This is a genomic window from Mycetocola sp. Y719 (assembly GCF_056713205.1).
The window spans coordinates 565,612-623,282 of the sequence record NZ_JBWYGY010000002.1 but is presented as its reverse complement, the minus strand read 5'-3'; the positions used below and the strand labels follow the sequence as shown (position 1 = coordinate 623,282).

Here is a 57,671-nt window from a genome sequence, read left to right as displayed (position 1 = left end):
GGCGCCGCAGCAGGCGCCCGCGCCTGTCCGTCCGCCCGCCGCTTCCCCGGCCACTCCGCCGGCTCCCGCGGAGCGCCCCGCTGCCGAGAGCGCGGCTCCTCCTGCACCTCCTGTGACGGTGAAGCCGATCGGGCCGGTCAGCCTCCAGCAGCTGCGCGACTCCTGGCCCGAGATCCTCGAGCGCGTCGCAGCGGCCAAGCGGTCGGCCTGGCTCGTGGCGCAGACGGCATCCGTTCGCGCGTTCAGCGATGACGCCGTCCTGCGCCTGAGCTTCCCCAGCGCCAAAGACGTCGAGGACTTCAAACACCTCAACGCCGGCGACGGCGTCAGCACGATGGTGCGACAGGCGATCCTCGACGTGCTCGGCGTGACCGTCAAGTTCATCGCGCACGTCGATGCCCCAGGCGACACGGATGCTCCGCGCGACTCCGCCCCGAAGGCGCCCGACGCAGGGGGCGCACCGAAGGCGCCGTCCCCCGTCGGCTCGTCCTCGCCCGCGGCGCCGTCAGCGCCCGACGCGCCGTCGTCGACCGTCGCCTCACCCACACCAACCGCCTCGACCAGCGCCCGCCCGGCCGACGGCCCAGCGGCGTCCGTTCGGCCGAGCCCAGCGCCGACGGCAGAAGCAGCGGCAGCACCGCGTCCCGCGTCGCGTCCCGCAGATGCCGCCGTCCGCCCGGCGAGCAGCCCCGCAGCACCCGCGTCCGGCGGAGCATCCACCGCAGTGGCCGCGCCCGCAGCGGGAGGCTGGCACGTCGTTGCGATCCCGACCTCCGACCCGACCGCCCCCGCCGCCGAGGTGTCCGCCCCGGCTTTGGCGGCACCCGCACGCCAGGCAACCGCGACAGCGGTCTCGGACCTCACCCCGCCAGACGACTTCGACGCACCGCCGCCAGACGACGAGCCGCCGTACCCGGACCCGCAGCACGACCCGGGCTACAGCGAACCCGTCGCGATCGGCGACGTTCCGACCGTGATCCCTCCCGGCCGGTTCTCGCCAGTGGCTCCCGCGTCCGGCGCGCCGTCGACGGGTGCACCGGCAGCACCGGCGTCGAACCCGGCCGCAGCAGCACACCCGACCGGCCCTCCCGCGAACCAGCCCGCCCCGCCCGAGCGGGGTGCCGAGTCCCGCCCGGTTGCCCCACAGGCATCCGCTCCCGCCGCTCCCCGCGGGCGACAGACTTCGCACCCGGCGGCCTCGACACGCTACGGCGAATCCGTGGTGCGCGAACTCCTCGGCGCGAGCTTCATCGAGGAACAGCCGCACACGCCGCCGACCCGATTCAACAGAGACTAGACCCGCATGTATGAAGGCATTGTCCAGGAACTGATCGACGAATTCGGTCGTCTGCCCGGCATCGGACCCAAGTCCGCCCAGCGGATCGCGTTCCACATCCTGCAGACCGAGACCTTCGACGTCTCCAGGCTGGCCGAGCTGCTCACCGAGGTGCGCGAGAAGGTGCACTTCTGTGAGATCTGCGGAAACGTCGCCGAACAGCCCACCTGCTCGATCTGCCGTGACCCGCGCCGCAACCCGGCGAGCATCTGCGTGGTCGAGGAGGCGAAGGATGTCGTCGCAATCGAACGCACCCGCGAGTTCCGTGGTCTGTACCACGTGCTCGGCGGGGCCATCAGTCCGATCGACGGCATCGGCCCCGACGATCTCCGCATCCGCCAGCTCATGCAGCGGCTGGCAGACGGCGTCGTCCAGGAAGTCATCATCGCCACAGACCCGAACCTCGAGGGCGAGGCGACGGCGACGTACCTCAGCCGCCTGCTGACCGTGCTCGAGATCAAGGTCACGCGGCTCGCATCCGGACTTCCGGTCGGCGGAGACCTCGAGTACGCCGACGAGGTCACTCTCGGTCGTGCGTTCGAAGGCCGCACCGTCGTCAAGCGCTGATCCGGCGCAGGCATCCCGCCGGGCCACGTGCGCCAGACCGCCGACGGATGCCGCGCGGCCGTGACGCGCGACGGCATCCGTCACATAGCAGGGCCGGCATGCATCCGGCTTTAGAATAGGGAGTCGGGCATCGCCCGATCGACCCCACCAGGAGTATCCGTGAGCCTTATCGTGCAGAAGTTCGGCGGTTCATCCGTCGCGGACGCCGAGAGCATCAAGCGCGTCGCCAAGCGCGTCGTCGAGTCGCACAAGGCCGGCAACGAGGTCGTCGTCGTCGTGTCAGCCATGGGCGACACCACCGACGAACTGCTCGACCTCGCCGCTGCCGTCTCGCCGCTCCCGCCCGAACCACGCGAACTCGACCTGCTGCTCTCCAGCGGTGAGCGCATCTCGATGTCGCTGCTGGCCATGGCGATCAAGAACCTCGGCGTCCCGTCGCGCTCGTACACGGGTCTTCAGGCCGGCATGCGAACCGACAAGCACTACGGCGCCGCCCGCATCATCGACGTCAACCCGGTCCGCGTGCGTAAGGCACTCGACCTCGGTGCCATCGTCATCGTGGCCGGATTCCAGGGCTTCAACGACGAGACCGAAGACATCACCACACTCGGTCGGGGTGGGTCAGACACGACCGCGGTCGCACTGGCTGCAGCGCTCAAAGCGGATGTCTGCGAGATCTACACGGATGTCGACGGAATCTTCACGTCTGACCCCCGCGTCGTTCCCCGCGCCCAGAAGATCGACACGATCACGAGCGAAGAGATGCTCGAGCTCGCGGCCAACGGGGCCAAGGTGCTCTATATTCGCGCAGTGGAATACGCCCGCAGGCACGGTGTGACCCTCCACGTGCGATCATCGTTCAACAACAACGAGGGAACCCTCGTCATCAACCCGAAAGAGGGCGAAGAGATGGAACACCCCATCGTCACCGGTGTCGCAATCGACCTCACCGAAGCCAAGATCACCGTCGTCGGCGTTCCCGACGTGCCGGGCAAGGCCGCCCAGATCTTCAAGATCATCGCCTCGACCGACGCCAACGTCGACATCATCGTCCAGAACGTGTCGGCAGCAGCAACCGGTCTCACCGACATCTCGTTCACCCTGCCGCAGGACGAAGCGCACAAGGTGCTCACCGCCCTGCTCGAGCAGCGCGAAGATGTCGGGTTCGAATCGCTGCAGCACGACGACCAGATCGGCAAGCTCGTGCTCGTCGGTGCGGGAATGAAAGCCAACACGGGTGTGTCCGCGCGCCTGTTCGAAGCGCTGCACCTCGCCGGGATCAACATCGAGATGATCTCGACCAGTGAGATCCGGATCTCGGTGATCACGCGGGCAGACAACGTCAAGGAGGCCGCGCGCGTCGTCCACGCCGCGTTCGACCTCGACAGCGACGAAGAAGCCGTCGTCCACGGCGGCACCGGCCGCTGACGCTGTACCCAGCTGCGGAGATTCTCCGCACGACGGCCTGAAATCGCCGTTTCAGCAAGAGTTTGGGACAATTGTCCGAAGTTGAGCACGGGCCGCCCCGCCCGGACGCACGGAAGAGAGAACCATGAGCAACGGAGTGAACCTCGGAGTCGTCGGCGCCACCGGCCAGGTCGGCGCTGTCATGCGTCGTCTGCTGGAGGAACGGGAGTTCCCGATCGCGAGCATCCGGTTCTTCGCCTCGGCGCGCTCAGCAGGCTCCACGATCTCCTTCCGCGGCGAAGACATCGTCGTCGAGGATGCCGCGACGGCGGACCCGAGCGGTCTCGACATTGCCCTGTTCTCTGCCGGTGCAACCGGCAGTCGCGCCCAGGCCCCGCGGTTCGCGGCGGCGGGCGTCACCGTCATCGACAACTCGAGCGCCTGGCGGATGGACCCCGACGTTCCGCTCGTCGTCTCCGAAGTGAACCCGCACGCCATCGACGAGGCGACCAAGGGCATCATCGCCAACCCCAACTGCACCACGATGGCCGCGATGCCGGTGCTCAAGGTCCTGCACGAGGAGGCTGGCCTCGAGCGACTCATCGTGAGCACCTACCAGGCCGTCTCCGGCTCAGGACTGGCCGGCGCCCGTGAACTCGCCACCCAGGTCCGCGTCGCCGTCGAGGACGAGAACCTCCTCCAGCTCGTGCACGACGGACAGGCCGTCAGCCTCCCCGAGCCGGTCATCTACAAGCGTCCGATCGCGTTCGACGTCATCCCCCTCGCCGGTTCGATCGTCGACGATGGCGAGTACGAGACCGACGAAGAGAAGAAGCTGCGCAACGAGAGCCGCAAGATCCTCGAGCTGCCCGGCCTGCTGGTCTCGGGCACCTGCGTCCGCGTCCCTGTCTTCACCGGGCACTCACTGTCGATCAACGTCGAGTTCGCGCGCGACATCAGCCCGGAGCGTGCTATCGAACTGCTGGCGGATGCTCCCGGGGTCAAGCTCGCCGACATCCCGACGCCGCTGGAAGCCGCCGGCCAGGACCCCTCCCTCGTCGGACGGATCCGCGCCGACCAGAGCGCGCCTGCCGGAAAGGGCCTCGCCCTCTTCATCTCGAACGACAACCTCCGCAAGGGCGCCGCACTCAACGCCGTGCAGATCGCTGAACTCGTGGCCGCCCGGCTGCACGCCTCGGTCTAACCCCGTTCGGCCGGATCGCACAGGTACGGGTGCCGGGATTGCTAGTGTCACAAGCATGACCTTCCCGACGACGCGCGTCGAGTCGCACGGTCGGGCGCGCATCGAACGCTCGGTCTTCCTCTGGCAACTCCTGTTGTCGGTGGGCGTGCTCATCCTCGTCTGCATCCTCCTCGTCGTCGACATCGACCTGTCGACTCAACCGACGCTGCTTCTCGGCATCGCCCTGATCTTCGTGGCGACCATGGCGGCATCCGCCGTGCCATGGCGAAAGCTGTCCCGCCGCTGGGCCATTGCGCTGCCGATCGCCGACATCGTCGGCATCGCGCTCATCCAGAATGGCGAGCCGAGCCTCGGGGCGTCACTCTTCTACGTCTTCCCGGTGATCTGGCTGGCGACCTATTACGGGTTCTTCGGCGCGGTGCTCGGCCCGGTCCTGTCGAGCCTCGCGGTGTGGGGCGTCTGGCTGATCAACCCGGAGACCATCGAAACCACTCCGAAGCTGCTGGTCTTCCCGATCGTGCTGGCTTTCGTGTCAACGGCGAGCTACATCGGAACCCAGAAAAATCTCGCCCAGCGGAGGCTGCTGCGCCAACAGGCCGTACTCCTCGAGAGCGCGTTCGACCGCACCAGAAGCCAGGAACGCACCCTCGATGAGGTGCTCAACGCGGTCACCTTCGGCGTCGTGGCGTACGACCGGATGGCCAGGCCGACGATCGTGAACCGCGCGCACCGTGATCGTTTGCGACAGTTCGGTTTCGGCGAGAGCGAGATCGTTCCGGATGTGATCTATCGCGAAGACCGCGTGACACCGTTCGCCGAGGAGGACCGGCCCCACAAACGTCTGGCCAGGGGCGAATCCTTCGACGACGTCATCATGTGGTACGGCAATCCGGGCGGATTCCGGATGGCGCTGGCCGTCACCGGGCGGCCGCTGACCAACTCGTCGGGTGGGCAGGACGGTTCCGTCTGGGTGTCCCGCGACATCACCGCAGAGCTCGAGGCGATCGGGGCGCGAGACGACCTCGTCGTCTCGGTCTCGCACGAACTACGCACGCCGCTCACCTCGATCCTTGGATACCTCGAACTCGTTCTCGACAGCGAGGACGTCGGCGAGGAGAGCCGCGGACACATCGAAGTGGCGTTGAAGAACGCCGATCGACTGCTGTCCCTCGTCTCCGACCTGCTCGTGGCATCCCACGACGAACAGGTCGGTTTCCTGCTCAACTTCGCCCCGACCGACCTGGCCGTCATCGCTAAGCAGTCGATCCAGGCCCTCAAGCCGGTCGCGGAGGAGCGGAAGATCTCGCTGCTGCTCACGACGATCGGCGACCCGGTCGTCTACGCCGACGAGTTCCGCGTGCGCCAGGTCATCGACAACCTCCTCTCGAACGCCGTGAAGTACAACAACACCGGTGGCCGGGTCAGCATCGCCGTCATCGGCGACATCGACGAAGTCGAGATCTTCGTCTCCGACACGGGTCGCGGGATGTCTGCCGAGGACCAGAAGAACCTGTTCGAGCGGTTCTACCGCGCCGAATCCGTGCGTAATTCGACGATCCACGGCACCGGCCTCGGCCTCAGCATCAGCCGCGAGATCGCACGTGCACACGGCGGGGACGTCCGCGTGTCCGCCAGCAGCCCCAGCGGGACGACCATGGTGGTCACCCTGCCCAGAGAAAACGACGAGGACGCGTAGCCATGGAGTCAGCCACATCCGGCGCATCAGCTCTCGACTTGCAGACCCTTCTGCTCGCGAGCGGGATGGTCGTGGCCATCTGCGGGGTGTCCTTCATCGTCAACACGGTGTTCGGACGGAACGACCCGCCCGGTCGACTGTGGAGCGCCGCGTTCACCGCCGGCATCCTCACGACCGTCGCCTTTGCGATCTGGGGCGCCCAGCCGTCGGCGTGGTGGGCGATCGCGGTGGGGAACGCCTCCCTGGTTCTCGCGATGGGGTGCGTCTGGGCCGGCGCCCGGCTGTTCAACAACCGATCCTCGCGATTCCTCATCGTCCTGGCCGGGGCAGCGGTGGCGGCCCTTGCCGTCATCATCGAGGGTCCTGACGGCGGCGACTGGGCCGGCGGACTGGTCATGCTGCTCGGAGTCGCCGTGTTCTCCTCGCTCGCCGGATTCGAAGCTCTCACCGGGCGGATGCGACGCAACCTCAACGCACGCATCCTCGCGTCGCTCATGCTCATCGTCGCCTTCTACTACGCCACCCGCGCTGTGGTGTTCGCGACCGCGGGCCCGGACAGCGACGTCTTCCGCGACTTCTTCGGCACCGAGGTGACCACGTTCGTCACGATCCTCTTCGTCATCGTCGCGTCGACGTCGATGTCGATCCTCCGGGCGGAGCGATCGCCCGTGCGCGCGACCCGCGAAATCGAGCAGATCGACTGGAACGGCATCCTGCCCGACGCGCTCTTCGACTCTCCTGCCGTCGACCGGATCCTTCGTGCGACCCTCCACGGTGAACGGGTCGCGTTCATCGGGGCGGAGATCGACAACCTGTCGGACATGAACACCGCCTTCGGCCGGTCCTTCGGCGACGAGGCAATCGAATCGTTCTCGTCGATCCTGCACGACCACATGCCGACGACGGCGCTGCTCGGCCATCGCTCGTCCGCGAGGTTCGCCGCAATCGTGCTGGTCGACGATCTCGACCAGGCCTACTCGATCATCGAGGACGTCCGCGCCGCGCTGGTCGAGTCGCCGATCGACAACGCGAGCGGCCTTCGACTCGGCGTGAGCTGGGGAGTCACGATGATCGAACCGGGCAACACCGACATCGCCGCGCTGACCGCGGACGTGAACGCGCTCGTCCAGAAGTCGCGGGATGCCGGTGGCAACCGGATCGAGGGACGCCCCGCCTCAGCTCTGTAGTCGCTTCGCGGCGATGTCCTGGTGTGCGAGCCGTCGCATGGCCAGGATCACCGGTTCATACAGGGCAGTGCCGAGCACGGCGTATTCGATCGGACTGAGGTCGCTCGCCCCCATGCGCTGCAGGTCGAACTCGGCGATCCCACGGATCTGCCTGGCGTACACCTCGAGTCGCTGCTCACTCATCCCGATGCCGGCCTCTTCAGCTGCTTCGAGCGCGTGCTCGAGCTGAGCCGTCGCGGCATAACCGGGGTCGTAGACCTGGCCGATCTTCTCGAGGAGGGCTCGCGCCCTGGGGTAGTCGACGGCCGAGTCCTCGCGGTAGGGCGGCAGGCTCGCGACGGCCTGCCCCAGCGCCGCGAAAAGGTCGTCGCCGGGGTCGTCGATGAGATCGAGGACGATTTTCACCTTCTGGAGGGGGAGTCCTGCCGCCGACGTCAGCGCCTTGATCACGCGCAGCCGCCGTACGTGCTCCTCGGTGTAGTTCGCCTGCGTCGCGCCTGTCGATGTCCCCGACGGGAGAAGGCCCTCCCGGAGGTAGTACTTGACGGTCGCCAGCGGTACGCCTGTGCGCTCGACGAGAGCAGAAATTCTCACGGGACCCCTTGCATTGGATAGCAATAGTATCCAATACTGGATACCGCTACTATCCAACCACAGGAGTCGCCATGAATGCACCCAACCTCATCACAGCGGGGATCGTCCTCCTCACCGTGGTCGCGATCGAATCCGGCGGGCTCTTCCTTCTCAAGGTGGTGGGTGGAAAGCAGCGAGCAAATGCGCTGCAGACGAGTTTCTTCCGAGCCGGTCATGCACACGCCGGGGTCCTGGTGATCCTGGGGCTGGTCACGCTTCTCCTCATCGACGGGAGCGGGGTGGCCGGTGTTGCCGTGCTCGCTCCGACACTCGTGCTTTCGGCAGCCATCCTGATGCCCGCGGGTTTCTTCCTCTCGGTGACCGGAGACGACCCGCAGAAGCCGAACCGGTTCGCGATTCTGCTCTATGCGGGTGCGGCGGTGCTCGCCATCGGGCTGGTGCTCGGCGGGGTCGGGTTGATCGGGGCGGGGGTCGCGGCACTCGCCTGACCCCGTTCGGAGCTCCAACAGGAGTCGCGGACGAGAAACGGCCAGATCATCCTGTTGAACGTGCGTCGCGCGCCGTTCTTCCTGTTGAGCCCTGACGGCGCGTCTCCGCCGCGTGCCGAGAGCCCAGTTTCCGCGGCCTAAACTAGGTTCATGACCTCTTCCAGCCCGGTGGATGTCGCCCTCATCGGTGGCGGCATCATGAGCGCGACTCTCGCATCCCTGATCAAGCAGCTCCAGCCGGACTGGACCATCGAGATCTTCGAACGGCTCGGCGACGTCGCCGAAGAGAGCTCCAACCCCTGGAACAACGCCGGGACCGGCCACGCCGCACTCTGCGAGCTCAACTACATGCCGGAGGGCAAGGACGGCTCGATCGACCCGGCCAAGGCGATCAGCATCAACGAGCAGTTCCAGCTCAGCCGCCAGTACTGGTCGTCGCTCGTCGCGCGCGGCGTGCTCCGCGACCCATCGACGTTCATCAACTCGACCCCGCACATGACCTTCGTGCAGGGTGAGAAGAACGTGACGTACCTGCGCGAGCGGTACAACATCCTCAAGCAGCAGCCGCTCTTCGGCGACATCGAGTACTCCGAGGACTCCCGTGTCATCAACAAGTGGGCACCCCTCCTCATGCGCAAGCGTCTCAAGGGCGAACCGTTCGCGGCCACCCGGGTGGCGTCTGGCACCGACGTCGACTTCGGAGCACTGACGCACCAGCTGATCGACGCGACGACGGATGCCGGGGCGAACCTCCGCCTCAACACCGAGGTCCGTGGCCTGAAGAAGCAGAAGGACGGCACCTGGCTGATCAGCCACCGCCAGCTCGTCGGCAGGACCCCGGGGGTCACCAGGGCGCGGTTCGTGTTCGTCGGAGCAGGCGGATGGGCGCTCAAGCTGCTGCAGAAGTCCGGGATCCCCGAGATCGCCGGGTACGGCGTCTTCCCGATCTCCGGCCAGTTCCTGCGCACGGACAACCCGAAGATCGTCGCCGACCACCAGGCCAAGGTCTACAGCCAGGCGGCCGTCGGTGCTCCGCCGATGTCTGTTCCGCACCTCGACGCCCGTGTCGTCGACGGCGAGAGCAGCCTGCTCTTCGGTCCGTACGCCGGGTTCAGTCCGAAGTTCCTCAAGAACGGGTCCATTCTCGACATCGTCACGCAGGTCCGGCCGTCGAACCTCATCCCGATGCTCGCCGTCGCGAAGGACAACCCGAGCCTCATCAGCTACCTCGTCGGCGAACTCCTCGCCAGCAAGACGAAGAAGTTCCGCGCGCTGCGGGAATTCATGCCGACGGCCAAACCCGAAGACTGGTACCTCATCACGGCCGGCCAGCGCGCCCAGGTGATGAAGAAGGACGAGAAGAAGGGCGGCGTCCTCCAGTTCGGCACCGAGGTCATCGCCGCTGAGGACGGCACCATCGCCGGGCTCCTCGGGGCATCACCCGGAGCATCCACCGCTGTGCCGATCATGCTGGACGTGCTGAAGAAGTGCTTCCCGATCGAGTTCCCCAGCTGGGAACCGCAGATCAGCGGCCTGATCCCGAGCTACGGCACTACGCTGAACGACAACCCCACCCAAGCGTCGGCAGTGCTGGCGAAGACCGCTGAGGCACTCGCGATCACCCGCTGAGAGCGGCTCGGGCGGCTCGTTTTCTCGGCAAGATCTGACCCCATAGCACCGGTCCCCCATTTGGGGGAACCCCTCGCTGTCACTGTTGAGGAATCCTCAACCACGGCGGTATATTGAACCCAGACCGGGGGGTACGAGTTGGACACCCCGGATGGCCCGCGTGTCCCTTGCACCGTGCCGGCTGGGTGACACCACCACGGTGTCGGAGGGTGATGGTCGCGGTGGCTGCAGCAATTGGTTCGAGCGACAAACCCGGTGCGCTCTCGGTTCTCTACAGTTTCCCCGGCGCCATCGGCGGGCCCGGATTCGGCGCGATCGCCTGGCACCAGGTCGACCAGCTCGTCCGCGCCGGACACAACGTCACCATCGTCGTCGCGAGCGTCGCACGACCGGTGGTCGGTGTCAGGGCCATCGTCCGGTCACTCGATTTCGTCGGGCGTCGCATCCCGGAGCGCACCATCGGCCGCGCCCGTGCGTACGCCTGGCACGACTGGCGTGCCCGCCGGGTTCTCGCGTCAGGCACGTTCGATGTGGTGCACACGTGGCCGCTCGCGGCCGTCCGCACGCTCGAGCTGGCCGCGCGAATGGGCGTCACCGGCATCCGTGAGGCGCCCAACACCCACCTCGCCGAGGCCTGCACCCTGGTGAGCCGGGAGTACGCCCGGCTCGGGCTGGCGATCCCGTCGACCTGGTCGAAGTTCGGTGACGGGGACCGCCTCGAACTCGAGGAGCGGGAGTATGCGGCGGCGACCGCCCTGCTCGTCCCATCGGATGCTGTCGCCCGGTCCTTCCTGTCGCGCGGCTTCGACGCCGACCGCCTGATCCGGCACCAGTACGGGTTCGACCCCACGTGCATCCGTGTTCCTGTTCGCGAGGCGCACCACCCGTTCACCGCGGTGTTCATCGGGCGTTGTGTTCCCCGCAAGGGACTGCACTATGCACTCGAAGCGTGGCTCGCGTCGCGGGCGAGCGAGACCGGCCGCCTGCTCATCTATGGGGCATTCGACTCCGACTACCGCGAGCTGCTGAGCTCGTCGCTCGCGCATCCGTCCATCACCGTCTGCGGCCCGACCGAGAAGCCGGGCGCCGCGTACGCGAAGGCCGACGTGCTGATCCTGCCGAGCGTCGAGGAGGGCAGTGCCCTCGTCACCTACGAGGCCCAGGGTGCAGGAGTGATCCCTCTCGTGTCGTCTGCGAGCGGTGCCATGGTCGAGCACGGCGTCAACGGGCTCGTCCACGAAGCCGGTGACACGGCCGCACTGACCTCCCACATCGAACTGCTCTATGACCAGGAGAAAGCACGCCGTCAGCTCCGGACCGCCGTGCTGGCCGAGGCGCAGCGGCTCACCTGGTCCGTGGCGGGGCGCGTGCTCGTCAACGCCTATCGGGCGGCCATGGCTCGGCCGGCCGACGCCTACTACGGGCGCCCGTCCGAGCAGATGTCGTCGACCTGGAACAGCGACTCCGCCGTCTCCTGAGCGCCACTAAACTCAAGCCGTGGCAAAACTCTACTTCCGCTATGGCGCGATGAACTCTGGCAAGAGCACGGCCCTGTTGCAGGCTGCGTTCAACTACGAGGAGCGGGGTCACCACGTTCTGCTGGCGAAGCCGGCGATCGACACCAAGGCCGAGTCGAACATCGAGAGCCGGCTCGGAGTGACCCGTCCCGTCGACTACGTCATCGAGCCGGATGCCGACGCATACGCGGTCTTCCAGCACCACCGTGCCGAGGCGCTCGCCGCGAACGGGGCGGATGTCAGCTGCCTCCTCATCGATGAAGCCCAGTTCCTCACCGACGCACAGGTGAACGATCTCCTGCGGATCGCGCTGCTCGAGGGGATCCCGGTGCTGGCGTACGGCATCCGGACCGATTTCCAGACCGTGGCGTTCCCCGGCAGCCGACGCCTGCTCGAGGTCGCGCACAGCCTCGAGGAGCTCAAGACCATCTGCCGGTGCGGGCGAAAGGCGCTGTTCAACGGCCGGCGTATCGGCGACCGGTTCATCTTCGACGGCGACCAGGTCGCGATCGACGGCGTCGAGGTCACCTACGAGTCGCTCTGCGGCGTCTGCTACCTGCAGGAATCCGCAGGAGCGCTCGGCCCCGTCCGCTGAGACCCGGCACCTCCGCCGGGCGCCCGGTTCGCAACTGCGGAGATTCTCGAGCCGAACCGCTGTTTCGGGCCGCACCGGCCGCTATCGGGCAGATCTCCGAAGTTCACAACAGCGCCTGCGGGATCAGGCGCCCGTGTCAAGGGCACGGCGAGCATTCGTGATCGGCGTGGGCGCTGCCTAGGCTGTGTCTATCCAGGGGTTCCCTCCCCACTGTCGCCGCGTCGCCGAGCCCCCGTGCCGCACAAGAGGAAGCAGGACCCATGACCGAGCAAGCACCGACGAAGACAGCCACCAAGCTCGCCGCTGTCGTCTACAACCCGATCAAGGTCGATCTCGACGCGATCAAAGCTGTTGTTGCTCGTGAGCAGGATGCCGCCGGCTGGGGAGAGACCCTGTACTTCGAGACCTCCGTCGAGGACCCGGGTCAGGGCGCCACGAAGAAGGCGATCGATGCCGGAGCAGAGATGGTCATCGTTGCCGGTGGTGACGGAACGGTCCGCGCTGCAGCCGAAGCGGTGCACGACACGGATGCCACGCTCGCCCTGCTTCCGTCGGGGACCGGCAACCTCCTCGCGCGAAACCTCGACCTGACCCTGGACGATCTCGACCACTCCATCCACTCCGCGTTCGCCGGAAAAAACAGGGACATCGACCTCGGGCTCATCGACGTGCGCCACGGCGACGACTCCCTCACCAAGCACGTCTTCCTCGTGATGGCAGGCCTCGGTCTCGACGCGAAGATGCTCGCGAACACGGATGAGGACCTCAAGGCCAAGGTCGGCTGGCTCGCCTATGTCGGCGCGATCTTCAAGGCGCTCACCGACAAGAACGAACTGCGGGTGCGCTACCAGCTGGACGGCGCGAAGACGAAGTCAGCGCGCGCACACACGATCATCGTCGGCAACTGTGGCTCCCTCCAGGCCAACGTGCTGCTGCTCCCAGACGCCGCTGTCGATGACGGGCTGTTCGACATCCTGATCCTCCGCCCGGAGAACTTCTTCCACTGGATGCAGATCTCGTTCAAGATCCTCTGGGAGAACGGCGTGCTGCACCGCACGAAGCTCGGAAAGAAGTTGCCGACGAAGGAAGTCGACGCCCTCAACTACGTCAAGGCGAAGACGCTGACCATGCGCCTCAGCCGGGCCGAGGAGATCGAACTCGACGGTGACGGCATGGGTACGGCGAGTGCAGTGAAGATCCGGATCAAGCCGGGCGGCCTCACCATTCGGGTTCCACAGGACGCGTAGGTCACGCGACCCGGGTGAAATCCGCTCTCCGGGGTACTGGTTCGAGCTGCCGCCCTTGACTTCGACTCACCCGTCTGGGACGTTCGATGTGTCGACCCCTGGGCCCGTGGATACCCTCGGGAGCTGAACGGTCGACTGCTGGCCTGGGCGATAACGTCGCGAAGGCCTGGGAGCGAATCGTGGCGACGAGATCGAACGAATCAGCCGCAGCCCGACGCAGGGCACGGCGGACTCCGCGACGCCCCGCGTCGAGCCTCGCCGAGCGCTGGACGACGATCGACGGAGTGGATGTCTTCTACCGCGAGTCGCCCGAACCACCAGACGCCCGGGTGATGCTCCACCTGCACGGATTCGGCCTGTCGGGTCGCTACCTTCTCCCGACCGCCGAGCGACTGAGCAGCGAGTTCCACACCCTGGTCCCCGACCTCCCGAGCTTCGGACGAAGTGGCAAAGCGCCGTACTCCCTCGACGTTCCCGACCTCGCCCACGCCGCCGTCCGGTTCATGGATGACCGACAGGTCGACAAGGCGACTCTCGTCGGCAATTCGATGGGATGCCCCGTCATCCTTGAAGTTGCCTACAACTACCCGGAGCGGATCGACCGCGCGGTACTCGTGTCGCCAGCGGGCGGTGTGCACAACCAGCCGTTGCGTCGGGCGGTCGGGCAGCTCGCTCGCGACGGCGGCCGGGAGCCGACCAGCATGGTGCGGGTCGCGACCCCGGACTACCTCCGGTTCGGGGTCCCCAGCACAGTTCGGATGTTCCGCGCCCTCACCCAGTTCCCCTCGTTCCAGCGACTGCTCGACCTGGAGATCCCCACACTCGTCGTGATCGGTGACCGCGATCCGCTTCTCCCTGGTCCTGCGCGTGTGCAGGAGATCGCATCCCAGACCGACAATCAGGTTGTCATCGTCCTGATCGAAGGCGCCGCGCATGCGATCAACTTCAGTCATCCGGGCGAACTGTCGAATGTCATCCGTCTCTTCATGGCCGACAAACCCATCGTCGACGATCCGGACTCGCCCGGCACAACCCGGTCGTACGAGATCCACAGGGGCACGAAGCATCCGCGCCCCGAGGGCGGCACGGACCCTGCGTCGACGTGACGGTCAGGCGTTCTCGAGCTCTGCGATCACGATCTTCTTCTGCTGCATCATGACCTGGATCTGCTCGGGCCGGCGGGTGAGCTCACCCATGTTGGCGGGGATGATCTGCCAGCTGACCCCGAACCGGTCCTTGCACCAGCCGCACTGCTCAGACGAAGGAACGTGGGAGAGTTTCGCCCAGTACCGGTCGATCTCGGCCTGGTCGGCGCACGACACGATGAACGAGATCGACTCGTTGAAGGTGAACAGTGGCCCGCCGTCGAGGCAGACGAAATCGACGCCGTTCAACGTGAACTGACCGTTGATCACCTTGCCGGACATTCCGGAGAAGTGTTCGTCCAGCGATTCATCCGGGTACTCGTCGATCGCGACGATCCGCGAGTTCGGGAACACATCCACGTAGTACGTCATCGCCTCGCGTGCCTGATTGTCGAACCACAGGCACGGCTGGATCGGCGAGAGTTCGGCCATGGGGAACCTCCTTGTTCATCGAGAACATCGTCGATCACGCTACGCGGATGCGCGTCGCTGCGACACCCCTGAAGCGTGAGGAGGGTGAGTCGGCTCCGGCTCCAGCGCAACCCCTGTGAGCGAATCGGTGACACCGGTAGTGTCGGACACTCGATCAAGGGAGCTCCATGGAATACCGCACTCTCGGCAGGTCCGGCGCAGTCGTCTCGGCGCAGGCACTCGGCACGATGACATTCGGAGCGGAGGCCGACGAGGCCGACTCCGGCAACATCCTCGCCGCCTACATCGACGGTGGAGGGACCTTCATCGACACAGCGGACGTCTACAGCGCCGGGGTGTCTGAGGAGATCATCGGCCGCTGGCTCGCGAAGAACCCGACAGAGGCGCAACAGATCGTGCTCGCCACGAAGGGCCGGTTCCCGATGGGCACAGGGCCCAACGACGTCGGGTTGTCCCGCCGTCACCTCCGTGCGGCACTCGACGACTCGCTCGCCCGGCTCCAGGTCGACCACATCGACCTCTACCAGATGCACGCATGGGATGCGCTGACTCCGGTCGACGAGACCCTCCGCTTTCTCGACGACGCCGTGACCGCCGGCAAGATCTCGTATTACGGATTCTCCAACTATCTCGGCTGGCAGCTGACCAAAGCGGTCCACGTGGCATCCGCCCACGGGTTCACGGCGCCGGTGACGTTGCAGCCGCAGTACAACCTTCTCGTCCGCGATATCGAGCACGAGGTCGTCCCTGCTGCGCTCGACGCCGGGATCGGCCTGCTGCCGTGGTCGCCGCTCGCCGGCGGCTGGCTGAGCGGCAAGTACGAGCGGGATGTTCCTCCGACCGGGTCCACCCGTCTCGGCGAGAACCCGGAGCGCGGCATGGAGGCGTGGCAGGCCCGCAACGACTCCGAACGCACCTGGCGGGTACTCGATGTCGTGACCGAAATCGCTGACGCGCACTCGGCATCCGCATCGCAGGTGGCGCTCGCCTGGCTGGGCGCGCAGCCCGCCGTCACGTCGGTGATCCTCGGCGCGCGAACGGTCAAGCAGCTCACCGACAACATGGCCGCCGTCGAGCTCGACCTCAGCACCGACGAAGTGCAACGGCTGACGGATGCCAGCGCGCCGCAGCTGGACGACTACCCCTACGGTGAGGCCGGCATCGCCCAGCGGAACCGGCCCCTCGCGGGCGGCCGGTAGTCCGGAGCGACGGGGCGCGGTTTCCAACTTCGGAGATCGTGCCCCCACCGGCCTCATTCGCGGATGAGACGGCCTTCCAGGCGAGAATCTCCGAAGTTGGGGACGGTGCATCCCGAGCAAGTGGCCGCGCGGGCAGTGTTCGGCCGAGGTGTGCCCCGACGGTCAACAGGTGGAGACGCCGAGAAACGTGCGATTTCTCCTGTCGAACGTGTGCGCCTCGCGATTTCTCCTGTCGAGCGGCCGGCCCCACGACGGCGAGTACAGCATCCGCTCAGGCACCCCTCGGATACGGTGGAGCGATGACGACCATCGCCCTCGTGCGCCACGGTGAAACCGACTGGAACCTGCAGCGCCGCCTCCAGGGCCGTGCCGACATCCCACTGAACGAGACCGGGTTCGAGCAGGCTCGGGCGATCGCCTCCAGTTTCTCGCCTGACGAGTGGTCGCTTGTGCTCAGTTCTCCGCTCGTCCGCGCCGCAGCGACGGCTCGCGCGATCAGTGACGGATCGGGGATCCCGATGGGGGAGCCGGTCGAAGATCTGATCGAGCGCAGCTTTGGCCAGGCCGAAGGCGCGAACGCGGCCGACATCGCTGCGAAATGGGCGGATCGAGTCTTCCCGGACGCCGAACCTGTCGAGGCGGTTCGCGCCCGAGGTGCCGCAATCGTCGACGAGCTCGCGGGGCGCCACGAGGGCAACCTGATCCTCGTCTCGCATGGGGCTTTCATCCGGGCGACGGTCTTTGCCCTCACGGGTGAAGACATCGGCGGCATCGCGAACGGGGCGATCGTCCTGCTCGAAGCGACGGATACCGGCTGGTCGCTCCTGCCTGATCCGGTGGCTGCCGCCCGCTGACCCGCGATCCCGTGCCGAAGCGCACGATCTCGTTCGTCGGGTACTGGAAGCTCGGGAAGGCGCACTAGCCCGGGGCGAGCTCACGCTGAACAGGAGATTGCACGATTATCAGGACAAATCGCGCCGAAGCATCCTGCACATCGTGCGTTCTCCTGTTTTGCGTTCGTCCCTCCCGTCGCTGGGCGCCCGCATTCCTCCTCGCGACTCGACATCCCGCTACAGTTCAAGCATGATCACTGCTGCGGCCATCGTCGCTTGCCTCATCCTGTTGGCGCTCGCCGTATTCCAGGCCCTACTCATCGCGGGCCGCCCGCTCGGCCGGTACGCGTGGGGTGGGCAGCACGATGTTCTGCCGCGCAAGCTCCGCATCGGAAGCGCGATCTCGATCCTGCTGTACGCGGTGATCGCGATCATCATCCTCGAAAACGCCGGCATCGCGAACATGCTCCCGGAGCCCGTCGCTGAGATCGGCATCTGGGCGGTGACCACCTACTTCGCGATCGGGATCGTCATGAACGGCGTCTCGAGGAGCAAGCCGGAGCGCAACCTGATGACGCCGGTGTGCATCGTCCTCACGGTGCTCTGCCTTATCGTCGCGCTCGGCTGATCCCGTCACCGGCGCTTCGGGAGGAAATTCCGGGGGTCCATCGTCCATACGTCGGCGGACCCACGACTCTCCTCCCGAAACCCCGCTGCGGGCGGCCGGATGTGTCACCCCGCACCGACGTGCACGCCGGGCCCACGCTGTCATCACCCCGCACGACCGACCCCGCACAAGGAAAAAGGCACGAGACAAGGATGCCGCGGCCACAGCGTCCTTGTGCCGCGCCTTTCTCCTTGTCTCGTGTCGATGGTCCCACTGCTGATCGGGTGCAGACCGAGCCACGCGACCTCGCTGATCGGGTGCAGACCGAGCCACGCGACCCGGTGTATCGAGCTCCCGCTAGCGCGCGTCGACGTCGGCGGGCTCGCCGGCGTCGTCTGCGGAATCCACGTGCCCGCGCGGCTTCTGCTCGTGAGCCGCAGCCATCGCGGCCCGACCTGATGGCAGCAGGATCGCGACCACCATCACGAGGATCGTCGCGATACCGGCGATGATGAGCAGCACCTGCACGCTGATCACGTCGGCGAGCGGACCGAACACCGTCATGCCGATCGGCGTCGCGAGGGCCATGACGATACCGACGTAGCTGAACACACGGCCGTGCATCTCGGGCTCGACCGTCTCCTGGACGAGCGTCATGAACGGCGCCGAGAACAACGGAACAAGAAGCCCGAATGCGAACATGAAGCCGTAGAACACCCAGAGGTTCGGCGCGAGGCCGAGCGCGATCGTGAAGACCGCGAAGCCGAAGGTGGCGACGAGGATGAGCCCGATCCTGCTGCGCTTGGCGAGCAGGGTCGACACGAGGATGCCGCCGAGGATCATGCCGACGCTGAACGCGATCTCGAGCACGGTGACCATCCACACCTCGGTGCCGAAGGTGCGGGCGATGAGCAGCGGTGTGATGAACGACGGCGCAACGGTCAGCAGGAAGATGATCGCGAAGACACCGAGCAGCCAGCGGACGACCTGGTGCTCCCAGATGTACCGCATCCCGGCGACGAGGTCCTCACCGTAGCTCGTCGTCTTCGAGGCGATCGATGCCAGCGTCGGCACCGAGACGAAGACGAGGAACAGGATGCCGATGACCGCGGTCACCACGTCGATGAAGAACACCGGAACGATGCCGAACAGGCCGAACACGGCGCCGGCGACGGCTGGAGCGAGCAGCGCCATCGCGGACTGGATGGTGCCGAAGATGCCGTTGACCCGCATCAGTTGGTCTTCAGGAGCGATCTGCGGAATCATCGCCTGGACGGCTGGCGTCTGGAAGCCGGCGCCGATCGACCGAGCACCGACAGCGAGCAGGATGACCCAGAGGTCGGTGATGCCATTGGCCATGGCCAGGGCGAGGATGAACGTCACCACGGCGATCGAACCGTCGGCGATGATGACGAGGACGCGGCGGTTCATCCGGTCGGCGACGACACCGCCGAAGATCGACACGAGGCCCTGCGGCAGGAAGGCGGCCAGCGCGTAGAGCGCGATCGCGAAGCCCGACTGGGTCTCGAACGTGACGTACCACATGACCGCGTACTGCACGATCATCGAGCCGAACAGTGAGATCGTCTGCCCGCTCAGGAACAGCCCGACGTTCCGCTTCCAGTGGGCGGGCACCTCGGATGCTGCGGCGCCCGGTTCGAGGACGTCGTCGGAGGTGGATGAGGAAGGTTCAGAATTCACGTGTACAACCTACACAGGGCGTGTGACATCCGTCTTCCCTCTGCCGACGGAGATGCCCACACCGCCAGTTGCCGGGTTTGTGGGGGTGTGGGCCGGCCCGCACCCCCGCAAACTCAGCAACTCGCGGGTTTAGATGGCGGTGTAGCCGCCGTCGACCAGCACGTACGAGCCGGTCATGAAGCTCGCCTTGTCTGACAGCAGGAAGGTCGTGACGTTGGCGACCTCTTCCGGCCGGCCGAGTCGGCCGAGCGGATGCTTGGACTGCAGGCTGTCGAGGACCTCCGCAGGTGCGGCCTTCAGCAGCGGGGTGTCGATGTAGCCGGGGCCGACAGCGTTGATGCGCAGCCCCTGCGCGCCGTACTCGGCGGCCGCGTTCTTCGTGAGGCCGACGACCGCGTGCTTGGTGGCGGTGTATGCGGAGTTTCCGAGCGCGGCGACGGTTCCGTGGATGGATGCCATGTTGACGATGGCTCCGTCCGCTGCGCCTGCCTTCAGGATCTCCGGAATCTGATACCGCATGCCGTAGAGCACACCGTTGAGGTTGATGCCGATGACGCGGTCCCAGTCCTCGAGGTCGATCTCCCCGGTCGGGGCGTTGGCGCCACCGATGCCGGCGTTGTTCACGGCGTAGTTGAGAGCGCCGTAGGTCCCGACGGTGAACTCGACGGCCTTCTTGCTGTCGTCGGCCACCATGGTGTTCGCCTGGAACGCGGAAGCGGTGCCACCGGCAGCGGTGATCTCGTCGACGACGCGCGTCGCGGCATCCAGATTGATGTCGACAACCACCACCTTCACACCGTTGCCGGCGAGGTCCTTGCTGATTGCCTCACCGAGTCCCGAGCCGCCGCCCGTGACCAGTGCCGTCTTGCCTTCGAAGTTACCCATGGTGTTTCCTCCTGCGCGGGATCGTGTCCTGCAGTTGTATGTTCGGCCGGCCGAATTGTGAACCGTCACTAGGTCCAACGTAACAGTGGCAACCGTATTCCATAGCGACGCATGGAAAGGGTCACCCATCGACGGTGGGACCTGCCCGTCCCTCGATCTCCGCGGCCAGCCGATCGATACGGGCGAGAACGGCATCCAGATCCCGGACCGTCTGCCACAGCACCGGATGCTCCTCGCGAACGTCGGCCAGCGCCTCACCGCCCGCGGTGAGCGAGGAAAGATCGAAGCTCACGTTGGTGCGGGCGCCGGCGACAGCGGCACGGAGCGCACCGCACGCGACGGCGACATCGGCGACGAGCGCGGGGTTGCCGTGCCGTGCCAGCCATTCCAGGTCGGCGACGGCATCTGTGCCCTGCTTTCCGACGGCGGCCGACGCGCGTGCGGCCTCGACCGACGCCTCGCGGATGGCCTCGGCCCTGCCCGGCCCACGCTGCAGTCGAAACGCGCTTCCGAACGATTCGGATGCCGCAGCATCCTCGTCGGCGAGGCGGAGAGCGGTTTCGCGTCCATCCGCGGCGCGTCTCCGGAGGCCGTCGAGCTCGTCGCCGAGGTCGCCGTCGACCGTGGTGTACCCCGCAACCATCGAGGTCAGGCTGTACGCGATCGCGAGCATCACCCCGGCGGCGGCGCCCCCACCCGGCGACCCGGTGGATTCCGCCAGCGCTCCTGTCCATTCCTCGACCGTGGAGCGACGAGCCGACACCTCTTCAGAATGAGCCATGCTCCAGTGTCCCAGCCGCGTCGATCGGTCCCCAAAGGATGTGAAAACAACCGATTGGTCTCTCGGGGTCGTTCGGCCCCCTTCGACGCGCGATCACGGCAACCGTCGGATGCCGCATCGCCGGCCGGCTACGCCCGGAGCACCCCTCGCGGTTCGGTCCAGTGCAACCCCGAGCGAAGGTGCCCTGCAACCAGCCGCTCGAGCGAGGTCACGGGGACCACGACCGCCGGGTCCAGCACCTCAGCCAGCGGGCGACGGAAGACGAACTTCGCGACCGCGGCATCCCCCGAGCCGGAATGCCCGGTGCCGGATGCCGCAGGCGCCACGTCGAAGCGGGCGGCGAATGCGACGATGTTGCTCCCGCTCGGAAGCGCGCCAAGGTTGGCGTCGAGCAGCCAGGACGTGCACGTGATCGTCCCGCTCCCGAACAGAGCACGGCACTCGGCGATCGACCGATCCACGCGCTCGGGGTCGAGGGGCCCGTCCTCGGGGATGTGCATCGCCCGTCCGTCAGCGGTTGCCCGGCGTTCGAACTGCAGTCGTCCGAGGGTGATGACATCACCGCGCAGGAGACCGATCAGCCAGGGGATGTCGACATCGGCTCCGTATGAGTCGATCTTGCTGCCGACATCGGCCAGTGTCGCGGCCGTGACCTCCGGAGAGATCCCGAGCCTGACCTGCCGCCGCGCGGACTCCTCGCCACAGCTGATCAGCGCCGCCTCGAGAGACTCGACGCGTTGTGCTCCGGCATCTGGGAGGGCGTCCGAGACCGCGGCGACGAGCGATTCGAGTTCTCGGCTCCCGGCTTCCTGGTCGGTCCGCAGAGCCGCGATGATCGCATCGGTGACGCGCTCATCGGCGGGCACGCGAGGCATCGCGGCGAGTCCGAGCATCCGTGGCGTACTCACCGTCGTTCCCGGATGTATGACAAACTTGCTCAACTCTCAATGGAAATGATCGATATCGTCGTTGTTGAGCATAATCAATCACGACCGGTCAGGTTGTGACAGCAGATTTTCGGAACCAGGGGAAGGCGGCCGTCGATGATGCAGCAGGGTCGTCTCAATCTCGTGCTCGAGATCGTGGGGGAGCAGGGCAACGTCTCGATCGCAGACGTCAGCGATGCATTGGGGGTCTCGACCGCCACGGTGCGTCGCGACCTCAACCTGCTCGCCGAGCAGGGGCTCGTCACGCGAACGCACGGCGGGGCATCCGCCCTCGGCTCCGCGTACGAACTGCCGTTGCAGTACAAGATCGCCAGGCAGGCAGACGCAAAGGTCGCCATCGCGCGGGCCGTCGCCGAGCTCATCATGCCCGGCGAGTCTGTGGGCATGAACGGCGGAACGACCACGAGCGAAGTCGCACGGATGCTCGGACGCAGCGAACGACTCCGGGTCGGCGGAGACGTCTTCGGCGTGACGATCGTGACCAACGCCCTGAACATCGCCTACGAGATGTCGGTCCGCGAACACGTCAAAATCGTCGTGACCGGCGGGGTTCCGCGGCGGAAATCGTACGAACTCGTCGGCCCACTCGTCGGCGCAGCCATGCGCGGCTTCAGCCTGGACACCGCCGTCCTCGGCGTCGACGGCCTGAGCGGACCGTTCGGTGCGACCACCATCCACGAGGGCGAAGCGGATGCCAGCCGCGAGATCGCCGCGGTCGCCGGTCGCGTGATCGTCGCAGCCGACTCCACCAAGATCGGGCGGAGCACCTTCGCGCGGATCTGCCCGCTGAACCAGATCGACATCCTCGTCACCGACGTCGACGTGCCCGCGGACTTCGCGGCCGAGCTCACGACGGCAGGGGTCGAACTCGTCGTCGCGCAGCCCGTCGAGGCCCGATAGCGTCACCTGCTCACCCGTTCCGGACGCACTCACCCGGCGCACCTGGTGAGCGCGTCCGGAACGCGTGAGTAGACCGCCGACGCCCCGAGTCAGTGCGGCGGGCCATCCCGCGCTCCTCCCGAAGCCGGGCGCGACCGACGGATTCCGCTCGTGTTACGGCTCCGTAAACAAACACGGGTGACCCCTTGCGGCATCCGGACTGCGTTGTAGTGTCGTTTTGTGATCAGTTTGACCTCGAACGTGACAAAGTCGCGCAGGATGGTGCAAGATGTCAGAAGACACAACGAAGTGGGAGCGTACGGATGAACTCGGAATTCACGCAAGCGGATGAGACCCGGCTGACGGTCGCAGTGATCGGCGCAGGCCAGCGCAGCGAGATCGCACACCATGTCGCCGCGGCACGCCCCGGCGCCAGCGTCACCGCCGTCGTCGACAACAGCGAGCATGGCCGAGACCGTGCGCGCACCCTCTTCCCCGGAGCGACGGTCTACTCGACACTCACCGAACTGATCGCCGCAGGCGGGATCGACGCCGCAATCGTCACCACCCCCGACCACACCCATGAGGACATCGCCGTCGCGCTCCTCGAAGCCGGCATCGCCGTGTACCTCGAGAAGCCCCTGGCCATCTCGCTCGAGGGCGCCGACCGGGTCCTGATCACGGCAGCCGAAACCGGCACTCCGCTCTACGTCGGCCACAACTTCCGGCACGCCGCAGTCGTCCGAGTGATGCGCGACATCATCGAGCGCGGCGAGATCGGCGAGGTCAAGGCGGTCTGGGTGCGCCACTTCGTCGGCAACGGCGGCGACTTCTACTTCAAGGACTGGCACGCCGACCGCTCGAAGACCGGCACGCTCCTCCTGCAGAAGGCCAGCCACGACATCGACATCGTGCACTACCTCGCCTCCGGCTACACCCGCCGCGTCGTCGGCATGGGTGACCTCATGGTCTACGGCGGCATCACCGACCGCCACGAGCGCCCCGGCCAGACCATGATGGACTGGTTCTCCTACGACAACTGGCCCCCGGCCGAGCAGACCGGACTCAACCCGGTCGTCGACGTCGAAGACGTGTCGATGATGCTGATGACTCTCGACAACGGCGTGCAGGCGAGCTACCAGCAGTGCCACTTCACCCCGGACTACTGGCGCAACTACACGGTGATCGGCACCGAAGGTCGCCTCGAGAACTTCGGCGACACCGCCGGCGGAGTCGTGAAGGTCTGGAACCGCCGCCACGAATGGCAGGAAGCCGGCGACGCCGAGTACCCCATCGACGGTGTCGCCAGTGGGCATGAGGATGCCGATCGGCTCACCATGACCGAATTCCTCAACCACGTGCTCGACGGCACCCCGACGATCGTCTCGCCGATCGCCGCACGTGAAGCCGTCGCTGCCGGCTCACTGGCCGCCGCGTCCCTGCGCTCCGGCTCCGTGCCGCTGACCGTCCCAGAACTTCCCTCCGCCGTCACCGAACACTTCACCACCAGAACCTCCACCCTCGCCTGACCCCGTCATCACATTCGTTGCGTCACCCTCGAAAGGACCTCAGCATGACCTCGTCCATCTTCCCCACCAGGCGTGTCAGCGCCGGCGTGGCCGCAGCAGTCGGCCTCGTCCTCGTCGTGAGCGGCTGCAGCTCCAGTGCCGGCCCGAGCGACTCATCCGAATATTCGGCTCCTGACAAGGACCTGAAGGCATCCATCACCTATGGCCTCTGGGACCAGAACCAGGTTGCAGCCATCGAGGAGAACGTCAAGGCGTTCAACGAGGAGTACCCGAACATCGAGGTGAACGTCAACGTCACCCCGTACGCCGAGTACTGGACCAAGCTGCAGACGCAGGCATCGAGCGACACCCTGCCTGACGTGTTCTGGATGAACGGGCCGAACATCGGCCTCTATGCCTCCAACGGCCAGCTCGAGCCCATCTCAGGAGCCGTCGAGGCCGACGACATCGACCCCGCGAACTACCCCGAGTCGCTCGTCGACCTCTACAACGTCGACGACGTGCAGTACGGGGTCCCGAAGGACTTCGACACGATCGGCGTCTGGACGAACAAGGCGCTGTTCGAGCAGGCCGGCGTCGAACTCCCGACCGAGGACTGGACCTGGGAAGACTTCCAGCAGACCGCAGCCGAGATCTCGACCGCGCTCGAGGGCCAGGGCATCTACGGCGGTGCAGGCGGCATGGACGGTCAGACGACCTACTACAACACCATCCTGCAGGCCGGCGGATCCGTGATCGACGATGGTACGTCCGGTTACGCTTCCGAAGAGTCGCAGGCCGGAATCCAGTTCTGGACCGACCTCATCGCCAGCGGAGGATCACCGAGCATCCAGCAGCTCACAGACACGACCGCCGACCAGTGGTTCACCTCGGGCAAGCTCGCCATGTACTGGGGCGGCAGCTGGTTCCGTTCGGCACTGACCGACACCGACCTCGCGGCCGACATCACTGTTCTTCCCCTCCCCGCAGGTGAAGAGCAGGCCACCGTTATCCACGGTGTCTCGAACGTCGTCTCAGCGACGTCCGAGAACAAGCAGGCCGCGCAGGCGTTCCAGGTCTTCCTCGCCAGCGAAGAAGCACAGCAGCAGCAGGGCGACGCCGGAGCGATGATCCCGGCGTACACCGACACGCAGGATGCCTTCACCGAATCGATGCCGGATGCCAACCTGCAGGTCTTCCTGGACGCTGTCGCCTACTCCCAGCCGCTCCCGGTGAGCAACAACTCCGCCGCATGGAACGCCCTCGAGACCGAGCTGCTGCCGCAGGCGTTCTCAGGAGAGCGCCCCGTGGAGGAGGTCGCCACCGAACTCGCCGAGAAGATGGACGCGGCTCTCGCCGAGGAGTAACCAGTGACAACCACCACGCACACTCCCGGCTCGCCCGCTCCGACCAGCACTGGTCGGGCGGCGCGGGCCGGGAGGGGCGCCCCCGCTGCGCGTCGCCGCCGCACCGCGGGCGACGGCATCTGGCCCTGGCTGTTCCTCGCTCCGCTCGTCGGCGGGATCGCGGTGTTCTACTTCTGGCCGATCCTGCAGACGGCGTTCTACTCGCTGACCGACTGGGGGGCGTTCGGCGGCTGGGACTTCGCCGGCTTCGAGAACTACGTCAACCTCTTTGCAGACCCGGCGCTCTACCTCTCTTTCGGCAACACGCTGCTGTACACGGGGATCGTGATGCTCGGCATCCCGATCGCCGTCTTCCTCGCCAGCTTGCTCAACCTCCCGGGCCTCCGCTTCGCCTCGCTCTACCGAGTCCTCTTCTTCCTCCCGTACGTCGCGATGCCGACGGCGATCGCCATGGTCTGGCGCATCATCTTCAACGGCGACTTCGGGCTGCTCAACTACGGCCTGGGCTTTCTCGGCATCGACGGGCCGTACTGGATCAGCACCCCCGGCGCAGCGACGGTCGCCGTCGCCATCGTCGGACTGTGGTCGTCGCTCGGTTTCGCCATGATCGTGCTCGCCGCCGGACTGAAGAACATCCCGCCGGAGATGTACGAGGCATCCGAACTCGACGGTGCGAGCCGCTGGCGACAGTTCCGGTCGATCACGGTGCCGCTGCTCACACCGAGCATCTTCTTCATCACCATCGTGACGATCATCTCCAGCTTCCAGGTCTTCGACCTTCTCTATGCGATCCTCGGCAGCTCCAACCCGGTGCTTCCGAAGAGCATGTCGCTGGTCTACTTCTTCTACCGCGAGGGCTTCGTGAACAACGACAAGGGCTACGCCGCGGCGATCGCCATGGTGATCTTCGTCATCATCGGAATCGTGACCGCCATCCAGTTCCGTCTCCAGAAACGGTGGGTCCAGGTTGACTGACGCAGTGACATCCGTCCGCGTGCCTCCTGTCGCGCGGGAATCAGCTCCGACCGCTCGTCGGCGTCCGCGCCGTCGCGGGGGCTCCCACGTGGTCGCGCACATCGTTCTCGGAACCGGCGCCGTCATCATGGCGTTCCCGTTCGTCTGGCAGATCATCATGTCGCTGTCGACGAACCAGGAGGTACAGAGCGTCACACCGGTGTTCTGGCCCGCAGAACTGCAGTGGGACAACTACGCAGCGGTGTTCACGCGGTTGCCGTTCCTCGACCAGCTGACGACATCCGTGCTCATCACGGTGATCCGCACGGTCGCCCAGATCCTGTTCTGCACGCTGGCTGGGTACGCGTTCGCCCGGATGCGGTTCAGGGGGAGAGGACTCCTGCTCGCGCTGGTGCTCTCGATCCTCATGGTGCCGTCGCAGGTGTACCTGCTGTCGCAGTACCAGATCGTGCAGAACCTCGGGCTGCTCAACTCGCTCTCCGGCCTCGTGCTTCCCGGTCTGTTCAGTGCGTTCGGCACCTTCCTCATGCGCACTGCGTTCCTCGCGATGCCGGTCGAGCTCGAAGAGGCCGCGCGCCTAGACGGTGCGAACCCGTTCCAGGTCTTCTGGAAGGTGATGCTGCCGCTCGCCGGCCCGACGATCAGCGTGCTCGCGATCACGACCGTGCTGTGGTCGTGGAACGAGCTGCTCTGGCCACTCGTGGTCACGACATTCAGCGATCGGATGCCGCTGTCCGCGGGCCTCGCGACGCTGATCGGTGACCGCACCACCGACTATCCGGTGGTGATGGCCGCGAGCCTGCTCGCGATGGCGCCCGTGTTGATCATGTTCATCGTGCTGCAGCGTCGCGTCATCGATGGCCTGGCGTCGAGTGGCCTGAAGTAAGCGCAAACCAGCATCATCTGAACAGAGGGGATCGGAAATGCACGCCAGAAAGAGTCGCACGAAGTTCATACCGGTAGGGATCGCGCTGGTGGGGTTGGCCGCGTTGGGCGCTCCGTCCATGGCGATGGCCGCGCCGGGTGACGTCACCGTCACCTATGAAGCGAGCACCGAGGTGATCGCGAACCCTGAGCGTGGTTTCTATCACCACACCGAAACCCACTACCGGGCAGACGGTTCCGGCTACACCCCGCTCGATGGAGCCGCCATCGAGCAGTTCCGCACCGAAGGGATCACGCAGATCCTCCGCGTGTTCTACCTGGAGAAGTTCGCCAGCACTCCGGTGCTCGACGATGGGTTCCTCGACCTCGTGCAGGCCGACTACGACACCGCGCGGGATGCCGGCATCTCGGTGATCACGCGCTTCGCCTATGTGCAGGGTGGAGCCTGGCCCTATGAGCCGCCGTACGGTGACGCGCCTGTCGACGTGGTGCTCGCGCACATCGAGCAGCTCGCACCGATCCTCCAGGCGAATGCCGATGTGATCCCCGTCGTCCAGAACGGCCTCATCGGACTCTGGGGTGAGGGCTACTACACCGACCACTTCGTCGCTGACCCGGCAAACCCGGGTGTCGTCACCGAGGAGGACTGGGCGAACCGTTCCGCGGTGACCGAGGCGCTGCTCGACGCACTGCCCGAGAACCGCTCGGTGCAGGTGCGCACGATGCTCTCGAAACAGGAGTTGCTCGGCGTGCCGAGCGGGGCCGGCAGCGCCGTTACCGCAGACGAGGCTCGCGGAGACACGACGATCGCGCGTGTCGGTCACCACAACGACTGCTTCCTCGCCGCACCTGACGACTGGGGCACGTTCCTCTCCGACCCGATCGAGCTCGACCAGGAGTATCTCGAAGCAGACAGCCTGTACGTTCCCATCGGCGGTGAGACGTGCAACGTCAACCCGCCGCGATCGGAATGGCCCAGCGCATCAGCCGAGATGGCCCGCTACAACTACAGCTACCTCAACCGTGACTACAACCAGGACGTTCTCAACAGCTGGGGCGACGAGGGCATCGCCGAGACTGCCCGCAGTCTCGGCTACCGCTTCACCCTGACCGAGAGCACTGTGTCGGCCGGCTCGACCGAGATCTCGGTCGGTGTGCGCAACGACGGCTGGGCCGCGCCGTACAACCCGCGAACCGCTGTGCTCGTTCTCGAGGGTGCTGCCGGTCGGTTCGAGCTCCCCTTCACCAGCGGTGCCGATGCCCGGGCCTGGCTGCCCGGGACGACCACGACTCTGACGGCGTCGCTCGCCGGGGTCCCGGCCGGGCAGTACGACACCTACCTCGCGCTGCCCTCGGCAGACGAGGGGACCACTGACGACCCCCGCTTCGCGATTCAGACAGCGAACGTCGGTACGTGGGATGCAGCATCCGGTCTCAACAACCTGCAGCAATCGGTGACGATCGCCGCCGCGCCGGTCGAGACAGGAGACACGACGGATGCCGATGGGTTGCTCGCGGAGTCAGGTAGCGATGGCAGCGCACTCACCCTCGCCATCGCTGCGGGCGCGATCCTCGTCGGCAGCGGAGCGCTCCTCGTGCGCCGTCGTCGCGCCGCCGCGCTCCGGTGATTGAGCCGCACTCCGGTGACTGAGCCGCCCCGGTGATTTGAGCCGCCCCGGTGATTGAGCCGCCCCCGGTGATTGAGCCTGTCGAAATCTCCCCCTCGGCAGGCTTAGTCCCGATCACCCTCGAGCTCAGCCACTTCCCACCAGTCGGAGCGGTCGCCCTTGCGGGATTTGATCGAGTACAGCGCTTCATCGGCGACGCGCAGCAGCTCAGCCGGCCGGGTGCCGTGGCCGGGGAAGAGCGCCACTCCCATGCTCGCAGTGCTTGCGACAGTGTCGCCGTCGCCCAAGTCGATCGCGGGCGACGTGGCGTCGTCGATGCGGGCCAGCACGGCGCGCAGGTTGTCGAGCGGTTTCGCGCGGTCGAGCCCTTCGAGCACGACGATGAACTCGTCGCCCCCGACGCGGGCGAGCATGTCGCCGTCACGGATGCATCCGCCGACGCGACGGGCGAACTCGCGGAGGACGATGTCTCCTGCCGGATGTCCGTATGTGTCGTTGATGCCCTTGAAATCGTCGAGGTCGATCATTCCGACGGCGAGGGCGGTTCCGCCGCGCGCGGAACGGGCCAGCGCCGCGACCAGATGTTCAGTCATCGCGGCGCGATTGGGGAGTCCGGTGACCGAGTCGTGGGTGGCCTGGTGCTTGAGCTGGTCTTGCAGTTCGATCAGCGAACTGATGTCGCGCTGCACGCTGACGTAGTGGGTCGTCGTGCCGGACGCATCTTTCAGCGGGGTGATCGTCAGGGAGTTCCAGAACGGGGTTCCGTCCTTGCGATAGTTGAGGACCTCGCCGCGGAATGTCTCACCGGAGGCGAAGCAGTCGCGCATGCTCTGGATGGTGGCCTCATCGGTGTCTTCGCCCTGCAGCAGCGTGCAGTTCTTGCCGAGCAGTTCGTCTGCGGAGTATCCGGTGATGGTGGTGATCGCGCCGTTCGCGTAGATGATGCGCTGCTCGGCGTCGGTGATCAGCGACCCCTCCGACACGGCTTCGAGAGCGAGGGCGAGGAGCCCGTTTGACAGGGTGGTGCTCGGCGAGGTTTCCGGTGGCGCCGGCGTGGGTGAGTCGGTTGCCGGCTCGTCGCCAGACCCGGATGATGCTTCTGCGTTAAGAATGTGTGGCTCCCGACCGATGCCCTTGCGGTTGGTCAATGATCTCACGCCATGCCCCCACCGCTGATCGAGGCGCTCCACCCTGTTGATCGAGTGCCCCGCTGATCGAGCTTGTCGAGATCGAGGCGTCCCGTTGATCGAGCTTGTCGAGATCGAGATCAGTGCAGCACCCTTCACCCCCGCATGCCGCGCCCCCTAAACTTCCCCGCATGACTGTCACTGACTGGCTGCTCGATTCCGACCCCGCGATTCGCTGGCAGGTGATGCGAGATCTCCTCGACGAGCCGGCCGAGATCGTTGCGGCCGAACGGTCGCGGGTCGCCACCGAAGGCTGGGGTGCGCGTCTTCTCGCACTGCAGGGGGCGGACGGCCTGTGGGACGGTGGCGTCTACGACCCCGCCGAACCGCGCGACCCCGATGCTCCCGGCCAGCCCTGGACGGGCACCCACCACACCCTCGTCCTGCTCCGTGAGCTGGGTCTCGACCCGGCGAGCAATGAAGCGCGCACGGCCATCGCCCGGGTGCGTGACAACGTGAAGTGGGAGCACGACAACCAGGACTACTTCGCGGGCGAGGTCGAGCCCTGTATTAACGGACTGGTGGCGGCGCTCGGTAACTACTTCGGCGAAGACGTCCAGAGTGTGGTCGACCGGCTCCTCGACGAGCAACTCGATGACGGCGGCTGGAATTGCGACGCCGAGCTCGGCTCCACGCGCTCTTCGTTCCACACGACGATCTGTGTGCTCGAAGGGCTGCTCGAGCATGAACACGTCAGAGGTGCGTCAGCTGAGGTGACCGCAGCGCGAAACCGAGCGGAGGACTACCTCCTCGAACGACGGATGCTCCGCCGCCTGTCGACGGGCGAGCTGGGGGATCCAGAGTGGGCGCTGTTCTCGTTCCCCACCCGGTGGTACTACGACGCTCTCAGAGGCCTCGACTATCTGAGACTGGCCGGAGTCGCACCTGACCCACGCTGCGACGAGGCCATCGATCTCGTGGAGAACAAGCGGGGCGACGACGGGCGCTGGCTCCTGGAGAATCCGCACCCGGGCAAGGCGCACTTCGAGATGGAGCGGGTGGGGGAGCCGAGCCGCTGGATCACCCTGCGTGCGCTGCGCGTGCTGGACTGGTTCGCGAGCGGTCGGTGATCGAGCCTGTCGAGATCCCCGACCTTCCCGCCCGCCCCTCCGTTGATTGAGCGTGTCGATATCCCTGCTCGCCACCCGGTGATCGAGCTTGTCGAGATCAGCCCCCTGGCACCCCGGTCTTCTCCGCACCCAATCGCGTCGCCGAAGCATCCGCGGGCCGCCGAACGATGAACGCGACAAAACAGGCCATGGCGCCGGCTGCGAGCACAGCGGCTGCCACCCACAACCACCAAAGCTCCGACGTACCGGCAAGCACTCCGAGAACCCCGGCGCCGGCGGTCAGCAGCACACCGAGCGCAAGCATCGCGGTCGACAGCTGGATGGGCGGCGCAGGCGAAGGGGCCGTTTCGGGCGCTGCCCAGACGACGATCAGCAGGGTCGCGATCGGTCCTAGTAATAGGGAGAGCAGGAACCAGGTCAGGCGTGACCTGTTCTTCTGTTCGGCGAGGCCGGCGTTGACGAGGGCGAGGGCGAGCCATCCCCATGAGTTCGCTGCGTTGGGATCCACTCGCTCACCCTAGCGAAGGGGACGTTGATCGAGTGCCGCCCGAGCGCAGCGGCCGGCATATCGAGATCAGGCCCGTTCGAGTCCTTGCTGTCGAACCGGCTCACAGACGGGGCACCACACGTGTGCGCGCTCCACCCCGTCTTGCCACTCGTGCGTCACCATGACGAGTCCGTGCTTCTTGCATCGAGTCGCGAGTGTCACCATATTCGTCTCCCCCCAGGGCTGGCCGTCTTGCCAGTGTGCGGCCCGAGGGCTGCCACATGCAAGTTGAGACGGCTCATGTCACGCAACGTTAACGCCTCCGCAATACGACTTCGGCCGCGCGTATCAGAGCAGTGTGCCGAGCACCCCAAGGCCGTTGAAGACGACGTGCGCGATGATTGCACCGCCGAGTCGGCCGGTGACGACGGCCAGAGTTCCGAGCGCGATTCCCACTATCAACGTGGACAGGCCGACGACGGCCATCTGTGCCCCGCCGTTGGTTTGAAGCATGTGAACCGCGGCGAAAACGACAGAACTGACCGTGACCGCGATGACGGCGGGCACACGGGACGTCGCCGGCAACGATTGCGCGGATGCCTTCAGAACGGACCGCTGAAGGAGTCCTCGGAAGAACAGTTCCTCGATGAACGGCGAGATTAGTACAGGGGCAATGACCGCAAGCAGCACCCACCACAAGTCGTACACGGTCGGGCCGAAGGTGACGCCCCCAGTGGCCGGACTGCCGTAGAAGACGATCTCAATCAGCGTGGTGATCGAGCGGAGGAAGAACCCGAGCGTGAGCCCGAACAGAATGTCGAGCCACGTGAACCGCAGTCCGAAGTCGAGGCGGAGCGAGCGTTGGCCGCGGAGGTACGACGCAATGAGAACGGCGCCTAGTAGAGGAATCCACGCTGCCAGGTAGCTGACTGCCGCCCGGCTTGGTCCGGGCAATGGCAGGCTCACGAGTGGCCCAAAAGTCGCCCATGCGACCAAAGCGATCGCCGTGCATAGACCCATCGAAGCATCTACGATTCCCCAGCGCCGTTGCGCGTTGCTTGTTGCGAGGTTCACGTCATTAGTCCAGACTCCTAGGCCGTGAGTGACAGTGCGGTAAGCGTGGTTACTCGTCGACGTCAACAAGGTAGGGGGAAAGAGCTACCTCGATAGCCGACTGGAGCGCAATGTGACCAGCCGTGTTCGGTAGTACGCCGTCCTCAGCAAGAAGGTCCGGTCGACCACTTAGTGGCTGTCCGATGTCTAAAAAGGTCCCGTCGACAGCCTCTACCGCCACACGGACCTCACTCGCGATCTCGCTGAGGCGGGATGGCACCTGGGAAGCGTCCCATATCGGGCCAAAGGCAAATATCTTGGAAGTCGGCAGTCCCGCGCGAAGCGAACTGAAGGTCGCTTGGATCGCCGCCGAGACCTCCTCAGGAGAAGCGCTGCCGGAAAAATCATATCTGCCACCCGACACCAATACGATTGCAGGCTTAGCAGCGATGACCTCCGCCACCCTGCCAGTGTATGGCGGCTCACTATTGTCGCCGCTGGTCCCGTAACCGGTGCCTGCCGCACCCAGATTGACCTCAGTGAAGTTTGCCGACGCTGCTAACAGTGTCGTCCAGCGCGACCCGCTCTGGGACGCACGCCGGTCCGAAGTGTACGAATCACCCAAGAAAACAACGACGGGTGATGCGGGTGTCGCGGAAGGCGAAACTGTAGGCGTCGCCGTCGGTGTGGGCGATGGGGCTGGCGGATCAGACGGGGTGGGCGGAGGTACTGGTGTCGGCCGGTTGAAGGCCAGCACAACAAGGAAAATCGTTAAGGCGGCAACAAAGGCAAGCGCAAGGTACTGCCAGTTCTCCGAGAGCCAACTCCGCGAATGTTTCTCCGATCGCCCCCCGGACTTGCTCATGGTGTCGAGCATAGCTGGATCGGACCGACGGGAGGCCACCGCACGATGAGTTGAGAGCCTCGCAGCTGCACCGGATTCGCGCGACACATTGTTTCTTCATGGTCGGGCAACGATGTGCCAAATACCATGGTCCGTTGGTGATATGGCAACATAACCTGTAGGGCGCGTGACACGGGCTTCTGATATTTTCTTACTGGAAGGCCGCACAATTGGATTTTCGCGACTACGTCCGTATCCTCCGAAAGAGTTGGATCCTCATCGTCCTCCTTACTTTGGTTGGGACCGCTGCCGCTGCAACGTACTCGCTCCTTCAGACCCCGAAGTACAGCGCTTCGGCAAAGGTGTTTGTTTCCACGTCCTCCGGGCAGTCCGTCCAGGATCTTGCGCAGGGGAACAGCTTTACTGTGCAACGAGTCAAGACATACTCTGACCTCGCTACCACGCCTATTGTAATTTTGCCCGTTCTCGCCGCTCTCGACCTCAATCGGACGGCGAGCGCATTGGCGCAAGATGTTGCGGTATCGGCGGCGCTCGACACCACGATCATCCAAATCACAGTCACTGACCCCGATCCAGTTGCTGCGGCCGACATCGCGAACGCCATATCCGACAGCTTGTCCTCCGCCGTAGAACGGATCGAAACAGCAAACGCCCCGGATGCAATCTCGCCTGTGAAGCTCACTCCCGTACAGCAGGCGGAGGTTCCAACGAACCCCGTCAGCCCGAACGTGCTGATCAATCTGGCACTCGGCGCTGTTCTCGGGTTGGCCTTCGGCGTCATCCTGGCAGTCCTTCGTGAGACTCTCGACAATCGCATCAGGAACGAGCATGACGTTGAAGGGATCACAATTGCCCCAATCATCGGAGGCATCGCTTTTGATCCCAAAGCGAAGCAGCGACCACTAATAGTTCATGCGGATCCGCGTAGTCCGCGCGCGGAGTCTTTCCGAACTTTGCGAACGAATTTGTCCTTCCTGGAAGCGGGAAAGCATGGGCGTATGTTCGTCATCACGTCGTCGATTGAGAGCGAGGGCAAGAGCACAACCGCAGCAAATCTCGCGATTTCGCTTGCGGATTCCGGAGCCCGCGTCTTGTTGGTTGATGCCGACCTCCGGCGCCCGAAGGTCGCCGAATACATGGGAGTGGAAGGTGCCGTCGGGCTGACGGATGTCTTGATTTCCCGGGCCGAGTTACTTGATGTCGTTCAGCCATGGGGTCGTTCGAAGCTCTTCGTTCTCCCCGCGGGAAAGATTCCTCCGAACCCGAGTGAATTGCTTGGCTCGAAGGCGATGTCCAAATTGATTGACCTGTTCGGCCGCGAGTTCGATGCCGTCATATTCGACGCGCCGCCTCTGCTGCCGGTAACTGATGCCGCGATTCTCGCTCGAAGCGTGGGTGGAGCGATCGTTGTTGTTGCTGCGGGGCGAACCCATAAGAATCAGTTGAAGGGCGCAGTTAGCGCGCTGGAAAACGTCGGAGCACCCGTTGCCGGGCTCGTCCTGACCATGCTCCCCACTCGTGGGCCCGATGCTTATGGGTTCGGTCGCTACGGCTACGCCTATGGCTACGGCTACGAGACCGAAGAATTGGCCGAGGCCAAGTAGGCGAGCGAAGAATTATGGCTGCGGAGAGTGGAGTCCTCGCGGGCTGATCCTTCGAACATTCGCCGCATCGCGTTTGACTGTCACGTCATGTTTATTGAGGAAGAGTCCGTAAGAAGTCTTCTATGACCTCGAGAATGCTTAGTTTCATAACGCTTGAATCGAGCTGGCCACAAGAATCAGACTCAAATTTTCTTCGTGTATGTCGATAGTAGGAAGGACGCAATGCAGGAAGATCCGAAACCCCAGGTGACAATAGACCTACGAGGTGGATTTGCCAACCAGCTTTTTCAGTGGGCTGCGTCAGAACGCTTGCAGGCGCTCAGCGGCGCGGACGTCAATTTCGACGTGCGAACGGTAGAGCGGCCGAACGAAAGAGGAGACCAGCTGAGTCCGATCGGGCTAATCGACGACGCGACGTTACGTCCAAGTGTGCTATCGGAGAGGTTCTGGAGGGCGGCCTTTAGGTTCCTCCCAATCGGACTCGCAACGCATCTGAGCGCTGCGATACGGCCGGCAAGATTTTTGTCGAGCTGTGATTCTATGGCGATGGCGGAATTAAGGCTCAAGAATGGCAATAACGTCCGGTTGGCTGGCTTTTTCCAGGAGGCCGACTCACTTCGAGGTATGCGTGAAGTTCTCGCGGCAAAGCTGCGCGAGGCGCTCGCTGGCCACGCTAAATACTCGCCGAGCGAAGATATCGGACCGTACGGTGCCGTCCACGTGAGACGGGGCGACTACGTCACCCATGTCCAGAACTTGGAGAAATTCGGCATCTGCGAACCCGAATATTATCTGAAGGCCATCGAACAACTTGACGAGAAAAGGATCCTTATCGTTAGTGACGACCTTCAATGGAGCAAAGACGTTCTTGTTCCATCCTTGCCAAGTTGGGTAGACGCTGAGGTCGTCGACGGTGGAGACCATTTCAGCGATCTGCAGATACTAATTCGGGCTCGCGGCTTGGTTATGTCCAACAGCACGTTCTCCTGGTGGGCCGGATTTGCTGGAAAAGCTGAGAACGTGATCATCCCTGCACCGTGGACGTCCGACGGTGAGAACCATCGTCACCTTTATGTCGACGGTTGGACGATCCTCGATCGGCGCACCGGCATGGCGGTATGAGGTTTCGTGGGGGTCGGCGGCTCCTTGAGCTAGCCTTCTACGGGGCATCTCCAGCGGTTGCTCTTGCCACCACCCCGTTCCTGGCTCGCGCTCTAGGCCCAGATGATCGGGGAGTGCTGGGTGTAGCACTTTCTATTTCTGCCATCGCCCTGACCCTCGGCAACTTCGGCCAAGCCGAGTTCTACATTGGCCAAGCGCGTCAAGGGCTGTCTGATTATCGGATTGCCTCCAGAGTTACCCAGTTTGGCGGGCTCCTAACCGCGGTCGGCGCTTTAGCAGCGCTGCTTATTCTTGGCGTGCCGGCCATGGTTGCAGTAACGGCGGCAATATTTATTCCCTTCTTGGTGCAGAGCAATCTTTGGCGTTCGGTCGCGATTGTTCGGGGCGCGACTACTCCGCCCGCAGTGGGAAACCTCATTGCAGCGGCGCTACGGCTTGCTCTCATCCCGCTCGTCGCAATTTTGGGATGGCTTTCGACGGAAAGCGCGCTTTGGATCACCCAGGGTTCGTTGCTTGTCGGCGTCACCGCGACCGTTGGATACCTCGTCTGGACATCTCGGATGCATCTGCATTCAGGGCCACCGCAGGTTTCGCGCTCTGACGTGGTAGATGCCCTACGGGGCGGCTCCCAGATAATCGTTTTTGGGGTGTTCACTGCAATCACCCTGAACGCGGCGGTGTTGGTGCTTCAAGTTCAGGGCAACCCGACACAGGTGGGCGTTTTCGCTGCCGTTCTCGCCCTGAGTCAAGCTGGACTCGCCATTTCCGCTGCATTCAAGAATCGAATTCAAGCAGCGGCGATGGGGCCAAACTCCAAAGTTCAGGTTTTCAAGGAACTGCTTGCGTTAGTCATTGTCGGTGCACTTGGGGCTGGCATCGCGCTGGTGCTTGCTGATCCGATCTGCAGACTGATGCTGGGGGATGAGTTTATCGGCGCTAGTAACGTCCTCCGGGTGATGGCCGTCGCATCGTTGGGCCAAATGATTCTCGACTCCACACACGGGCTGTTGATCTCACTGGGAATGCGTCGAGCTCTTATTCGCGTTGGTGCCACCGGTGCAGTAATGACGGTGGCAAGTTTGGCTGTTGCGGTGCCGCTATTGGGCGGCGTCGGTGCTGCGATAGCTTCTACAGTTTCGTTCTGGACTGCAGGTATTGTTGGTTTGATATCTGTCTATCGGCGACTACGCATCGAACGAAACGGGGGCAACGCCGATGAACAGGCAAACTAAGGCTGGAGCTCATGGCGTCGCGCAGTTGGCGCCCGACGCTCACATTTTGGTTTGTGTAGTCACCTACCAACGGCCGAGGCAACTCCAGCTTTGCTTAGATTCGTTGGTCCGCTTAGATCTGCCGACAGGCCCCCGCGTCGATTTTCTGGTGGTCGACAACTCTACGGACCGCTCTGCAATGGACCGTGTGGAAGAGCATCCTCTGAAATCTATCTATGTGAGTGAGCAGTCCCCTGGCATTGCTGCAGCGCGAAACGCAGCGCTGAATACGGCAGAAGAATTAGGGACGGACGCGGTCGCGTTCCTCGACGACGACGAGACCGCTTCACCTCGTTGGCTTACGGAGCTTCTCGCGACACAGCGCTTGTTCGGAGCGGACATTGTGGCCGGGCCAGCGGTCCCCGTGCTCGAACGAACACCGAGCCCATGGTTGGCACGCTTCTTTCGCTCGCCGCAGTTAGCAACCGGCACATCGATCGGAGAAGCGGCCACGAACAATATTCTGATCTGTTCTCAGTGGTATCGGGGGATTGAACGGTTCCGTTTCGATGAGCGATTTTCCTCTAGCGGAGGTGAAGACACTGACTTCACTTCGCGAGTCGCTGGTAGGGGCGGAACTCTAGTTTGGAGCAGCGATGCGATCGTTTTTGATCACATACCTTCTTCCAGAATCACCTGGGCCTGGGTTAGACGGCGGGCAGTTCGCAATGGGCAGGTGAGCGCTCGACTTCGAGTTCGTGATGGCATGTCCATGCCGATGTGCGCGGCCTTAGGCGTGGTTCGAATCGGCGGCGGCATGGTCAAGACCCTCCTTCGGCTACTGACTCTAAGGTTGCCTAGACCTACTGATATCTGGCCGCTGCTTCGCGGTGTCGGGTGGGTCGCATTCGCTATTGGTATCGACATACACGGCTACCGCGGTCCAAGCGAGGCGAAGTAATATGCCGGAGACCCCGAACCAAGGAAACGCCCGCACGGTCACTGCGAATTCCACGCGATCTCCGTCGCACTCGACGAGTGGGCTCCCGACATTGGTAATTCGAGTGATCTCGATCGTTATTCTATGCGGGATCGTACCTCTGCTTCTTTTTGGGACCGTTCCGGACTCTGGCCGATCAGCGGCCTTCGCGGGTTGCGTGGTTCTGATTATTTGGTCCGGTCTTCGGCTCTCGAAATTGGTCGCGCGAGGAGAGCCGCGGCTATTCTCGTTTTTCTGGTGGCTCTTCGTCTATGTCTTCTTGGGGCTGGCGCCGGCTGTACAGTTGCGGTCGAACAACATGCCGTCGACCACCCCTGGTGTCGATAGCAGCCTCGACCTGGTCGCGTTGTGGATCGCGCTCGGTGGCGTGATTTCGTGGGAGGCGGGAGCTTTCATCGCATCGCGCCGACGCAGGACTCCGGTTTTACCTGCGCGGCAAGAGCCTTCATTTTCCGGCCCACACGAACGGTACATTGACGCTAGGCGGGCCCGCCTGGTCGCCGTTGTCGCGCTGGCGTTTGGCGCATACTTCATCGCGACTGTTGGTCCGTCGAATATTTTCTTGGACCGGACAAGTCTTGCCACCGTTCGGAGCGCAGCGTGGCCAGATCTCGCCGTTTCGTCCATCGTCTTCGCGGTAGCCGTTTACCTCAACTTGGTCGCGGCACATGCGCTAGTTCGAAACGGCCGCGAGTCTGGCAGGTTCATGCCCTACGACATTGTTCTCATCGTTACATGCGCCACATGTGCGTTTGCGATTGCGAACCCAATCGGCAACGCTCGATACGTTGCCGGAACTGTAATATTCAGCCTGCTGATTCTGTGCGGAATGACTGCGAGCTACGCTCGAACCCGCTTCACGCTAGCGGCGACGGTCGCTGGGTTTCTCTTCCTTTTCCCAGTTGCAGATGCGTTCCGTCGCGAAGGATTCAACTCATCACGATCGGGCTTCTTCACCGAGTACGCAGGCAACGGTGACTACGACGCCTTCGCTCAGATTGCAAACGCAGCGGCAATGGTGAGTGACCTTGGTATCACCTGGGGTAATCAGATGCTCGGCTCTGTCTTCTTCTGGGTCCCGAGAGGTCTCTGGAGCGCCAAGCCGCTAGATACTGGCGTGGTCATCGCGAACTATCGCGGGTACGGGTTCACCAACCTGTCCTCTCCTCTTTGGGCAGAATTCTTGGTAAACGGAGGCCCGGTGTTTCTAGTGCTGGGGTTTGTTTTGGTTGGCTGGATCTCAGCAACACTGGATCGGTTAGTCGCGCGAGATCTTATCGCTGGGTCGGGTTACTGGGGCGTGGTTGGCGCCGTGATTCCTTGTTACTCCTTGATCTTGCTTCGCGGCTCGCTTCTTCAAGCCACTGGAGCGCTTGCAATCGTCGTTGTTGGCACTTGGTGGGTTAGCCGGAAGACGCGAGCGTCGGCGAGGACACTGTCCAGCAATGTGGCCACAGGCTCGGCGCGAATTGGCTAAGCGATCTCGACACGGAGCCGTCTTGAGTCACGCTCATCCGTTGCAGAAGCCCTGAAAACTCGACACCGATAGCGCTTCCTATGGCGCCTTAGGTGCGCCTTCAGCTGTGCCTCGGGGTATAAACGTCCCAACCGAGTCTTGTGCGTAGTTCTCTCTTGTCATGGCCATACATACATCGGATATCGGACCCGACTCACCGCGCGTTCTAATAGGCCTCCGAGGCAGGGGCGACGACGGCTCTGACTGTTCTCCAGAGAATCACGATGTCGCCCATGAGCGACCAGTTCTCGACGTAGTACAAGTCCAGCCGTATTGCATCGTCCCACGACAGGTTGGATCGACCGCTCACCTGCCACAGCCCTGTCATCCCAGGCTGAACAATGAGGCGGCGCTTTGCGGCGGTGTCATAGAGTGCGACTTCACCCTCGCGCTGTGGGCGTGGCCCCACAAGGCTCATGTCACCGCGAACGACATTGAACAGTTGAGGGATCTCGTCCAACGAATATTTCCGAAGGAAGGCGCCGACAGGGGTTAGCCTCGGGTCATTCCGAACCTTAAATAGAGGCCTACCTTGTGTTCCCTGTTCCTCGAGAAGGTTCGCTAGTTGGGAATCCGCGTCTACCGCCATGGATCGAAACTTGAGCATGTGGAACGTTGCCCCGTTGAGTCCGATTCGCTCCTGCCGATAGAAAATCGGTCCCGCGCTGGTGGCTTTTACGAGCACAGCTACCGTGAGCAGAATGGGCGACAGCAGAGCAACCAGCAGGCCGCCACCTACTAGATCGAACGCCCGTTTGGCGAACTTCTTCTTGCCTTCGTATCGAGGAGTCTCGACGTGGATTAGAGGAAGCCCGGCAACTGGGCGAGTGTGTATTCGCGGACCACCGATATCCGTGAGGCTTGGAGCGACGACCAGGTGCTGTCTCCCCGGTTCAAGAGACCAGCTCAGTTCGCGAACACGATTTGGAGGCAATTCGTCGGCACTCGTGATGATGACTGTGTCGGCCTTGGTAGCGCGCAAAGCTTCCATTACGGCCGACACATTCCCGGAAACGGGGACTGAAGTACCAGGCAGTACTCCTGCTACAAGACCGCTGGGGACACATGCTCCTACTACGACGTAGCCAGCTTCTGGGGACCGTGAGAGTTCCTGTGCGATATGTGTGGCGGAAGCTTCTGACCCAACGAGCAATACTCGGGACGCGTACCTCCCGCTATTTCGTTGTACGCGCAGCCATTGGCGCCACATCCAACGTGAGAACACGAGAACAGCAATACCCAAGGGAAACGCCATCAGGATGTAACCACGTGCGAGGTCGATTTTGAAAAGGAAGGCGACTATTGCGACTAGCCCGAAGAGTCGCACGCTGGCGTTGACAATGAGCATGTACTCACTTGAACCGACACCGGCGACGCGATCTGATCGAGTACCGAAAGCGCTTAGGACGGCAAGCCAACTCAGGACGATGATCGCCGAGATCGCGGTGTAACTGATGCCGATATCATCCCGACTGCCGCTGAATCCGAGCGCTTCGCCGTCGAAACCCAGCCACGCTAGTTGGACGCCGACCACAACCCAAATCAGAACAAGGCTGTCCGTGACAACTAGTCGGGCAGCATATGCGGCGCGCCAGTCGTGCGCCGTAACTTTCGCTAAATCATCCGTCTGTAAAATGCCGTGCGCCATGTCTCCCCCTCGTTCAAATGGCGTCGACACTGACCCCGTCTATCTGAGCGCCTTAGCCTGATAGCCAGTGTGGCGCACTCCGTCTGGATCGCCACGCGAGATCAACAATACCTAAGCGCTGCTATCGACTTAGCATCCGCTCGACGCCGAAAGCGAAGTTCTCCACCATGCGTTCAAGGGTGGGAGCGGGCGACGTGACTCGACCGTGGGCGGCCGGGTCAAAGTGTGCAATCAGGTTCGCGAAGCTAGAAACGTCATCCCGAGAGGTGAAGCGCGACTCGCCTTCACGTAAGTACTCTGCCTCCGGAGCGTGGAACGGAAACGCTGTGGTGAGAATTGGGAGTTGTAGGGCGAGCGCCTCAACAGCGATTAACCCGATCCGACCAGGCATTAGGATCGCCGTAGAGACGGAAGCCATGAGCGCCTTCCTCTTGGAATCGACATGTCCTAGAAGCACAACCTGTCCTCTTGTCGCGGCGCGCCGGAGCAGATGCTCATCGGCTCCCGTACCTCCGACCAGCACCTTGATGTCAGGACGCGTACGCCACAGTTCATCCATCGCAGCAGCGAGGAAATCAACACGCTTGCTGCTGTCCAGACCTCCGACAAAGCTGAATGTCGAGTTGGGCCGAAGCCCAAACTGAGACGAGAATGATGCCTTCTCTTCGGCGCTTACGGAACTCCACGCTGCTGTCAACGCTGTGGTGTCGACGGAATTCATGACTGTCGTGACACGGTCTTCTGACAGGCCTCGTTCCAAAGCAAAGTCGGCTCCGCCTGGCGTGTACGCAAAAATTTGGTCAGCCTGTCTGAGCTGCCAGCTTTCCAGGGCGGCGTCAAGCGGGTGGGCGGGGTTCACGTAGGACTTGATGTGGCCCCACACCCCTACCCGCCTGTTGTGAACCCGTCCGTCCCAGAGCGCGCGGTAGGTTTCCACGGAAGACCCGACGTGCCCCACAATGATCGCGTCGGAGTCCTTCCAAGTATGTGCAGCCGTCGAGAAAGTGAGCGAACGCGAGCCTAGTTTCACGCGCCGGGTAGGCACCGAGATTGCCCAGGGAGGCTGTACAGCATCACCTCGTTGGCTTTGCAAGCGATCGGGATGCCCCGCGGCAACTACACAGGTGATATCTGCGCGGGAAAGCCGAGCAACCAGTGCCTCGAAAAAGGGAACTCGATACTGCGGGATGTAGGGCTGAGCAATTAGGAGCCGAGCAGACATTATGTGGAACTATCCTCGATCGCGCCCGCGTACTCGACTTCAAGACGGGCTCGGACTGAGTTCATGTCAAATCGTTCGCGAGCAGCAACCAAGGCTCGCTCACCCGCGCGTCGGCGGCGGGCTGGGTCGCGCATCAACTGGTCGACGCCCGCGACGAGTGATTCAAAGCTTTCGTCCACGACGATCCCCGCCGAATACTGTCTCACGATGTCGGCCAGGCCGCAGGACTTCGTGACAACAACAGGCTTCCCTAAAGCCATCGCTTCAATCACAGACATCGGATAGGGCTCATCGACCGATGGGAGGACATAGATGTCACATTCCGACATGCGACCAGACGTAGCTTCGGGCGCGATCGCACCCTCCCACGAGAGATATTCCGCAGCATCATGCTTTCGAATCACTGCCATCACTCGAGAAGCTTCGCCTTCATCGGGTCCTACGAGGCCGAACTCTGCTGTCGGATACAGCGAACGAAGGCGCACGGCCATCTCGGCGAACTGAGCCGGGCGTTTTCTACTTTGCAGGCGAGCTAAGTAGAGAACGCGAAGTGGGCCGCCGTCGCGACTCATGACCGGCGGATCTGCGAAGGAGTGTCCGTTGTTGATCTCGACTAGCGGAAGCGATTTCCCGCCTACTGCGATGAGCCCGTCCTTCTCTTCCGGTGTGAGGTAGAAGATCCTACTCGCTGAATGGAGCACCCTCCGCGTCATAAGTTGATCAATCGGAAACGATAACGGGTTCGAAGAAGGGTCGACCATTCCGTGCGTTTGCAGCACATAGGGAACTCCTCGGGACCTCGCAAGCATGGCGGCAGGGAGTGTGATGAGATCTCGACTCAAATGCACATGGAGCACATCGGTCGTAGATAACTCCTGTCTGAGCCAGCGCTGGAGGGACGGCGACCCGAGCCCAGCGAACCCGGTACCCGGGACTAGCGTTCTAGCAGGAAAAAGCGCTGCGGGAACCCCATCAAAGGCCTTCGGCAATGGGTCGTCGAATCCTGACGCTCCGGCCACCAAGGAGGCGTCGTGTCCCGACTGATTCAAAGCCCGTATTTGATTGGTAGCGACTCGGACTGGTCCGCCGTAGGCGCCGGTTGGAGATACGAGCGTCGCGATGTGAAGGACTCTCATCGGGACTCTCTCGCATTTTCCTGGCTGTCGGTGAACCGATGCCCGACCACTCTCGCCGGCCCATTTCCAACTATGGAGTTGGGCTCAATGATTCCGCTGACTACGGTCATCGGTTGCACTAACGCGGAACGGCCCACAACGGAACCGCCGAGAACCATGCAGCGAGAGGTAATCCAAACTCCGTCATGAATGCGAATCGGACGAGTCACTAGCGCCATGTCCCGTCGGTGTGCGTGGCTCCCCGTGGTCAGCATGGTTTCTTGCGAGATCACGACATCACTGCCGATTGTGACTCGATCTTGATTGTGAACCCAGACCCCCTCACCCACCCAACACCGGTCGCCGATTTCGAGATTCCATGGGAATCGAACCCGGGTACGGGGGCGATAGATGACGTCCTTGCCGATGTGAGCACCGAACAACTTCAGAATGAAAACTCGCAGTCTCGAACTGATCTGCCAGGGATTCGTAACAAAGAGAAGTTCTGCGACGGCCCAAAGGTAGATGACAACCGTTGGACGATTCCACGCCCCACGCTCACCTGGTGCCATCGAGAGATTGACCACTGGTGGGTGCTCGCTGTCTGGCTGAACATTTTCGTCGTGCTGCAAGACTCCCCGATTCCCCGACCATTCGATGGTGCAACTATTCTGTCAGGCGTGAGCGAACCCAAATTACGCATACTGATTCTTGGCCTTCACTATTCCCCGGAGACAACCGGTAACGCTCCGTACACGTCATCTCTCGCACAGGGGTTGGTCGATCGGGGGTTCGCGGTCCGCGTGGTCACGGGGCATCCCCATTACCCAGCCTGGGAAGTGAGCGCGGGCTACGGGCAGTGGAAACGATTCGAGACAATCAGCGGCGTGCCTGTGCAAAGGCTTTGGCACTATGTTCCGAGGTCGCCGAGTGGCGTGCGGCGGTTGCTTTCAGAGCTGAGCTTCGGCGTCCGCCTCTTGTTTGCCAGGTGGGGACAGCCAGATGTAGTGCTCCTGGTATCCCCGGCGTTGTTTGCCTCCGCTACTGCCGCCGTCAAAGCGAAGTTGAGATTGCGAAAAGTGCCGCTCGCTGTGTGGGTTCAAGACATATACGGACTCGGGATAGGAGAGACGGGTGGGGGCGGAGGGCCGGTCGAGAAAATTATCCAAATTGTCGAGAGAGCGACGTTGCGTTCGGCAAACGGAGTGGTAGTCATCCACGAGCGTTTTCGAAAGCATTTGACAGGAATCCTTGGGCTAGACGGCGCGCGTGTGGAGGTGATTCGCAACTGGACGCACATCCGAGGTTCCTTCGTTGGCGACCGCTCGATTCGAACCGATCTCGGTTGGAAGCCTCACGAGACAATTGCGCTTCACGCCGGAAATATGGGCGCAAAGCAAGGTCTTGAGAACATACTGGCGGCTGCTCGGATAGCAGACGACCAGAACCTAGACCTTCGGTTTGTGCTCCTAGGCGATGGGAACCAAAAAGCGAGGCTGCAGGAACTGGCTCACGGCACAGACCGACTTCAATTCCTTGACCCGTTGCCGGGGGACTCATTTGGGAAAGCGCTCGCGGCGGCCGACGTGTTGTTGGTCAATGAACTGCCTGGCGTAACCGAGATGTCGGTTCCAAGCAAGCTAACGTCCTACTTCAGTGCGGGGCGACCGGTAATAGCCGCGACAGATGCTGGAAGCGTAACTCACGACGAGATTGAGTCCTCGGGGGGTGGAATTCGGGTCGATTCCACGGATCCATCCGCTCTTGTCTCCGAGTCGCTGAGGCTTGGCGCCGACGAGCGACTCGCATCCTCGATTGGCAGCGCCGGGTTGCGCTATCGCGAGAAGGTGCTCGGAGAGGCGGCTGCGATTGATCACTATGCTGAGTGGTTGAGAAGCCTGGCAGAGAAGCGTGGTCGTGCTGCCGGCGCGCCCCTGCCTGACAAACTAAGGGGAAATGCGTGACGAAACGTGCACTAATCACAGGAATCACCGGTCAGGACGGCTCCTACCTCGCCGAACTGCTGCTCTCCAAGGGCTACGAGGTCCACGGGCTCATCCGCCGGGCATCCACGTTCAACACGTCTCGCATCAACCACCTCTACGTCGACCCACACGACCCGACGGCCAAGCTCTTCCTCCACTACGGCGACCTGAGCGATGGTGCCCGAATGGTCACCCTGCTCAGTGAGATTCGCCCCGACGAGGTTTACAACTTGGCCGCACAGTCCCACGTGCGCGTCTCCTTCGACGAACCCGAGCACACCGCAGATACCACCGGAACCGGCACGGTTCGCTTGCTCGAAGCCGTGCGTATGTCTGGCATCCACTGCCGCTTCTACCAAGCCTCCAGTTCCGAGATGTTCGGCGCCACGCCGCCGCCGCAGAACGAGGAGACTCCGTTTTACCCGCGCTCGCCGTACGGCGCCGCGAAGGTCTACAGCTACTGGATCACCAAGAACTACCGCGAGGCCTACGACATGTTCGCGGTCAACGGCATCCTGTTCAACCACGAATCCCCACGCCGCGGCGAGACCTTCGTGACCCGCAAGATCACCCGTGCGGTCGCAGCGATCGCGGCAGGCAAGCAGGACCACGTCTACCTCGGCAACCTCGATTCCATTCGCGACTGGGGCTACGCCGCCGAATACGTCGAAGGCATGTGGCGGATGCTCCAGGCCGACGAGCCTGACGACTTCGTGCTCGCCACCGGCGGCAGCTTCACCGTGCGGGACTTCGTCGAAGCATCGTTCGGCCGCGCCGGCCTGGACTGGGAGAAGCATGTGCGCTTCGACGAGCGCTACCTGCGGCCCACCGAGGTCGATGCACTCGTCGGCGACGCGTCCAAGGCGAAGGACGTTCTCGGCTGGGTGCCCGAGGTCGACACAGCCGAGCTTGCACGAATCATGGTCGACGCCGACATCGAGGCGCTCAAACACGACGGCACGAGCTGGATTGACGCCCCGAAGCTCACGAGCTGGGGAACGAAGTAATGCCCGCCGAGAACGTCGACTTCACGCCGGGCGCCCTCGACCGTGACGCGACGTTCTACGTCGCCGGCCACCGCGGGCTCGTCGGCGGTGCCATCTGGCGGCTGCTGCAGAACGAGGGTTTCACCGGTCTCGTCGGACGCACGTCGGCCGAGCTCGACTTGAAGAATCGCCAGGCCGTCTTCGACTTCTTCGAAGACACCAAACCGCGCTACGTCGTACTCGCTGCGGCCAAGGTCGGCGGCATTCTTGCCAACGACACCTACCCGGTCGACTTCCTCAGCGAGAACATGCAGATCCAGGTGAACGTTCTGGATGCCGCAGTCGCCGCGGGCGTCGAGCGTCTGCTCTTTCTCGGGTCAAGCTGCATCTACCCCAAACTGGCTCCTCAGCCGATCAAAGAGGAGTACATGCTCACCGGCCACCTCGAGCCCACCAACGATGCCTACGCGATCGCGAAGATCGCCGGCATCCTGCAGGTGCAGGCCGTGCGACGCCAGTACGGACTGCCCTGGATTTCGGCTATGCCGACGAACCTCTATGGGCCGGGTGACAACTTCTCGCCCAAGGGATCGCACGTGCTGCCCGCCCTCATTCGCCGCTACGATGAGGCGGTTCAGTCGGGTGCCGACACAGTCACGAACTGGGGCACCGGTTCTCCCCGGCGCGAGTTCTTGCACGTCGACGACATGGCCGCGGCGTGCCTTCACCTGCTGGAGCACTACGACGGCCCTGAACAGGTCAATGTCGGAACCGGAAGCGACGTCACCATCAAGGAGATCGCCGAGACGATCGCCCGTGTCGTCGGCTTCACAGGCACCACCGAGTGGGACACCTCCAAGCCAGATGGCACACCCCAGAAACTTCTCGACGTCTCGAAGCTCGCCGACGCCGGCTGGACGGCGCAGATCGGCTTGGAAGACGGCATGCGGAGCACGGTTGCCTGGTATCGCGAGCACGTCGACACGCTGCGCAACTAAGCGCGCTCGTTTTGGTGGAGTTCGTCGCGCCTGATTGGATGAGGGCATGACTGCCGCCGAACCTTCCCGCCGTGAGCGCCGCGGGGGCAAGAAGCGGCGCAGGACGCTGCTGTGGGTCGTGACCGCAATTGCTCTGCTGCTCGTCGCGTGCGTTGCGTGGGTCGGCGCGCGTGGGCTGATGGCCAAGAGTGAACTCGAAGCGGCCGTGCCACTGGCGACAACGCTGAAGGATCAGGTTCTCGCCCAGGAGGCCGACAAGATCGCCGAGACGGCCGCCAGCCTCGACGAGCACGCGGCGAGTGCCGCGGCGCTGACGAGTGACCCGATCTGGCGTCTGGCAGAGTTCGTGCCGTGGGCGGGGCCGAACCTCACCGCTTTTCGTGAGCTGGCCGCGGTGATCGATGGCCTCTCGAACGACGCTGTCGCGCCGCTCACGGAACTTGCGACATCCATCGAGGTCGCAGACTTCAAACCGGTCGATGGCGCACTCGATGTGCAGCCGCTCATTGATGCGCGACCTGTCGTGGAGCGTGCCGCCACGGCGGTTGACGCGGCGCAGAAATCCATGGCCGATATCGACACGGATGCGACAATCGGGCAGGTGAGAGCTGCCAAGGTGCAGCTGGGCGACCAGCTCGAGTCCATCGCCGGCCCCGTGCACGCGATTCGGACGGCGACGGTGCTGGTGCCAGACATGCTCGGCGCATCGGGCCCACGCGACTTTCTCGTCCTGTTCCAAAACCCCGCGGAACTGCGGGCGAGTGGCGGGATCCCCGGCGCGTTGGCCTTGATGCGCACAGAAGCAGGGCGAATCGATCTCGTTCAGCAGGCTGCCGCAACGGACTTCCCCCGCTTCCCCAACCCGGTTCTGCCGCTCCCCGATGACACTCGCAGCCTGTACGGAGACTTCACCGGTGAGTGGATGCAGAACGTCAACTTGACTCCGCAGTTTCCAGTGACGGCCGCGCTGGCGCGGGAAATGTGGAAACAGGAGTTCGGTCCCGAAGTCAGCGGGGTGCTCTCCATCGACCCTGTCGCTTTGAGCTACATCCTCGAGGCCACCGGACCGATCACCCTCGTCACGGGCGATGTACTGTCGGCCGAGAACGCTGTACAACTCTTGCTCAGTGACGTCTACAACCGGTATACCGAGCCGGCGCAACAGGACCTCTTCTTCGCCGCCGCGGCATCCGCTGTTTTCGACAAAGTGGCTGGGGGTGACCTCGACCCGGCAAAGCTCGTCGACGCTCTCGCGAAATCGGGAAGCGAACGGCGGATCAACCTGTGGAGCGCGGTCGAGGTTGAACAGGCTGAGCTGGCGGCAACGACGCTTGCGGGCACTCTGCCTCAGAAGACGGACGACGTGCAGCCGTTCGGCGTCTACCTCAACGACGGCACCGAAGCCAAGATGAGCTACTACCTCGACGTCGCCGTGGCAGATGGCCAGGTCGATTGCCGTGAAGACGGTCGCCCCAGTTATGGGGTCACTGTGACGCTGAAGAACACGGCGCCCGCCGACGCGGCGGAGTCACTCCCCGTTTACGTGACCGGGGACAGCTCCGGTGTACCTCAGGGCAGCGTCAAGACCGTCGTCAACGTCTATGGCACTCCCGAGCTTCAGAATTACGGTGTCGCCCGCGATGGCGCGGTTGTTCCCTACCATCCCGCCACAGACGAGGGCTATCAGGTCAGTCAGATCGAGATCGAACTCGCACCGGGGGAGAGCACGACGCTGCAATTCGGGTTCCTCGGCGACGCGCCGTTCGACGGCGAAGTCGTCACCGAACAGACTCCGGTAATTAACCGTCACGAAACACAGCAACTAACGCTGACCTGTGACTTTCCCCTATGGTAGAACCTGTGTCACCGAGACACGCCAATGTCGGATCGACAAACCAATAGTCCTGGGGGTCTATACACATGCTCAAAAAAACTTTCGCAGCGCTTGCGCTCGCGGTGCTGGCGATCTTCGCCGTTCCCGCAGCGGCAAACGCCTACGGCTCTGGCTCTGACATCACCGTCGAGGGCCCGATCGTCGCCGGTGGAAACGTCACCGTGATCTTCGAGGAAGGCTCCTTCGCCGGCGCCCAGAACATCTCGTTCACCATCGAGGGCAACGGAAACGTCACCCTTTCCGCTTTCAAGGCTGCAACATTCAGCCTCGACAAGACTTCGGCAGCTGACGGCTCTGTGAGCGTCGTTGTCAACCTTCCCGAGAACGCTTCGGGCACCTACAACCTGACCGGTGTCGACGAGGATGGAACCATCCAGACCGCCGCACTCACGGTCACCGCTGCTGACGGTGGAACCGATACGGATGGCGATGGCCTCCCCGACACCGGCGCTGAAGTTCCGGTTCTCGCTCTCTGGACCGCTGGTGGAGCTCTTGCTCTCGGCGCCGCGCTGATCGCCGTCATGACGATCGTCCGCCGCCAGCGTCTCTCGCAGGACTAGAAAAAACCGCGAACCGACATAAGCGGTACCTCTAAACACTGATACCGAAGAAGGTCCCAGGCTCAGGCCTGGGGCCTTCTTTTGTGCATGAGCCCGTCACGTCGACCCCATAGTCTGGAAGCACAATGAAGATATCGGTAATCGGCTGCGGGTACCTCGGTGCCGTCCACGCGGCATCCATGGCCCAGCTCGGACATGACGTCATCGGTATCGATGTCGACAAAACCAAGATCGACGCCCTCACCCAGGGCAAGGCCCCCTTCTTCGAGCCGGGTCTGCCCGAGCTGCTCGTCGCCGGCGTCGAAGCCGGAACCCTCCGCTTCAGCACCGACATGGCGGATGTCGCTGGTAGCGCCGTCCACTTCGTCGCGGTGGGAACCCCCCAGCAGAAGAACGGAACGGGCGCAGACCTCACCTACGTTGACGGCGCCATCCACGGACTGCTTCCGTACCTCGCGCCCGGCGACCTCGTCGTCGGCAAGTCGACCGTGCCGGTAGGAACGGCCGAGCGCCTCGCCGAGCTCATCGAGCCCACTGGCGCCCAGCTGGCGTGGAACCCCGAGTTCCTGCGTGAGGGGTTCGCGGTGAAAGACACCATCGCGCCCGACCGGCTGGTCTATGGAGTGCGGCGCCCCACGGTGATCGAGCCCGTCGAACTCTCGTCTCGATCCACCGACGCCGTCGCGATCCTCAGCGAGGTCTACGCCCAGGCGATCGCCAACGAGACCCCGCTCGTCGTCACCGACTTCGCCACCGCCGAGCTCGTCAAGGTCGCCGCGAACGCATTCCTCGCCACCAAGATCTCGTTCATCAACGCCATGGCCGAGATCGCCGAGGTCGCCGGGGCAGATGTCACCGAGCTGGCGGATGCCATCGGCTACGACGCCCGCATCGGCCGCAAGTTCCTCAACGCCGGAGTCGGATTCGGCGGCGGATGCCTGCCGAAGGACATCCGCGCCTTCACCGCCCGCGCCGAAGAACTCGGCCGCGGCGAATCCGTCGCCTTCCTCAAAGAGGTCGACGCCATCAACCTCCGCCGCCGCGACCGTGTCGTCGAGCTCGTCGTCGACGCTCTCGGTGGCAGCGCGTTCCAGAAGAAGGTCGCCGTTCTCGGATTGGCTTTCAAGCCGAACAGTGACGACATCCGTGATTCGCCTGCCCTTGATGTGGCCGTGCGGCTGCACGGACTCGGCGCTCACGTCGTCGCGACCGACCCCGAAGCGATCGCGAATTCGAGCGTCAAGCATCCGCAGCTCACCTTCGGCACGACAGCTGAAGCGCTCGACGGAGCGGACATCGTCGTGGTCCTGACCGAGTGGAAAGAGTACCGGGCGCTCGACCCGGTCGAGTTGGTGACCGTCGTCAACGACACGATCGTCGTCGACGGGCGCAACTGTCTCGACGTCGCCGCCTGGCGTGGCGCCGGCTGGCGCTACATCGGCCTCGGTCGGCGCTGAGTTCTCGCGGTGTGAGATGACCCTCGACGAACGGTTCGACCCGCGGCGGAACTCGCTCAACGCGTTCCGTCTCGTGCTCGCGTCGCTCGTGGTCGTGTCGCACTCGTGGCTGCTCGGCGGCTACGGCGCGCAGCCTGAGCTCGGCGGCGTCCAGCTCGGCACCTGGGCAGTGATCGGGTTCTTCGGACTCTCCGGCTTCCTCATCACGCGGAGCCGCCTCTCGGGCCGGCCGGCGGCATCCTATTACTGGAATCGCGCCCTGCGGATCCTGCCCGCCTTCCTCGTCTGCATCCTCGTCGTCGCCTTCGTGCTGGCGCCCGTCTCAGTGATGCTGTGCACAGGTGCCTCGTATTCGTTCCCGAGTGCGCTCACCTACGTGCTGACCAACCTGCCGCTTGCGCCGCAGTTCCTCGCGCAGAAGGGGATCGAGTCGACTCTGCTCGGGCTTCCGGTCACCGGTTACTGGAACGGTCCGCTGTGGACGCTGTTCTGGGAGGCCTGCTGCTACGTCGTCGTCGGCGTGCTCGTCAGTGTGGTGCGCGGGCGCTGGCTGAAACTGACTGTCGGCGTGCTGTTCCTGGCTGCCACGGTCCTCGTCGTGCTGACGACAGCCGGGGCCCTTCAACTCGCGGCGCAGGTCGAAGCGATCTTCCCGCTGTTCGTCGCCTTCTTCGCCGGATCGCTGGTCTACCTGTTCCGTCGTGCGGTCGACGTGAGCTGGCCCGTGCTGGTCGGCTGCCTGCTCGTGATCACCGCGGTGGTGATCGTCGGGTACGCGGCCGCGTTCGCCGCTCTGCCCCTGATCATCCTGCTGCTCTGGCTGGGCTCCGTGCTGCCGCTGCAGCGCGTCGGGGCGCGGTACGACATCTCCTACGGCATCTACATCTACGGCTGGCCGGTGCAGCAGCTGATCGCCCTCGTCGTTTTCGGAACCGGGATGCACGTCGGCTGGTTCATCGTGCTCAGCCTGGTCTTCACTCTGCCGCTCGCGTTCCTCAGTTGTGCGTTCGTGGAGCGTCCGGCGCTTGCGCGTAAGCGGGGGAGCGTGGCGCGGATGTTCAAGCCGGCGCCGCTCACCTAGCCCGAGTCGGCTGGCTGGACCGGCCCCGCTGGCTGGAGCGAAGCGAAGCCCAGGCAGCCGCCCCTTAGACGGACTGCTCCTGCGCCGCCCCTCCTCCACAGCGGGAAATCTCAGAAAGTTATCCCCACCTGCCTTTTCCCGGCGAATTCCGGCGCTCCAATGTCAGTGGTGGGGTGTTCACTGGTCGTATGAACACCCCATCCGCTGCAGGCCGACCAGAGTCGCTTCCTGGCGCAGGCGTGACTGCTGGGTCAGCAGCGGAGTGTCCGATGGATGCCGACCTCACCACGCTCGGTCAACTGACCGGCGACGAACTCCTCACTCTGATCTCGAATGCGGCAGCGATGATCTGCCGGCTCGAGGGTGTCGTGACGGCTGCAAGCAACGAGGTGGCGATCCGGTCCGACCGGGCTCGAGGCTCAGCGGGGCTCGCTGCACGTCACGGCTATGCACGGGCGTCACAACTGATCGAACGGGTCACCGGGTTCGGTTCCCGCACCGCGTCGCGCTTCATCAACGTAGGTGCACGCGTTGCGCAACGCGAGTCCGAGACGGGAACCCCGCTGCCCGCGTTGTATCCGATCGTCGGCAAGGCACTCAGTCTCGGAGTGATCGGGGTCGAGACGGCGGATGCGATCACTCGCGAACTTCAGCAAGCAGCGCCGCGCGCTGACGTGGAGCTGTTGACGATCGCCGAGGCAGCGCTGGTCGGTCAGGCGACGGGCGCCACGAGAGACTCAGCCGTGCCACTGTCGGCAGACCTGATCGCCGACCAAGCCAGGGTGTGGAAGAACGCGCTCGACCAGAACGGCATCGAGCCACGCACTGCACAAGCCTTCGCCGAGCGCGACATGTGGATCGGCAACAGGAGCGAGAACGGCCTCGTGCCTTTCGGCGGCCGGCTCACCCTCGACGTCGCCGCGAAGTTCAACGCCTTGTTCGCGTCGATCATCACGCCGCGAACCGCGCCCCGCTTTCTCGCAAAAGAAGAGGAGGCCGAGCGAAAGCTGCCCAAGGACCCACGGACTCCCGGGCAGCAGCGCGCCGATGTCTTTGCCGCCATGATCGACTCACTGGCCCGCTCCGCCGACGTCCCGACGGTGTCGGGTGCGGCGCCCACGGTCGTGGTCACGGTGCCGTCCGACGTTCTCATCGAGCAGAAGGGCACGGGCAAGCTGGTAGGCATCGATGACCCCGTCGCATACTCGGTCATCAAGCAGATCATGTGCGACGCAGGCATCCGCCCCGCCATCGTCGACACACGGGGAGCAGTCGTCGCCCTCGCCAACAAGCTCCGGGGTTTCAACCGGGCGCAACGCGAGGCGATCATCGCTCGCGACGGCCCGACCTGCGTCTGGAGCGACTGCAACGTTCCGGCTTCCGGCTGCGAAGGGCACCATGTGCAACCGCACACCGACGGTGGACCGACCGAGGTGTGGAACGGAGTGCTCCTGTGCTGGTTCCATCACCGGTTGATCGAGCTCGGCGAATGGATGCTCGAGATGATCGATGGCTTGCCCCAGTTCACTCCGCCCGATTGGATGGCACGAAAACCGTACCTCGTGTGACGGGGGAGGGCTCTGCCCGCTAGCGGCCAGATCGTCGACATGCAAGAAGCCCAAAGAAGTCCCGGAAACCAAAAAGAGGGTCTCGGCTCAGCCGGGGCCCTCTCTTCGCTCTTCGCAGGCAGTCCTGGGGGGAATGTGTCTACGTCGAGTACGGCGGTGCTTCGGACAAGTCAACGAAAACCATCGCTCGATAGAAACAAGAGTACTCCTCACGAACTGGGTAGGCACTGGTAGCGACCTGTGAAATCGCGGAGATATGCGGATCTAGCTGCCGAAAAGGCCCTTGGAGGACGCCAACACGCCGGTCCCCAGTTAGGGGTACACGAAACCCGTGGAGGCAACTTCATGAGTTATGCTCAGGTTACAAGTTTTCGCCGACAGAGGAGCAGCAATGGCGCTTTCTTCTACCCATCACCGTCTCGGTCATGGCGCCCATCCTCGATCCGACGGTGCGGCTCACTCCTTCCGCGAAACGATCGAGCACGGCACGTACACGGCACTCCTGGCAACGGTCGGCTTCATCATCGTGAACCTCCTCAAGGTCGCCGAGCGACGCGACGAACACGCAGCACATCCTCGCCGCTGAATCCGGCGGTTGCCTCAGCTTTCGTCTATTCAGGCTCCACGCTGTTTGAGGCTGATGATCGCGCATCGTCAGAAGGTGCGACGATGGGGGATGCGCATTTCTCCTGAATCCGACGGCATCCGATGAGCGCGCGCTTCGAAGAGCTGGCCTGGCAGGAGACACCGCTGGGCGAAGTGAGCCTGCGCCGGCGGCACGACCCGGCGCTCGACGTCGACATCTACGAGGTCAAGCTCGGCGATGAGTTCCTCATGTCGAGCCTGTTCCCTGTCGCTGAGATCGAACTCGCCCACCTCGGTCTTGCCGCCGTGCACCGTGACGACCTCAACGTCGTCGTCGGTGGGCTCGGGCTCGGCTACACAGCCGAAGCTGTGCTCACCCACGAACGCGTCGCCACGATGACCGTGGTGGATGCCCTGGATGCCGTCATCGACTGGCACCAACGCGAGCTGCTGCCGGTCTCCACACCGATCGTGACGGATGCCCGCACCCGTCTCGTTCACGACGACTTCTTCGCCCTGATGCGCCGCGCCCCGACATCCGACTCGCTCTTCGACGCCATCCTCGTCGACATCGACCACTCGCCACGGCACCTGCTGAACGAGAACTCCGCCGGTTTCTACACGGTGCAAGGGATCCGTGAGGCGGCCGCGCACCTCACGCCCGGGGGTGCTTTCGCGCTGTGGTCTGATGACCCGCCCGACGACGCCTACACCGCCGTGCTCGGCGAAGTATTCGACACCGTCGAAGCGCACGTGGTTGCGTTCCCGAACCCGCTCACCGGCGGGCAGTCCGCGAACACCGTGTACGTGGCATCCGGAGTGAAGGGCTAGCCGCGCGTCCCGGCAGGGTGAGCTCAGAGCGCTGCCGCCTTCGCGCGCAGCACGGCACGTTCGCGCTCGTTGCCGGCGAGGCCGGCGGCGGTCAGCAGTTCGGAGCGGGCCTCCTCGGTGCGACCGAGCTGCGCGAGGAGCTCGCCCCGCACGCTCGGCAGCAGGTGCGATCCACGCAGTGCGCCGTCGGATGCCAGCCGGTCCACGATCCGCAGAGCGTTCGCCGGGCCGGTCGCCATCGATACGGCCACTGCACGGTTGAGATCGATCACCGGGTTCGGTGCGAGCCGGCCGAGAGCCTCGTACAACAGCACGATGCGGTCCCAGTCGGTGTCCTCGACGCTCCGGGCTGTTGCGTGGCACTCGGCGATCGCCGCCTGGAGACCGTAGCTTCCTCGCCCGCGACCGATGGCATCCGCCCGGTCCAGTGCGGCAAGCCCGCGCCGAATCTGCGCCTGGTCCCAGCGCGACCTGTCCTGGTCGGCCAGAAGGATCGGGTTTCCGTCGCGGGTGGTGCGTGCGGCGAAGCGTGACGCCTGGAACTCCATCAGTGCCACGAGTCCGTGTACCTCAGGCTCACGGGGCAACAGCCCGGCGAGGATGCGGCCCAGCCGGAGGGCTTCATTGGCCAGCTCGGTGCGGATCCAGCGGTCACCACTCGTCGCGGCATACCCCTCGGTGAACATGAGGTACACCGTGCCGAGCACGGCACCGAGTCGCGCGCCCCATTCGTTCGGCTCCGGTGCCTCGAACGGCACGTGCGCCGCGGAGAGCGTCTTCTTCGCCCGGACGATCCGCTGCTGCACCGTCGCGACGGGAACCAGCAGCAACCTCGCGATCTCTTCCGTGGTGAGACCGCCGACCGTGCGGAGGGTGAGTGCCACCTGCGCTTCGCGCGACAGCACCGGGTGACAGGCAGTGAAGATGAGACGGAGCACGTCGTCGTCGATCGGCTGCCACTCATCGTCGCCGGCCTGCTCGAGGTCGTGTGCCATCGTGCGATACCGCTCGTCGAGGCGCTCGCGGCGGCGCCACCCGTCGATCGCCTTCCGCTTCGCCACAGCGGTGAGCCAGGCGCCCGCGTTCTGCGGGACGCCTGACTCGGGCCACTGCGTGAGGGCGTCGATGACGGCCTCCTGGGCGAGATCCTCGGCGAGACCGACGTCTCCGGTCATCTTCGCAAGCGTCGCGACGATACGCGCGCTCTCGATGCGCCAGACGGCGTCGACCGTTCGACGGATGTCGGGCGGCTGGGACATGGTCTGCCTACTGCGCCTGCCTGGCCTGCTGCTCTTCGCGCCAGCCCTCTTCCTTCTTAAGGTAGTCGTTGTCGGCGAAGTCCTCGAAGTCGCTCATGTCCGTGACGCGACGCACCTCGAGCTTGGAG

The 57,671-nt window shown here is 64.1% G+C and carries 52 protein-coding genes (2 of these 52 only partly in view); 37 read left to right on the top strand and 15 right to left on the bottom strand.

Annotated elements, in window-relative coordinates; genetic code table 11:
• From AC1M0F_RS09280 to AC1M0F_RS09255, 6 genes are all read left to right on the top strand, one after another.
• Window positions 1-1,297: the 3' portion of a DNA polymerase III subunit gamma and tau gene (locus tag AC1M0F_RS09280; RefSeq protein WP_480237943.1), read on the top strand. Its footprint begins 1,262 nt before the window's first position; 1,297 of the gene's 2,559 nt are visible here — the last part of the coding sequence; its start codon lies beyond the left edge, outside the window; its stop codon occupies window positions 1,295-1,297.
• 6 nt (window positions 1,298-1,303) lie between these two features.
• Window positions 1,304-1,903, top strand: coding sequence for a recombination mediator RecR (recR, locus tag AC1M0F_RS09275; protein WP_480237942.1), 600 nt, complete (start codon window positions 1,304-1,306; stop codon window positions 1,901-1,903).
• 159 nt (window positions 1,904-2,062) lie between these two features.
• Window positions 2,063-3,331, top strand: coding sequence for an aspartate kinase (locus AC1M0F_RS09270; RefSeq protein WP_480237941.1), 1,269 nt, complete (start codon window positions 2,063-2,065; stop codon window positions 3,329-3,331).
• 124 nt (window positions 3,332-3,455) lie between these two features.
• Window positions 3,456-4,514 carry an aspartate-semialdehyde dehydrogenase gene (locus tag AC1M0F_RS09265; protein ID WP_480237940.1) on the top strand — a complete coding sequence of 353 codons (1,059 nt, stop codon included), beginning with the start codon at window positions 3,456-3,458 and terminating at the stop codon, window positions 4,512-4,514.
• Window positions 4,515-4,569: 55 nt separating this feature from the next.
• Window positions 4,570-6,210, top strand: coding sequence for a sensor histidine kinase (locus tag AC1M0F_RS09260; RefSeq protein WP_480237939.1), 1,641 nt, complete (start codon window positions 4,570-4,572; stop codon window positions 6,208-6,210).
• Between the two features lie 2 nt (window positions 6,211-6,212).
• Window positions 6,213-7,397 carry a diguanylate cyclase gene (locus AC1M0F_RS09255; RefSeq protein WP_480237938.1) on the top strand — a complete coding sequence of 395 codons (1,185 nt, stop codon included), beginning with the start codon at window positions 6,213-6,215 and terminating at the stop codon, window positions 7,395-7,397.
• On the opposite strand, the gene AC1M0F_RS09250 is transcribed toward AC1M0F_RS09255, so the two are convergent.
• Window positions 7,386-7,991 carry a MerR family transcriptional regulator gene (locus AC1M0F_RS09250; protein ID WP_480237937.1) on the bottom strand — a complete coding sequence of 202 codons (606 nt, stop codon included), beginning with the start codon at window positions 7,989-7,991 and terminating at the stop codon, window positions 7,386-7,388. The genes AC1M0F_RS09255 and AC1M0F_RS09250 overlap by 12 nt on opposite strands.
• Window positions 7,992-8,062: 71 nt before the next feature.
• Between AC1M0F_RS09250 and AC1M0F_RS09245 the strand changes: the two genes are divergently transcribed.
• The 6 genes from AC1M0F_RS09245 (at window position 8,063) to AC1M0F_RS09220 (ending at window position 14,573) form a co-directional block, all read left to right on the top strand.
• Window positions 8,063-8,479 carry a hypothetical protein gene (locus AC1M0F_RS09245; protein ID WP_480237936.1) on the top strand — a complete coding sequence of 139 codons (417 nt, stop codon included), beginning with the start codon at window positions 8,063-8,065 and terminating at the stop codon, window positions 8,477-8,479.
• A 150-nt stretch (window positions 8,480-8,629) separates the two neighbouring features.
• Window positions 8,630-10,108 carry a malate:quinone oxidoreductase gene (locus tag AC1M0F_RS09240; protein WP_480237935.1) on the top strand — a complete coding sequence of 493 codons (1,479 nt, stop codon included), beginning with the start codon at window positions 8,630-8,632 and terminating at the stop codon, window positions 10,106-10,108.
• A 221-nt stretch (window positions 10,109-10,329) separates the two neighbouring features.
• Window positions 10,330-11,586, top strand: a complete 1,257-nt coding sequence (locus AC1M0F_RS09235; protein ID WP_480237934.1) for a glycosyltransferase family 4 protein — start codon at window positions 10,330-10,332, stop codon at window positions 11,584-11,586.
• Between the two features lie 19 nt (window positions 11,587-11,605).
• A complete protein-coding gene (locus AC1M0F_RS09230; protein WP_480237933.1) occupies window positions 11,606-12,220 on the top strand; it encodes a thymidine kinase in 615 nt (204 codons plus the stop codon).
• Window positions 12,221-12,480: 260 nt separating this feature from the next.
• Window positions 12,481-13,467, top strand: coding sequence for a diacylglycerol/lipid kinase family protein (locus tag AC1M0F_RS09225; RefSeq protein WP_480237932.1), 987 nt, complete (start codon window positions 12,481-12,483; stop codon window positions 13,465-13,467).
• Between the two features lie 179 nt (window positions 13,468-13,646).
• Entirely contained in the window at window positions 13,647-14,573 is a 927-nt protein-coding gene (locus tag AC1M0F_RS09220; protein ID WP_480237931.1) for an alpha/beta fold hydrolase, read from the top strand.
• A 3-nt stretch (window positions 14,574-14,576) separates the two neighbouring features.
• Here AC1M0F_RS09220 and AC1M0F_RS09215 read toward each other — a convergent pair whose 3' ends face one another.
• Window positions 14,577-15,044, bottom strand: a complete 468-nt coding sequence (locus AC1M0F_RS09215; RefSeq protein WP_480237930.1) for a VOC family protein — start codon at window positions 15,042-15,044, stop codon at window positions 14,577-14,579.
• A gap of 167 nt (window positions 15,045-15,211) precedes the next feature.
• Between AC1M0F_RS09215 and AC1M0F_RS09210 the strand changes: the two genes are divergently transcribed.
• The 3 genes from AC1M0F_RS09210 (at window position 15,212) to AC1M0F_RS09200 (ending at window position 17,704) form a co-directional block, all read left to right on the top strand.
• Window positions 15,212-16,243, top strand: a complete 1,032-nt coding sequence (locus AC1M0F_RS09210) for an aldo/keto reductase (RefSeq protein ID WP_480237929.1) — start codon at window positions 15,212-15,214, stop codon at window positions 16,241-16,243.
• A 299-nt stretch (window positions 16,244-16,542) separates the two neighbouring features.
• The gene (locus AC1M0F_RS09205) at window positions 16,543-17,097 is read left to right on the top strand and encodes a histidine phosphatase family protein (protein WP_480237928.1); all 555 of its coding nucleotides are present in this window, start codon (window positions 16,543-16,545) and stop codon (window positions 17,095-17,097) included.
• 229 nt (window positions 17,098-17,326) lie between these two features.
• Window positions 17,327-17,704, top strand: a complete 378-nt coding sequence (locus AC1M0F_RS09200) for a hypothetical protein (RefSeq protein WP_480237927.1) — start codon at window positions 17,327-17,329, stop codon at window positions 17,702-17,704.
• Between the two features lie 336 nt (window positions 17,705-18,040).
• Here AC1M0F_RS09200 and AC1M0F_RS09195 read toward each other — a convergent pair whose 3' ends face one another.
• The 4 genes from AC1M0F_RS09195 to AC1M0F_RS09180 form a co-directional block, all read right to left on the bottom strand.
• The gene (locus AC1M0F_RS09195; RefSeq protein WP_480237926.1) at window positions 18,041-19,384 is read right to left on the bottom strand and encodes an MFS transporter; all 1,344 of its coding nucleotides are present in this window, start codon (window positions 19,382-19,384) and stop codon (window positions 18,041-18,043) included.
• A 129-nt stretch (window positions 19,385-19,513) separates the two neighbouring features.
• Window positions 19,514-20,269 carry an SDR family NAD(P)-dependent oxidoreductase gene (locus AC1M0F_RS09190; RefSeq protein WP_480237925.1) on the bottom strand — a complete coding sequence of 252 codons (756 nt, stop codon included), beginning with the start codon at window positions 20,267-20,269 and terminating at the stop codon, window positions 19,514-19,516.
• Between the two features lie 121 nt (window positions 20,270-20,390).
• Window positions 20,391-21,050: a cyclodeaminase/cyclohydrolase family protein gene (locus AC1M0F_RS09185; RefSeq protein ID WP_480237924.1), complete on the bottom strand. Its 660-nt coding sequence runs from the start codon at window positions 21,048-21,050 to the stop codon at window positions 20,391-20,393.
• A gap of 128 nt (window positions 21,051-21,178) precedes the next feature.
• Window positions 21,179-21,958 carry a hypothetical protein gene (locus AC1M0F_RS09180; RefSeq protein ID WP_480237923.1) on the bottom strand — a complete coding sequence of 260 codons (780 nt, stop codon included), beginning with the start codon at window positions 21,956-21,958 and terminating at the stop codon, window positions 21,179-21,181.
• Window positions 21,959-22,093: 135 nt separating this feature from the next.
• Between AC1M0F_RS09180 and AC1M0F_RS09175 the strand changes: the two genes are divergently transcribed.
• From AC1M0F_RS09175 to AC1M0F_RS09150, 6 genes are all read left to right on the top strand, one after another.
• On the top strand, window positions 22,094-22,897 hold the full coding sequence (locus AC1M0F_RS09175) for a DeoR/GlpR family DNA-binding transcription regulator (RefSeq protein WP_480237922.1): 804 nt from the start codon (window positions 22,094-22,096) through the stop codon (window positions 22,895-22,897).
• 302 nt (window positions 22,898-23,199) lie between these two features.
• On the top strand, window positions 23,200-24,405 hold the full coding sequence (locus AC1M0F_RS09170; RefSeq protein WP_480237921.1) for a Gfo/Idh/MocA family protein: 1,206 nt from the start codon (window positions 23,200-23,202) through the stop codon (window positions 24,403-24,405).
• A 44-nt stretch (window positions 24,406-24,449) separates the two neighbouring features.
• Window positions 24,450-25,751: an ABC transporter substrate-binding protein gene (locus AC1M0F_RS09165; protein ID WP_480237920.1), complete on the top strand. Its 1,302-nt coding sequence runs from the start codon at window positions 24,450-24,452 to the stop codon at window positions 25,749-25,751.
• Window positions 25,752-25,754: 3 nt separating this feature from the next.
• Window positions 25,755-26,726: a carbohydrate ABC transporter permease gene (locus AC1M0F_RS09160; RefSeq protein ID WP_480237919.1), complete on the top strand. Its 972-nt coding sequence runs from the start codon at window positions 25,755-25,757 to the stop codon at window positions 26,724-26,726.
• Window positions 26,727-26,814: 88 nt separating this feature from the next.
• A complete protein-coding gene (locus AC1M0F_RS09155; protein ID WP_480237918.1) occupies window positions 26,815-27,612 on the top strand; it encodes a carbohydrate ABC transporter permease in 798 nt (265 codons plus the stop codon).
• A 37-nt stretch (window positions 27,613-27,649) separates the two neighbouring features.
• Window positions 27,650-29,239 (top strand): DUF4832 domain-containing protein, encoded by a 1,590-nt coding sequence (locus tag AC1M0F_RS09150; RefSeq protein WP_480237917.1) that lies wholly within the window; start codon window positions 27,650-27,652, stop codon window positions 29,237-29,239.
• A 104-nt stretch (window positions 29,240-29,343) separates the two neighbouring features.
• Here AC1M0F_RS09150 and AC1M0F_RS09145 read toward each other — a convergent pair whose 3' ends face one another.
• Complete coding sequence (locus AC1M0F_RS09145; RefSeq protein WP_480237916.1) at window positions 29,344-30,396, bottom strand: diguanylate cyclase; 1,053 nt, start codon at window positions 30,394-30,396, stop codon at window positions 29,344-29,346.
• A gap of 161 nt (window positions 30,397-30,557) precedes the next feature.
• Here AC1M0F_RS09145 and AC1M0F_RS09140 point away from each other — a divergent pair, with 161 nt between their 5' ends.
• Window positions 30,558-31,496 carry a hypothetical protein gene (locus AC1M0F_RS09140; RefSeq protein WP_480237915.1) on the top strand — a complete coding sequence of 313 codons (939 nt, stop codon included), beginning with the start codon at window positions 30,558-30,560 and terminating at the stop codon, window positions 31,494-31,496.
• Window positions 31,497-31,593: 97 nt separating this feature from the next.
• Here the strand turns inward: AC1M0F_RS09140 and AC1M0F_RS09135 are convergent, their stop codons facing one another.
• The 3 genes from AC1M0F_RS09135 to AC1M0F_RS09125 form a co-directional block, all read right to left on the bottom strand.
• Window positions 31,594-32,004 carry a hypothetical protein gene (locus AC1M0F_RS09135; protein WP_480237914.1) on the bottom strand — a complete coding sequence of 137 codons (411 nt, stop codon included), beginning with the start codon at window positions 32,002-32,004 and terminating at the stop codon, window positions 31,594-31,596.
• A gap of 327 nt (window positions 32,005-32,331) precedes the next feature.
• Window positions 32,332-32,949: a CPBP family intramembrane glutamic endopeptidase gene (locus AC1M0F_RS09130; protein ID WP_480237913.1), complete on the bottom strand. Its 618-nt coding sequence runs from the start codon at window positions 32,947-32,949 to the stop codon at window positions 32,332-32,334.
• 157 nt (window positions 32,950-33,106) lie between these two features.
• Window positions 33,107-33,901 (bottom strand): SGNH/GDSL hydrolase family protein, encoded by a 795-nt coding sequence (locus AC1M0F_RS09125; RefSeq protein WP_480238442.1) that lies wholly within the window; start codon window positions 33,899-33,901, stop codon window positions 33,107-33,109.
• A gap of 209 nt (window positions 33,902-34,110) precedes the next feature.
• Between AC1M0F_RS09125 and AC1M0F_RS09120 the strand changes: the two genes are divergently transcribed.
• The 5 genes from AC1M0F_RS09120 to AC1M0F_RS09100 all read left to right on the top strand — a co-directional run bounded on the left by AC1M0F_RS09120 (window position 34,111) and on the right by AC1M0F_RS09100 (window position 40,315).
• Entirely contained in the window at window positions 34,111-35,505 is a 1,395-nt protein-coding gene (locus AC1M0F_RS09120; protein ID WP_480237912.1) for a tyrosine-protein kinase domain-containing protein, read from the top strand.
• Between the two features lie 222 nt (window positions 35,506-35,727).
• Complete coding sequence (locus tag AC1M0F_RS09115; RefSeq protein ID WP_480237911.1) at window positions 35,728-36,627, top strand: alpha-1,2-fucosyltransferase; 900 nt, start codon at window positions 35,728-35,730, stop codon at window positions 36,625-36,627.
• A 113-nt stretch (window positions 36,628-36,740) separates the two neighbouring features.
• A complete protein-coding gene (locus AC1M0F_RS09110; protein WP_480237910.1) occupies window positions 36,741-37,859 on the top strand; it encodes an MATE family efflux transporter in 1,119 nt (372 codons plus the stop codon).
• Window positions 37,843-38,799, top strand: a complete 957-nt coding sequence (locus tag AC1M0F_RS09105) for a glycosyltransferase family 2 protein (protein ID WP_480237909.1) — start codon at window positions 37,843-37,845, stop codon at window positions 38,797-38,799. Before AC1M0F_RS09110 ends, AC1M0F_RS09105 begins: the two co-directional genes overlap by 17 nt.
• A gap of 337 nt (window positions 38,800-39,136) precedes the next feature.
• Entirely contained in the window at window positions 39,137-40,315 is a 1,179-nt protein-coding gene (locus AC1M0F_RS09100) for a hypothetical protein (protein WP_480237908.1), read from the top strand.
• Between the two features lie 205 nt (window positions 40,316-40,520).
• Here AC1M0F_RS09100 and AC1M0F_RS09095 read toward each other — a convergent pair whose 3' ends face one another.
• From AC1M0F_RS09095 to AC1M0F_RS09085, 3 genes are all read right to left on the bottom strand, one after another.
• The gene (locus tag AC1M0F_RS09095) at window positions 40,521-42,002 is read right to left on the bottom strand and encodes a sugar transferase (protein ID WP_480237907.1); all 1,482 of its coding nucleotides are present in this window, start codon (window positions 42,000-42,002) and stop codon (window positions 40,521-40,523) included.
• 121 nt (window positions 42,003-42,123) lie between these two features.
• Complete coding sequence (locus AC1M0F_RS09090) at window positions 42,124-43,224, bottom strand: glycosyltransferase (RefSeq protein ID WP_480237906.1); 1,101 nt, start codon at window positions 43,222-43,224, stop codon at window positions 42,124-42,126.
• Complete coding sequence (locus AC1M0F_RS09085; RefSeq protein WP_480237905.1) at window positions 43,224-44,360, bottom strand: glycosyltransferase; 1,137 nt, start codon at window positions 44,358-44,360, stop codon at window positions 43,224-43,226. The genes AC1M0F_RS09090 and AC1M0F_RS09085 overlap by 1 nt, the downstream gene beginning before the upstream one ends.
• A 659-nt stretch (window positions 44,361-45,019) precedes the next feature.
• Here AC1M0F_RS09085 and AC1M0F_RS09080 point away from each other — a divergent pair.
• The 10 genes from AC1M0F_RS09080 (at window position 45,020) to AC1M0F_RS09035 (ending at window position 56,284) form a co-directional block, all read left to right on the top strand.
• Complete coding sequence (locus tag AC1M0F_RS09080) at window positions 45,020-46,303, top strand: glycosyltransferase family 4 protein (protein WP_480237904.1); 1,284 nt, start codon at window positions 45,020-45,022, stop codon at window positions 46,301-46,303.
• A complete protein-coding gene (gene gmd, locus AC1M0F_RS09075) occupies window positions 46,300-47,331 on the top strand; it encodes a GDP-mannose 4,6-dehydratase (RefSeq protein WP_480237903.1) in 1,032 nt (343 codons plus the stop codon). Before AC1M0F_RS09080 ends, gmd begins: the two co-directional genes overlap by 4 nt.
• Window positions 47,331-48,308, top strand: coding sequence for a GDP-L-fucose synthase family protein (locus AC1M0F_RS09070; RefSeq protein WP_480237902.1), 978 nt, complete (start codon window positions 47,331-47,333; stop codon window positions 48,306-48,308). The genes gmd and AC1M0F_RS09070 overlap by 1 nt, the downstream gene beginning before the upstream one ends.
• Before the next feature lie 46 nt (window positions 48,309-48,354).
• The gene (locus tag AC1M0F_RS09065; RefSeq protein WP_480237901.1) at window positions 48,355-50,163 is read left to right on the top strand and encodes a DUF4012 domain-containing protein; all 1,809 of its coding nucleotides are present in this window, start codon (window positions 48,355-48,357) and stop codon (window positions 50,161-50,163) included.
• Between the two features lie 65 nt (window positions 50,164-50,228).
• The gene (locus AC1M0F_RS09060) at window positions 50,229-50,762 is read left to right on the top strand and encodes a sortase (protein WP_480237900.1); all 534 of its coding nucleotides are present in this window, start codon (window positions 50,229-50,231) and stop codon (window positions 50,760-50,762) included.
• Between the two features lie 125 nt (window positions 50,763-50,887).
• Window positions 50,888-52,219, top strand: a complete 1,332-nt coding sequence (locus AC1M0F_RS09055; protein WP_480237899.1) for a UDP-glucose dehydrogenase family protein — start codon at window positions 50,888-50,890, stop codon at window positions 52,217-52,219.
• A 16-nt stretch (window positions 52,220-52,235) separates the two neighbouring features.
• Entirely contained in the window at window positions 52,236-53,300 is a 1,065-nt protein-coding gene (locus AC1M0F_RS09050; RefSeq protein WP_480237898.1) for an acyltransferase family protein, read from the top strand.
• Window positions 53,301-53,488: 188 nt separating this feature from the next.
• Entirely contained in the window at window positions 53,489-54,868 is a 1,380-nt protein-coding gene (locus tag AC1M0F_RS09045) for an HNH endonuclease (protein ID WP_480237897.1), read from the top strand.
• A gap of 391 nt (window positions 54,869-55,259) precedes the next feature.
• Window positions 55,260-55,454 carry a hypothetical protein gene (locus AC1M0F_RS09040; RefSeq protein WP_480237896.1) on the top strand — a complete coding sequence of 65 codons (195 nt, stop codon included), beginning with the start codon at window positions 55,260-55,262 and terminating at the stop codon, window positions 55,452-55,454.
• Between the two features lie 122 nt (window positions 55,455-55,576).
• On the top strand, window positions 55,577-56,284 hold the full coding sequence (locus tag AC1M0F_RS09035; RefSeq protein ID WP_480237895.1) for a spermidine synthase: 708 nt from the start codon (window positions 55,577-55,579) through the stop codon (window positions 56,282-56,284).
• A 23-nt stretch (window positions 56,285-56,307) separates the two neighbouring features.
• Here the strand turns inward: AC1M0F_RS09035 and AC1M0F_RS09030 are convergent, their stop codons facing one another.
• Both AC1M0F_RS09030 and AC1M0F_RS09025 read right to left on the bottom strand, forming a co-directional pair.
• The gene (locus tag AC1M0F_RS09030; RefSeq protein WP_480237894.1) at window positions 56,308-57,543 is read right to left on the bottom strand and encodes an RNA polymerase sigma factor; all 1,236 of its coding nucleotides are present in this window, start codon (window positions 57,541-57,543) and stop codon (window positions 56,308-56,310) included.
• A 7-nt stretch (window positions 57,544-57,550) separates the two neighbouring features.
• Window positions 57,551-57,671 carry the 3' portion of a YciI family protein gene (locus tag AC1M0F_RS09025; RefSeq protein ID WP_480237893.1) on the bottom strand. Its footprint extends 314 nt past the window's final position, so only the last 121 of its 435 coding nucleotides appear in the window; the start codon falls outside the window, past its right edge — the gene reads right to left on this strand; its stop codon occupies window positions 57,551-57,553.

Bases quoted from the DNA above. Each gene is read 5' to 3' on its own strand.
- recR (WP_480237942.1), top strand. From the start codon at position 1,304: ATGTATGAAGGCATTGTCCAGGAACTGATCGACGAATTCGGTCGTCTG.
- AC1M0F_RS09265 (WP_480237940.1), top strand. From the start codon at position 3,456: ATGAGCAACGGAGTGAACCTCGGAGTCGTCGGCGCCACCGGCCAGGTC.
- AC1M0F_RS09260 (WP_480237939.1), top strand. From the start codon at position 4,570: ATGACCTTCCCGACGACGCGCGTCGAGTCGCACGGTCGGGCGCGCATC.
- AC1M0F_RS09255 (WP_480237938.1), top strand. From the start codon at position 6,213: ATGGAGTCAGCCACATCCGGCGCATCAGCTCTCGACTTGCAGACCCTT.
- AC1M0F_RS09245 (WP_480237936.1), top strand. From the start codon at position 8,063: ATGAATGCACCCAACCTCATCACAGCGGGGATCGTCCTCCTCACCGTG.
- AC1M0F_RS09240 (WP_480237935.1), top strand. From the start codon at position 8,630: ATGACCTCTTCCAGCCCGGTGGATGTCGCCCTCATCGGTGGCGGCATC.
- AC1M0F_RS09225 (WP_480237932.1), top strand. From the start codon at position 12,481: ATGACCGAGCAAGCACCGACGAAGACAGCCACCAAGCTCGCCGCTGTC.
- AC1M0F_RS09215 (WP_480237930.1), bottom strand. From the start codon at position 15,044: ATGGCCGAACTCTCGCCGATCCAGCCGTGCCTGTGGTTCGACAATCAG.
- AC1M0F_RS09210 (WP_480237929.1), top strand. From the start codon at position 15,212: ATGGAATACCGCACTCTCGGCAGGTCCGGCGCAGTCGTCTCGGCGCAG.
- AC1M0F_RS09205 (WP_480237928.1), top strand. From the start codon at position 16,543: ATGACGACCATCGCCCTCGTGCGCCACGGTGAAACCGACTGGAACCTG.
- AC1M0F_RS09200 (WP_480237927.1), top strand. From the start codon at position 17,327: ATGATCACTGCTGCGGCCATCGTCGCTTGCCTCATCCTGTTGGCGCTC.
- AC1M0F_RS09190 (WP_480237925.1), bottom strand. From the start codon at position 20,269: ATGGGTAACTTCGAAGGCAAGACGGCACTGGTCACGGGCGGCGGCTCG.
- AC1M0F_RS09185 (WP_480237924.1), bottom strand. From the start codon at position 21,050: ATGGCTCATTCTGAAGAGGTGTCGGCTCGTCGCTCCACGGTCGAGGAA.
- AC1M0F_RS09175 (WP_480237922.1), top strand. From the start codon at position 22,094: ATGATGCAGCAGGGTCGTCTCAATCTCGTGCTCGAGATCGTGGGGGAG.
- AC1M0F_RS09170 (WP_480237921.1), top strand. From the start codon at position 23,200: ATGAACTCGGAATTCACGCAAGCGGATGAGACCCGGCTGACGGTCGCA.
- AC1M0F_RS09165 (WP_480237920.1), top strand. From the start codon at position 24,450: ATGACCTCGTCCATCTTCCCCACCAGGCGTGTCAGCGCCGGCGTGGCC.
- AC1M0F_RS09150 (WP_480237917.1), top strand. From the start codon at position 27,650: ATGCACGCCAGAAAGAGTCGCACGAAGTTCATACCGGTAGGGATCGCG.
- AC1M0F_RS09140 (WP_480237915.1), top strand. From the start codon at position 30,558: ATGACTGTCACTGACTGGCTGCTCGATTCCGACCCCGCGATTCGCTGG.
- AC1M0F_RS09125 (WP_480238442.1), bottom strand. From the start codon at position 33,901: ATGAGCAAGTCCGGGGGGCGATCGGAGAAACATTCGCGGAGTTGGCTC.
- AC1M0F_RS09115 (WP_480237911.1), top strand. From the start codon at position 35,728: ATGCAGGAAGATCCGAAACCCCAGGTGACAATAGACCTACGAGGTGGA.
- AC1M0F_RS09105 (WP_480237909.1), top strand. From the start codon at position 37,843: ATGAACAGGCAAACTAAGGCTGGAGCTCATGGCGTCGCGCAGTTGGCG.
- AC1M0F_RS09100 (WP_480237908.1), top strand. From the start codon at position 39,137: ATGCCGTCGACCACCCCTGGTGTCGATAGCAGCCTCGACCTGGTCGCG.
- AC1M0F_RS09095 (WP_480237907.1), bottom strand. From the start codon at position 42,002: ATGGCGCACGGCATTTTACAGACGGATGATTTAGCGAAAGTTACGGCG.
- AC1M0F_RS09090 (WP_480237906.1), bottom strand. From the start codon at position 43,224: ATGTCTGCTCGGCTCCTAATTGCTCAGCCCTACATCCCGCAGTATCGA.
- AC1M0F_RS09085 (WP_480237905.1), bottom strand. From the start codon at position 44,360: ATGAGAGTCCTTCACATCGCGACGCTCGTATCTCCAACCGGCGCCTAC.
- AC1M0F_RS09070 (WP_480237902.1), top strand. From the start codon at position 47,331: ATGCCCGCCGAGAACGTCGACTTCACGCCGGGCGCCCTCGACCGTGAC.
- AC1M0F_RS09065 (WP_480237901.1), top strand. From the start codon at position 48,355: ATGACTGCCGCCGAACCTTCCCGCCGTGAGCGCCGCGGGGGCAAGAAG.
- AC1M0F_RS09060 (WP_480237900.1), top strand. From the start codon at position 50,229: ATGCTCAAAAAAACTTTCGCAGCGCTTGCGCTCGCGGTGCTGGCGATC.
- AC1M0F_RS09055 (WP_480237899.1), top strand. From the start codon at position 50,888: ATGAAGATATCGGTAATCGGCTGCGGGTACCTCGGTGCCGTCCACGCG.
- AC1M0F_RS09050 (WP_480237898.1), top strand. From the start codon at position 52,236: ATGACCCTCGACGAACGGTTCGACCCGCGGCGGAACTCGCTCAACGCG.
- AC1M0F_RS09045 (WP_480237897.1), top strand. From the start codon at position 53,489: ATGAACACCCCATCCGCTGCAGGCCGACCAGAGTCGCTTCCTGGCGCA.
- AC1M0F_RS09040 (WP_480237896.1), top strand. From the start codon at position 55,260: ATGGCGCTTTCTTCTACCCATCACCGTCTCGGTCATGGCGCCCATCCT.
- AC1M0F_RS09035 (WP_480237895.1), top strand. From the start codon at position 55,577: ATGAGCGCGCGCTTCGAAGAGCTGGCCTGGCAGGAGACACCGCTGGGC.
- AC1M0F_RS09030 (WP_480237894.1), bottom strand. From the start codon at position 57,543: ATGTCCCAGCCGCCCGACATCCGTCGAACGGTCGACGCCGTCTGGCGC.